Source organism: Staphylococcus xylosus, from assembly GCF_002732165.1.
Lineage (GTDB): Bacteria > Bacillota > Bacilli > Staphylococcales > Staphylococcaceae > Staphylococcus > Staphylococcus xylosus.
In genome coordinates this window covers 230,686-286,842 of sequence record NZ_MRZO01000004.1, presented here as the reverse complement: position 1 = coordinate 286,842, position 56,157 = coordinate 230,686, and the positions used below count along the sequence as shown (strand labels likewise).

General features: G+C 31.0%; 70 protein-coding genes, 1 tRNA gene and 1 other RNA gene (2 of these 72 cut by a window edge). 19 read left to right on the top strand and 53 right to left on the bottom strand.

Annotated elements, in window-relative coordinates:
- Positions 1-315, bottom strand: the 5' portion of a protein-coding gene (locus tag BTM19_RS08345; RefSeq protein WP_029377615.1) for a GNAT family N-acetyltransferase. Its footprint begins 126 nt before the window's first position; 315 of the gene's 441 nt are visible here — the first part of the coding sequence; it begins with the start codon at positions 313-315; its stop codon lies off the left edge, out of view.
- Between the two features lie 164 nt (positions 316-479).
- The gene (locus BTM19_RS08340; protein ID WP_058625706.1) at positions 480-866 is read right to left on the bottom strand and encodes a VOC family protein; all 387 of its coding nucleotides are present in this window, start codon (positions 864-866) and stop codon (positions 480-482) included.
- Between the two features lie 235 nt (positions 867-1,101).
- On the opposite strand from BTM19_RS08340, the gene BTM19_RS08335 reads away from it, so the two are divergent.
- Complete coding sequence (locus BTM19_RS08335) at positions 1,102-1,302, top strand: helix-turn-helix domain-containing protein (protein WP_029377617.1); 201 nt, start codon at positions 1,102-1,104, stop codon at positions 1,300-1,302.
- A gap of 184 nt (positions 1,303-1,486) precedes the next feature.
- Here the strand turns inward: BTM19_RS08335 and BTM19_RS08330 are convergent, their stop codons facing one another.
- Entirely contained in the window at positions 1,487-1,669 is a 183-nt protein-coding gene (locus BTM19_RS08330) for a hypothetical protein (RefSeq protein ID WP_029377618.1), read from the bottom strand.
- Positions 1,670-1,786: 117 nt separating this feature from the next.
- Positions 1,787-2,608: an alpha/beta hydrolase gene (locus BTM19_RS08325; RefSeq protein WP_029377619.1), complete on the bottom strand. Its 822-nt coding sequence runs from the start codon at positions 2,606-2,608 to the stop codon at positions 1,787-1,789.
- Between the two features lie 193 nt (positions 2,609-2,801).
- Between BTM19_RS08325 and BTM19_RS08320 the strand changes: the two genes are divergently transcribed.
- Entirely contained in the window at positions 2,802-3,290 is a 489-nt protein-coding gene (locus BTM19_RS08320) for a MepB family protein (RefSeq protein WP_051664331.1), read from the top strand.
- A 110-nt stretch (positions 3,291-3,400) separates the two neighbouring features.
- On the opposite strand, the gene BTM19_RS08315 is transcribed toward BTM19_RS08320, so the two are convergent.
- Entirely contained in the window at positions 3,401-3,778 is a 378-nt protein-coding gene (locus tag BTM19_RS08315; RefSeq protein WP_029377621.1) for a DUF1722 domain-containing protein, read from the bottom strand.
- A 269-nt stretch (positions 3,779-4,047) separates the two neighbouring features.
- On the opposite strand from BTM19_RS08315, the gene BTM19_RS08310 reads away from it, so the two are divergent.
- From BTM19_RS08310 to BTM19_RS13085, 3 genes are all read left to right on the top strand, one after another.
- The gene (locus BTM19_RS08310) at positions 4,048-4,320 is read left to right on the top strand and encodes a hypothetical protein (RefSeq protein ID WP_038678166.1); all 273 of its coding nucleotides are present in this window, start codon (positions 4,048-4,050) and stop codon (positions 4,318-4,320) included.
- A gap of 351 nt (positions 4,321-4,671) precedes the next feature.
- A complete protein-coding gene (locus BTM19_RS08305) occupies positions 4,672-4,854 on the top strand; it encodes a CsbD family protein (RefSeq protein WP_069792497.1) in 183 nt (60 codons plus the stop codon).
- 281 nt (positions 4,855-5,135) lie between these two features.
- Positions 5,136-5,303, top strand: coding sequence for a hypothetical protein (locus tag BTM19_RS13085; RefSeq protein ID WP_167330432.1), 168 nt, complete (start codon positions 5,136-5,138; stop codon positions 5,301-5,303).
- A gap of 117 nt (positions 5,304-5,420) precedes the next feature.
- Here BTM19_RS13085 and BTM19_RS08300 read toward each other — a convergent pair whose 3' ends face one another.
- The 3 genes from BTM19_RS08300 to BTM19_RS08290 form a co-directional block, all read right to left on the bottom strand.
- Positions 5,421-5,759, bottom strand: a complete 339-nt coding sequence (locus BTM19_RS08300; protein ID WP_029377624.1) for an ArsR/SmtB family transcription factor — start codon at positions 5,757-5,759, stop codon at positions 5,421-5,423.
- 13 nt (positions 5,760-5,772) lie between these two features.
- On the bottom strand, positions 5,773-6,393 hold the full coding sequence (locus BTM19_RS08295) for a CadD family cadmium resistance transporter (RefSeq protein ID WP_029377625.1): 621 nt from the start codon (positions 6,391-6,393) through the stop codon (positions 5,773-5,775).
- Positions 6,394-6,696: 303 nt separating this feature from the next.
- The gene (locus tag BTM19_RS08290) at positions 6,697-7,233 is read right to left on the bottom strand and encodes a CHAP domain-containing protein (protein ID WP_058625704.1); all 537 of its coding nucleotides are present in this window, start codon (positions 7,231-7,233) and stop codon (positions 6,697-6,699) included.
- A gap of 105 nt (positions 7,234-7,338) precedes the next feature.
- Between BTM19_RS08290 and BTM19_RS08285 the strand changes: the two genes are divergently transcribed.
- The gene (locus BTM19_RS08285) at positions 7,339-7,830 is read left to right on the top strand and encodes a P-loop nucleotide/nucleoside kinase family protein (RefSeq protein WP_099265828.1); all 492 of its coding nucleotides are present in this window, start codon (positions 7,339-7,341) and stop codon (positions 7,828-7,830) included.
- A gap of 97 nt (positions 7,831-7,927) precedes the next feature.
- Here BTM19_RS08285 and BTM19_RS08280 read toward each other — a convergent pair whose 3' ends face one another.
- Positions 7,928-8,299, bottom strand: coding sequence for a VOC family protein (locus tag BTM19_RS08280; RefSeq protein ID WP_029377628.1), 372 nt, complete (start codon positions 8,297-8,299; stop codon positions 7,928-7,930).
- Between the two features lie 452 nt (positions 8,300-8,751).
- Here BTM19_RS08280 and BTM19_RS13080 point away from each other — a divergent pair, with 452 nt between their 5' ends.
- Positions 8,752-8,925, top strand: coding sequence for a hypothetical protein (locus tag BTM19_RS13080; protein WP_167330431.1), 174 nt, complete (start codon positions 8,752-8,754; stop codon positions 8,923-8,925).
- 236 nt (positions 8,926-9,161) lie between these two features.
- On the opposite strand, the gene BTM19_RS08275 is transcribed toward BTM19_RS13080, so the two are convergent.
- Positions 9,162-9,545, bottom strand: a complete 384-nt coding sequence (locus tag BTM19_RS08275; protein WP_081224888.1) for a YxeA family protein — start codon at positions 9,543-9,545, stop codon at positions 9,162-9,164.
- Positions 9,546-10,080: 535 nt separating this feature from the next.
- Here BTM19_RS08275 and BTM19_RS08270 point away from each other — a divergent pair.
- On the top strand, positions 10,081-10,401 hold the full coding sequence (locus tag BTM19_RS08270; RefSeq protein WP_029377632.1) for a nucleoside triphosphate pyrophosphohydrolase family protein: 321 nt from the start codon (positions 10,081-10,083) through the stop codon (positions 10,399-10,401).
- 514 nt (positions 10,402-10,915) lie between these two features.
- On the opposite strand, the gene BTM19_RS12920 is transcribed toward BTM19_RS08270, so the two are convergent.
- Positions 10,916-11,089: a VraH family peptide resistance protein gene (locus BTM19_RS12920; protein ID WP_029377634.1), complete on the bottom strand. Its 174-nt coding sequence runs from the start codon at positions 11,087-11,089 to the stop codon at positions 10,916-10,918.
- A gap of 103 nt (positions 11,090-11,192) precedes the next feature.
- Positions 11,193-11,387, bottom strand: coding sequence for a phage head closure protein (locus tag BTM19_RS08260; RefSeq protein WP_029377635.1), 195 nt, complete (start codon positions 11,385-11,387; stop codon positions 11,193-11,195).
- On the opposite strand from BTM19_RS08260, the gene BTM19_RS13135 reads away from it, so the two are divergent.
- Positions 11,326-11,469, top strand: coding sequence for a hypothetical protein (locus BTM19_RS13135; RefSeq protein ID WP_231495855.1), 144 nt, complete (start codon positions 11,326-11,328; stop codon positions 11,467-11,469). The genes BTM19_RS08260 and BTM19_RS13135 overlap by 62 nt on opposite strands.
- Before the next feature lie 309 nt (positions 11,470-11,778).
- Here the strand turns inward: BTM19_RS13135 and BTM19_RS08255 are convergent, their stop codons facing one another.
- Positions 11,779-12,225 (bottom strand): GNAT family N-acetyltransferase, encoded by a 447-nt coding sequence (locus tag BTM19_RS08255; RefSeq protein ID WP_069796702.1) that lies wholly within the window; start codon positions 12,223-12,225, stop codon positions 11,779-11,781.
- Between the two features lie 12 nt (positions 12,226-12,237).
- Positions 12,238-12,657, bottom strand: a complete 420-nt coding sequence (gene fosB, locus BTM19_RS08250; protein WP_029377637.1) for a FosB/FosD family fosfomycin resistance bacillithiol transferase — start codon at positions 12,655-12,657, stop codon at positions 12,238-12,240.
- A 235-nt stretch (positions 12,658-12,892) separates the two neighbouring features.
- On the opposite strand from fosB, the gene BTM19_RS13075 reads away from it, so the two are divergent.
- Both BTM19_RS13075 and BTM19_RS08240 read left to right on the top strand, forming a co-directional pair.
- A complete protein-coding gene (locus tag BTM19_RS13075) occupies positions 12,893-14,050 on the top strand; it encodes a hypothetical protein (protein ID WP_029377638.1) in 1,158 nt (385 codons plus the stop codon).
- A gap of 307 nt (positions 14,051-14,357) precedes the next feature.
- On the top strand, positions 14,358-15,068 hold the full coding sequence (locus BTM19_RS08240) for a methionine aminopeptidase family protein (protein WP_029377639.1): 711 nt from the start codon (positions 14,358-14,360) through the stop codon (positions 15,066-15,068).
- Between the two features lie 319 nt (positions 15,069-15,387).
- Here BTM19_RS08240 and BTM19_RS08235 read toward each other — a convergent pair whose 3' ends face one another.
- The 18 genes from BTM19_RS08235 to BTM19_RS08145 form a co-directional block, all read right to left on the bottom strand.
- Positions 15,388-16,068 carry a hypothetical protein gene (locus BTM19_RS08235; RefSeq protein ID WP_099265827.1) on the bottom strand — a complete coding sequence of 227 codons (681 nt, stop codon included), beginning with the start codon at positions 16,066-16,068 and terminating at the stop codon, positions 15,388-15,390.
- A gap of 441 nt (positions 16,069-16,509) precedes the next feature.
- Entirely contained in the window at positions 16,510-17,472 is a 963-nt protein-coding gene (locus tag BTM19_RS08230) for a hypothetical protein (protein ID WP_099265826.1), read from the bottom strand.
- A gap of 55 nt (positions 17,473-17,527) precedes the next feature.
- Positions 17,528-17,797: a hypothetical protein gene (locus tag BTM19_RS08225; protein ID WP_099265825.1), complete on the bottom strand. Its 270-nt coding sequence runs from the start codon at positions 17,795-17,797 to the stop codon at positions 17,528-17,530.
- A gap of 93 nt (positions 17,798-17,890) precedes the next feature.
- Positions 17,891-18,844 carry a hypothetical protein gene (locus BTM19_RS08220; RefSeq protein ID WP_099265824.1) on the bottom strand — a complete coding sequence of 318 codons (954 nt, stop codon included), beginning with the start codon at positions 18,842-18,844 and terminating at the stop codon, positions 17,891-17,893.
- A 9-nt stretch (positions 18,845-18,853) separates the two neighbouring features.
- Complete coding sequence (locus BTM19_RS12915) at positions 18,854-19,147, bottom strand: hypothetical protein (protein WP_147075901.1); 294 nt, start codon at positions 19,145-19,147, stop codon at positions 18,854-18,856.
- Positions 19,148-19,430: 283 nt separating this feature from the next.
- Positions 19,431-19,931: a hypothetical protein gene (locus tag BTM19_RS08210; RefSeq protein ID WP_099265822.1), complete on the bottom strand. Its 501-nt coding sequence runs from the start codon at positions 19,929-19,931 to the stop codon at positions 19,431-19,433.
- Positions 19,932-20,005: 74 nt separating this feature from the next.
- Positions 20,006-20,344, bottom strand: a complete 339-nt coding sequence (locus BTM19_RS08205) for a hypothetical protein (RefSeq protein WP_099265821.1) — start codon at positions 20,342-20,344, stop codon at positions 20,006-20,008.
- On the bottom strand, positions 20,341-20,655 hold the full coding sequence (locus tag BTM19_RS08200; protein WP_099265820.1) for a hypothetical protein: 315 nt from the start codon (positions 20,653-20,655) through the stop codon (positions 20,341-20,343). The genes BTM19_RS08205 and BTM19_RS08200 overlap by 4 nt, the downstream gene beginning before the upstream one ends.
- Positions 20,652-21,188 carry a pathogenicity island protein gene (locus BTM19_RS08195; RefSeq protein WP_099265819.1) on the bottom strand — a complete coding sequence of 179 codons (537 nt, stop codon included), beginning with the start codon at positions 21,186-21,188 and terminating at the stop codon, positions 20,652-20,654. The genes BTM19_RS08200 and BTM19_RS08195 overlap by 4 nt, the downstream gene beginning before the upstream one ends.
- A gap of 18 nt (positions 21,189-21,206) precedes the next feature.
- Positions 21,207-21,680, bottom strand: a complete 474-nt coding sequence (locus BTM19_RS08190; RefSeq protein ID WP_099265818.1) for a phage terminase small subunit P27 family — start codon at positions 21,678-21,680, stop codon at positions 21,207-21,209.
- Between the two features lie 1,298 nt (positions 21,681-22,978).
- Positions 22,979-23,434, bottom strand: a complete 456-nt coding sequence (locus BTM19_RS08180) for a hypothetical protein (RefSeq protein WP_099265816.1) — start codon at positions 23,432-23,434, stop codon at positions 22,979-22,981.
- A gap of 12 nt (positions 23,435-23,446) precedes the next feature.
- A complete protein-coding gene (locus tag BTM19_RS08175; protein WP_099265815.1) occupies positions 23,447-24,082 on the bottom strand; it encodes a hypothetical protein in 636 nt (211 codons plus the stop codon).
- 634 nt (positions 24,083-24,716) lie between these two features.
- On the bottom strand, positions 24,717-27,059 hold the full coding sequence (locus BTM19_RS08165; RefSeq protein ID WP_099265813.1) for a phage/plasmid primase, P4 family: 2,343 nt from the start codon (positions 27,057-27,059) through the stop codon (positions 24,717-24,719).
- Between the two features lie 89 nt (positions 27,060-27,148).
- Positions 27,149-27,445 carry a hypothetical protein gene (locus tag BTM19_RS08160; RefSeq protein ID WP_099265812.1) on the bottom strand — a complete coding sequence of 99 codons (297 nt, stop codon included), beginning with the start codon at positions 27,443-27,445 and terminating at the stop codon, positions 27,149-27,151.
- Position 27,446: 1 nt separating this feature from the next.
- Positions 27,447-27,842: a pathogenicity island protein gene (locus BTM19_RS08155; RefSeq protein ID WP_099265811.1), complete on the bottom strand. Its 396-nt coding sequence runs from the start codon at positions 27,840-27,842 to the stop codon at positions 27,447-27,449.
- A complete protein-coding gene (locus BTM19_RS13070) occupies positions 27,842-27,985 on the bottom strand; it encodes a hypothetical protein (protein WP_172635784.1) in 144 nt (47 codons plus the stop codon). Before BTM19_RS13070 ends, BTM19_RS08155 begins: the two co-directional genes overlap by 1 nt.
- Entirely contained in the window at positions 27,982-28,596 is a 615-nt protein-coding gene (locus BTM19_RS08150) for a BRO-N domain-containing protein (protein WP_099265810.1), read from the bottom strand. The genes BTM19_RS13070 and BTM19_RS08150 overlap by 4 nt, the downstream gene beginning before the upstream one ends.
- 14 nt (positions 28,597-28,610) lie before the next feature.
- Positions 28,611-28,829: a helix-turn-helix transcriptional regulator gene (locus BTM19_RS08145; RefSeq protein WP_099265809.1), complete on the bottom strand. Its 219-nt coding sequence runs from the start codon at positions 28,827-28,829 to the stop codon at positions 28,611-28,613.
- Positions 28,830-28,973: 144 nt separating this feature from the next.
- Here BTM19_RS08145 and BTM19_RS08140 point away from each other — a divergent pair, with 144 nt between their 5' ends.
- Genes BTM19_RS08140 through BTM19_RS08130 form a run of 3 tightly spaced genes read left to right on the top strand, consistent with a single transcriptional unit; the run spans position 28,974 to position 31,389 of the window.
- On the top strand, positions 28,974-29,660 hold the full coding sequence (locus tag BTM19_RS08140; RefSeq protein WP_099265808.1) for a helix-turn-helix domain-containing protein: 687 nt from the start codon (positions 28,974-28,976) through the stop codon (positions 29,658-29,660).
- A 13-nt stretch (positions 29,661-29,673) separates the two neighbouring features.
- Positions 29,674-30,780, top strand: a complete 1,107-nt coding sequence (locus BTM19_RS08135) for a tyrosine-type recombinase/integrase (RefSeq protein ID WP_099265807.1) — start codon at positions 29,674-29,676, stop codon at positions 30,778-30,780.
- A gap of 9 nt (positions 30,781-30,789) precedes the next feature.
- Entirely contained in the window at positions 30,790-31,389 is a 600-nt protein-coding gene (locus BTM19_RS08130) for a hypothetical protein (RefSeq protein WP_099265806.1), read from the top strand.
- Positions 31,390-31,483: 94 nt separating this feature from the next.
- Here the strand turns inward: BTM19_RS08130 and ssrA are convergent.
- The 12 genes from ssrA to BTM19_RS08070 form a co-directional block, all read right to left on the bottom strand.
- Positions 31,484-31,844: a transfer-messenger RNA gene (gene ssrA, locus BTM19_RS08125) on the bottom strand.
- A 118-nt stretch (positions 31,845-31,962) separates the two neighbouring features.
- Complete coding sequence (gene smpB, locus BTM19_RS08120) at positions 31,963-32,427, bottom strand: SsrA-binding protein SmpB (RefSeq protein WP_029377645.1); 465 nt, start codon at positions 32,425-32,427, stop codon at positions 31,963-31,965.
- A gap of 22 nt (positions 32,428-32,449) precedes the next feature.
- Positions 32,450-34,837: a ribonuclease R gene (gene rnr, locus BTM19_RS08115; RefSeq protein ID WP_029377646.1), complete on the bottom strand. Its 2,388-nt coding sequence runs from the start codon at positions 34,835-34,837 to the stop codon at positions 32,450-32,452.
- Between the two features lie 36 nt (positions 34,838-34,873).
- The gene (locus tag BTM19_RS08110; RefSeq protein WP_029377647.1) at positions 34,874-35,614 is read right to left on the bottom strand and encodes an alpha/beta hydrolase; all 741 of its coding nucleotides are present in this window, start codon (positions 35,612-35,614) and stop codon (positions 34,874-34,876) included.
- A gap of 133 nt (positions 35,615-35,747) precedes the next feature.
- Complete coding sequence (secG, locus tag BTM19_RS08105) at positions 35,748-35,981, bottom strand: preprotein translocase subunit SecG (RefSeq protein ID WP_017722473.1); 234 nt, start codon at positions 35,979-35,981, stop codon at positions 35,748-35,750.
- A 68-nt stretch (positions 35,982-36,049) separates the two neighbouring features.
- A complete protein-coding gene (locus tag BTM19_RS08100; RefSeq protein ID WP_029377648.1) occupies positions 36,050-36,511 on the bottom strand; it encodes a hypothetical protein in 462 nt (153 codons plus the stop codon).
- 602 nt (positions 36,512-37,113) lie between these two features.
- On the bottom strand, positions 37,114-38,418 hold the full coding sequence (gene eno / locus BTM19_RS08095; RefSeq protein ID WP_029377649.1) for a surface-displayed alpha-enolase: 1,305 nt from the start codon (positions 38,416-38,418) through the stop codon (positions 37,114-37,116).
- Positions 38,419-38,612: 194 nt separating this feature from the next.
- A complete protein-coding gene (gene gpmI / locus BTM19_RS08090; protein WP_029377650.1) occupies positions 38,613-40,130 on the bottom strand; it encodes a 2,3-bisphosphoglycerate-independent phosphoglycerate mutase in 1,518 nt (505 codons plus the stop codon).
- 1 nt (position 40,131) lies between these two features.
- Positions 40,132-40,893, bottom strand: coding sequence for a triose-phosphate isomerase (gene tpiA / locus BTM19_RS08085; protein ID WP_029377651.1), 762 nt, complete (start codon positions 40,891-40,893; stop codon positions 40,132-40,134).
- 79 nt (positions 40,894-40,972) lie between these two features.
- Positions 40,973-42,163, bottom strand: coding sequence for a phosphoglycerate kinase (locus BTM19_RS08080; protein ID WP_029377652.1), 1,191 nt, complete (start codon positions 42,161-42,163; stop codon positions 40,973-40,975).
- Between the two features lie 130 nt (positions 42,164-42,293).
- Positions 42,294-43,301: a type I glyceraldehyde-3-phosphate dehydrogenase gene (gene gap, locus BTM19_RS08075; protein WP_029377653.1), complete on the bottom strand. Its 1,008-nt coding sequence runs from the start codon at positions 43,299-43,301 to the stop codon at positions 42,294-42,296.
- A gap of 41 nt (positions 43,302-43,342) precedes the next feature.
- Entirely contained in the window at positions 43,343-44,371 is a 1,029-nt protein-coding gene (locus tag BTM19_RS08070) for a sugar-binding transcriptional regulator (RefSeq protein ID WP_029377654.1), read from the bottom strand.
- 369 nt (positions 44,372-44,740) lie between these two features.
- On the opposite strand from BTM19_RS08070, the gene BTM19_RS08065 reads away from it, so the two are divergent.
- Together BTM19_RS08065 and isaB are read left to right on the top strand one after the other, a co-directional pair.
- The gene (locus tag BTM19_RS08065; RefSeq protein ID WP_029377655.1) at positions 44,741-44,965 is read left to right on the top strand and encodes a hypothetical protein; all 225 of its coding nucleotides are present in this window, start codon (positions 44,741-44,743) and stop codon (positions 44,963-44,965) included.
- A gap of 395 nt (positions 44,966-45,360) precedes the next feature.
- The gene (gene isaB, locus BTM19_RS13215) at positions 45,361-45,549 is read left to right on the top strand and encodes an immunodominant staphylococcal antigen IsaB family protein (protein ID WP_404829782.1); all 189 of its coding nucleotides are present in this window, start codon (positions 45,361-45,363) and stop codon (positions 45,547-45,549) included.
- Between the two features lie 75 nt (positions 45,550-45,624).
- Here the strand turns inward: isaB and BTM19_RS08060 are convergent, their stop codons facing one another.
- Positions 45,625-46,290 (bottom strand): DUF4887 domain-containing protein, encoded by a 666-nt coding sequence (locus BTM19_RS08060; RefSeq protein ID WP_029377656.1) that lies wholly within the window; start codon positions 46,288-46,290, stop codon positions 45,625-45,627.
- A 981-nt stretch (positions 46,291-47,271) separates the two neighbouring features.
- On the opposite strand from BTM19_RS08060, the gene BTM19_RS08050 reads away from it, so the two are divergent.
- Both BTM19_RS08050 and BTM19_RS08045 read left to right on the top strand, forming a co-directional pair.
- Positions 47,272-48,168 carry a TIGR01777 family oxidoreductase gene (locus BTM19_RS08050; RefSeq protein ID WP_029377658.1) on the top strand — a complete coding sequence of 299 codons (897 nt, stop codon included), beginning with the start codon at positions 47,272-47,274 and terminating at the stop codon, positions 48,166-48,168.
- A gap of 23 nt (positions 48,169-48,191) precedes the next feature.
- A complete protein-coding gene (locus BTM19_RS08045; protein WP_029377659.1) occupies positions 48,192-48,401 on the top strand; it encodes a hypothetical protein in 210 nt (69 codons plus the stop codon).
- A 198-nt stretch (positions 48,402-48,599) separates the two neighbouring features.
- Here the strand turns inward: BTM19_RS08045 and clpP are convergent, their stop codons facing one another.
- Positions 48,600-49,184, bottom strand: coding sequence for an ATP-dependent Clp endopeptidase proteolytic subunit ClpP (gene clpP, locus BTM19_RS08040; RefSeq protein WP_017722486.1), 585 nt, complete (start codon positions 49,182-49,184; stop codon positions 48,600-48,602).
- Between the two features lie 154 nt (positions 49,185-49,338).
- On the opposite strand from clpP, the gene BTM19_RS08035 reads away from it, so the two are divergent.
- Positions 49,339-49,410: transfer RNA gene (locus BTM19_RS08035), tRNA-Arg, on the top strand.
- Between the two features lie 472 nt (positions 49,411-49,882).
- On the opposite strand, the gene whiA is transcribed toward BTM19_RS08035, so the two are convergent.
- From whiA to lgt, 7 genes are all read right to left on the bottom strand, one after another.
- Positions 49,883-50,827: a DNA-binding protein WhiA gene (gene whiA / locus BTM19_RS08030; protein ID WP_029377660.1), complete on the bottom strand. Its 945-nt coding sequence runs from the start codon at positions 50,825-50,827 to the stop codon at positions 49,883-49,885.
- Between the two features lie 34 nt (positions 50,828-50,861).
- On the bottom strand, positions 50,862-51,866 hold the full coding sequence (locus BTM19_RS08025) for a gluconeogenesis factor YvcK family protein (protein WP_029377661.1): 1,005 nt from the start codon (positions 51,864-51,866) through the stop codon (positions 50,862-50,864).
- Entirely contained in the window at positions 51,853-52,779 is a 927-nt protein-coding gene (rapZ, locus tag BTM19_RS08020; RefSeq protein WP_029377662.1) for an RNase adapter RapZ, read from the bottom strand. Before rapZ ends, BTM19_RS08025 begins: the two co-directional genes overlap by 14 nt.
- Before the next feature lie 353 nt (positions 52,780-53,132).
- Positions 53,133-54,077 carry a thioredoxin-disulfide reductase gene (trxB, locus tag BTM19_RS08015; RefSeq protein ID WP_029377663.1) on the bottom strand — a complete coding sequence of 315 codons (945 nt, stop codon included), beginning with the start codon at positions 54,075-54,077 and terminating at the stop codon, positions 53,133-53,135.
- 64 nt (positions 54,078-54,141) lie between these two features.
- Entirely contained in the window at positions 54,142-55,578 is a 1,437-nt protein-coding gene (locus tag BTM19_RS08010) for a tetratricopeptide repeat protein (RefSeq protein ID WP_029377664.1), read from the bottom strand.
- Between the two features lie 21 nt (positions 55,579-55,599).
- The gene (locus BTM19_RS08005) at positions 55,600-56,076 is read right to left on the bottom strand and encodes a DapH/DapD/GlmU-related protein (protein ID WP_029377665.1); all 477 of its coding nucleotides are present in this window, start codon (positions 56,074-56,076) and stop codon (positions 55,600-55,602) included.
- A 9-nt stretch (positions 56,077-56,085) separates the two neighbouring features.
- A protein-coding gene (gene lgt, locus BTM19_RS08000) for a prolipoprotein diacylglyceryl transferase (RefSeq protein WP_029377666.1) crosses the window boundary here: on the bottom strand, positions 56,086-56,157 show its final stretch. It continues 765 nt past the right edge of the window; only the last 72 of its 837 coding nucleotides appear in the window; its start codon lies beyond the right edge, outside the window — the gene reads right to left on this strand; the stop codon is at positions 56,086-56,088.

Here is a 56,157-nt window from a genome sequence, read left to right as displayed (position 1 = left end):
CTGTGTTTGCTTATAGCTTTCTTTAATCTTATTTAATGTTGCCTGCACAATTTCTCTACCATAATTAGACTTTCTATACTTTTCTACTACTAGTACCCTACCAAAAGTTATATAAGATGGATGCTCAATAATACGGCTATATGCAACGATTTCTTCTCCCTTTTTAAGCATTACATGCAAAGTATTTAAATCAAATTCATCTACTTCTTGATATATACAATTTTGCTCAACTATGAATACATCGACTCTAGCTTGAAAAACTTTAATCAATTCTATATTCGACATTTCTTTTGTGTGCTTAATAACTAATTCCATCTTATATTCCTCCAATAAATAAAAAGTACTAGATTTATACGATTCTTTTTAAACGAGAACACGTAGCATAAATCTAGCACTATTAACGAAAACATGAAAGAATTTATATTTAGTTCTTATTCGAACTTTTTTCACTACGATGACTTTAACTAAAAATTTAGATCTTATTGTTCAACAATTTGAATTAAATTACCACATGTATCATCAAGTATGGCATATTTCACACCTTCAACCTCTTTAGGTTCTGTATGAAATTCAACCCCTCTATTTACCAATGCTTCATGTTCTATTTCCAGGTTATCTACTCCAAACATGGTTACGGGTATACCCGCTTCATATAAACCATTTTGGTAGTTTTTCGCAATTAGACTTTCATTAGGTTCCAAAACAATTTCAACAGGGTTATTAGAATTTTCCTCAGTCACCGTTAACCATCTAAATCCTCCACCCATTTCAATGTTATGCTTTAATTTAAATCCTAATTTTTCAGTATAAAATTTTTGTGCTTCATCTTGGTTATTAACAAAAATACTCATAGCAATTATTTTCATTATAAATCTCCTTAGTCTTAATTAAATTATTTTTTGCAAAGTTGATGATTTTTACACATTTCTACAATTAATTATTTAATTTACACATTTCTATATCAAGATAAAAAATACATGTAAATATACAATTTTTAATTTAATTTACTTAAATAAAAAAACATAAATTTTGTAATACTAGTACCCATATATTACAATTAAAAGTGGTACAAGTATTATCTATTTTTAGGAGTGAACGATTGTGAAAATTCTTAACGAATTACGCGAGAAATCTAATTTAAGCATATCTAAACTAGCTATTAATTTGAATGATGGCTATGGTACAGATATCAGAAATTGCCAAATATGGGACTGGGAAAATGGCTATCGCACCATTTCAGAAAAAGACGCTGCAATGTTAGCAGACTATTTTAATGTTTCAGGAGAAACATTTACTTCATAATTGCATCATAATGAAATGTAATATAAATTAAGGGACAATAAGTTGTAATAAAGGCTATGGCATAGCAAATGTCATAGCCTTTCATCATGTATGTGATATTATCACATAGCCCTATCTCACTAAAAATAGCTACATCTTTCCTTTCAATCTCAACTCAAATAACTACAATTTCTTTTTAACTATTTTATTTTTTGTAAACAATAGTAATAAAGTAGTCAACGCCTTCAATACTATTTGTCACAGATGGAGTAACACTTACTAATTCCCAGTGTTGTTTCTCATCTACATATTGTAAAAATTCGTTAACACGTTCATCAAATTCTTCAAAATTTTCTTCATATTGCATATGCAATGTTTTTATTTTCATTATAACCTTTCCTTTCAATAAACTTTCCACAATCAATTGTAAATCTTTAAATTTTTCATAACAAACATTACGATAATCGTTTAGTTTGGTTAAACACTTTTATTGTAAGGATGCTCTTTAATTTTTAGAAATACGTATTTCATTATCTATCCAATCAACAATTTCTTTGAAAATACTTAGATTATAAGATGACTCATTTAATATCTCATGTTGCAATCTATCATAAATATGAATGGATTTATGTTCAGATTCTATTTCTTGGTACAATTGCAACGAATCATGATAACTTACTAATCCATCTTCTTTACCATGTAATATCAAAATATTGTTAGTAAAACGCCCCGCATTATTTTTCAAATACGTTACGCCATCTAATAATGTGCGGATAAGCCCCATAGATATTTGTTTTGCGTTTAATTGGTCAATTTCATATTTTCTAATAACTTCAGAATCAGAACATACACCATCTCCTAATTCATTTTTAATATAAGTTTCTGATGAAATACTTGGATCAGGGTCACCAAATAACTTGTTATTATACCTTGTTAACGCACCAGATGTAACTACACCATCTACAGTACCGGGATGAATCGTTTCAAATAAAGTTACTGTATAACCACCCATGCTATGTCCAAGAAGATATACTTTTCCTTCGAAAGTGTTTTTTACATATTCAATTATAGCTGTTAAATCTTCTACAATTTCATACATATTACTATAGTAAGTTTGTACCCCTCCAGATCTACCATGTCCTCTTTGATCGTATCTTATGACATTAAAATTTTTTTCATTTAAGTATGCCGTTAAAATATCATAACGATCTAAATGTTCAGCTAATCCATGTACGATAATAATGTTTGCCTTTGCTTCTGGCGTATCATTAATTTTAGTATATAGTTTCGTGTTATCAGATGAATTTAGGTATTTAATATAATGCATCTTGTTCACCCCTCAATTTATAAATTCTACACTCGCAATTACGTCTACCCTCATTGTATCAATTTACACTTTTTTATATGAGCAATTTATTATTCATTATAGATTCTATTTAGGTGGAACTAAAAAAAATAGTTATACGCTAATGAATTTTGTATACTCAAGGCAATCAAAACTCAATTAAGAAGGTTAAACTATGTATAAATCATTAGACTTTATAAGCTCAATATTAAAATCTACGAAAAATATTAATTTAAAAAATTGTAAAACAGAATTTTTTAATGCGGAGTATGAAAGTTGTACTTTTCAAGCCGATAAACAAACTTTTAGAAGTAGAATCGCTAAAAAAACGCCAAATAAGCAAGGTTATTTTGTAGTATTTTGGACCAAAGATAACGAGAATAAAAACAGACCTTTTACTTATAATGAATCATGTGACAAATTAATTATTACAGTAATTGATGAGAATCATAAAGGGTTATTTATATTTCCAAAAGACGTGTTAGCTCAACAAAATATTATAGCTAACGGTGCAAAAAAAGGAAAAATGGCAATGCGAATGTATCCAACTTGGGAACAGAAATTAAATCAAACTGCAATTAAAACTCAAAGTTGGCAATTAAATTATTTTATTGATTTAACTGATAATATTGATGAAGTTTCACTATACAAATTGTTAACTTGAAACTTAAGCTAATATAATTCAAGCAACATTAAATACTATAAAAATATTGCTTCATTAATTCTGCGATACACCTTTTAGAAATCGAACAATTTTAAATCGATACACATTCGTCAATTTATTTTTTGTATTATAGTTGAAGTTTTGATATAGCTCATATCATAATAATTTGCCATGCTTTTTAAAAATTGTAATAAATATGTTTCATCTATTTCTTCTTTTTTAAACGCTTCTTTTAAATAGTTATGCAAATTTCTTTCTGATGAACTACATTTTCTTTTAAAATAACCCCACATATGGTCATATGCGTTAACAATTGATCCTTTACTTGGTGTAGTATTTATTGCTTCATTAATTAATGTTTCAATTTCCTCTATCGTTGTGCTATATTTCAATTTTTCTCTAATCGCTTTATATTTATTTTGATCATGCCATAGCACTTCATATTTATGTTGCTTCCATAATTGCTCAATTTCATATTGTCTACTCATTGTTATCTATCCTTTTTAAATCTCCCGCCAAATAATATTTTTAATGGGAGAACATATTATTGATATAACGTATATAAGTTAAAAACATAATGTTCATTTCTATCATCTGTATAGAATTTATTACCTTATTTTTAGTTTTATAAACCAGGATATTATCTATATTTTTGACTTTATATTTAAAACTATAATAATTAAAATAAAACTCATACTAGGTTCCTACAACTTTTAAATTTCAGTTAATGATATGCTTGTATGGGAGCGTGATATAAATGTCAAAATATATATTGTCTTATAATTTAAATTCAATTTCATACGGATATGAAAAATTACCGGCACAATTAAATTCTTTAGGTAATGCACTATATATTTATAGTGGCCTGTGGTTTTTACAAAGTGACTTAGATAAAAATACAATTTGTGAATGCATCAAATCATCATTTAACGCAACTGATGATTTTCTGATTTTTGAAATTGAACAAAGCCCTTTGGGTACATTAAACGCACAAAAATATTCCGAAATTCAAAAACTAATTAATGCATAAGGGCTTGATTTATTAACTAATGTCTGTAATTTCTTAATAACGCCTCATGCAAGGTTACCTTTACAAAAATACACCAATAATACGTATTGAACTATCTTCACTCCCTACTTTGGGAGGAATACTTTTTTAAGTATAGTTCTCTTTTTAACATCAAAATAGTGAATTTTTATTAGAGTAACATATGACTGCTCATCATCACTTTCCCTCTATTTTATAAACTTTATTCTTTTGTCATATATAATTCATTTTAAATACAAATATATCAAGTTACATACATTTTGATTGTTTTAAATTTTATCATTTTGTATATTATTAATAGAATGATCAAAAAATATTTTTGAGGTGAATAACATGGCAGATGAAAGTAAATTTGAACAAGTAAAGGGAAATATAAAAGAGACAGCAGGCAATGTTATGGATAATAAAGAATTAGAAAAAGAAGGTAAAGAAGATAAGGCTTCAGGTAAAGCAAAAGAAGTAACTGAAAATGTTAAAGACAAGATCAATGGCGTTATCGACAAACTAAATAAGTAAAAATAATTTATATAAGATCACAAAATTAATTATTGTGGTCTTTTTTTCTAGCTGAATTTAAAACAATTCATTAAAATGCTCAAAATACATTCCTCAATAGTTAAAGCTTATCTTTTCACATATAAACATAGTACGCTTTATAGTTGCAAAAGCGTTTATATGTAGTACAATTAAACAAAACATACTATTTCTATAGGAATATTACCTTCATAGTTAAATAGTGGATTTATTTAAACGTATATACTCAAACTAAATTTTAAAAGCTATTTTAAGGGGACATTATGAAAATTATTAAATATAAAATCGGTAGTATAGATATTAGTTACACAGTTGAGACACATAAGGGGCATGTGTTCACACATACTTTACCTAAAGATACACCGTCAGATAATGTTCAACGCTATTTGACGCTATTATCAAATACTGTGGATGAAAGAAAAATTAAATAAACACTTTTAACTATTATAATAAAGGAGTGAATCGACCTACTTATTAAAACAATGAGTTGGCTGACGCACTCCCTTATTCTTATTCATGGTACTTACTAATTTATTAGCTATCTAATATTATAAATTATCCAAAAAAAATGTTTTTATTTGTTCATCTTTTATAAAGTAATAAGACATTTTTCCTTCTTTGTATTTATCAAGTACCCCTTTTTTATATAATAATCTTAAATGATGTGATGTAGTTGCAATACTCATATTTAATAATACAGATATATCACATACACACATTTCACTTTCTTTTAATAACCCAAGTATAATTTTAACTTTAGTCTCATCAGAAATCTTACTAAAAATACTTAATAGCGACTTAGGTGCAGCTTCTTCAATGAAATTCTGTGCGTTTTCAATTTTCTGTTCATGCATACACTGCACTTCACAAATATAATCATTAGCCATCTCTTCCACTTCCTTAATTTATAATTATATTATAAATAGTTTGTATTGTCTCATTTTCAATTATAATGAATAATCCTAACCCTATGTATATCACAGCCATAATCCAACGGTTAAATCGTTCAATTACTTCACCTATACCTGGAGTTTTTGATAAAAGTTGTGCTGAAAATACTAATACCAAAATTAAAATAATAAATATGATTAATGTAGTTATCAGCTCTATTGTTTTTAAAGTTACAAAGTATGGCACAAATAAACCAACATTGTCTGCGCCACAACTAGCTATGGTAACAATTGCAACCATACCAACAAGCTTACTTAGGCCTTTTTCATTTAATTCTCTTTTAGCTCTCTCCTCACCTTCACAATCACCAGAAATCGCTACACGAATCCCTAAATAAATTGGTATTAAACCTAATAACCCTAAAATCCACTTTTCAGGAACATAGTTTAATACAAATGCTAAAAATAAACTTATTAAAATTAATGCTAATGAACCTACATATTGGCCAATATAAATATCCCGATATTCTTTTTTTGTATTAGCTTTAGCAAAAAATATTAATAGAATGACTAATAAATCTACCGCTGTCGCTGTGTACAAAATAATTGCTGTCATAATAGTTTGTAGCATAACACACCTCATTCAAAAATAATTTTGAATGTATTATATAATATTCAACATCATAATTAAATAGAAATTATACTAACTACTATGTAGGTTAGCTTTTATACTCCACTAATAAGTCAAAAATATTCAGTTGAAAATCAAAAAATACGGGACATCAATCTAAATTAAGATTTTAATGCCCCGTCAAAATAAGAATTATATCTATCACTGTACGCTTATGGAACTCACAGTAAAATGCCTACATATTTAAAAACTGAAATTAAAGATTATGCTTCAGTTTTTGACTTATTATTTTTTACTATTCATCTATTTACTGTAATGTGGGCGAATAAATATCATTTCTGATTCATAATCATGAATGATTTTGTGCGCAACTTCAGTTTTATCTGCGCCGCCGCCTTCCCAATTTTGGTCTAAGGACTGAAATTGAAGATAATTACCATCATAATTACCGTTAGTTACAATCGCAGTATGACCAGCTCCTTCACCATAATTTTCATTAAACACTACAATATCTCCTGCAGTTGCTTTGAAATCAGGCGTATTTTCATAAACTGTCGCTTCGCCTATAAAATTATTTTCTTTTGGAATATCTTTTGCATAATCACCCTTTAATCCATGGCCATATAAATAATCCCACTGTTCATTTACCAGATCAAAGCATTGCCATCCATACTCCGAATCATAGTCCCAACCTTTACCGTTTAAAGTTTCAACATGATTAATTGCATCCTGTTGCGTTGCATTTGTAGCTGCTGAAGCATAACTAGATTGATTTATTACAAATATGTATAATGTTGCTACCATTAAAAACGAACTGATTTTCAAAATATACTTAAACATAAAAATCCCCTTTGTTTATTATATAACTCTAGTTTTCACTATAACTTATTTCATTATTTCTTTATACTAAAACTATTCCTAAAAATTCTAAACGGAGGTAACGTAATGGCATATTTTGGTACACTATATTTTTGCACTGGTAAAATGGGTGCTGGTAAATCAACAATTTCTAAAAAGATTGCTAGTGATAAAAATGCCATACTATTGTCAGAAGATGAAATACTTGAACAATTTTATCCAAATCAAATAAAGACCTTTGATGATTATTTAACTTATTCTAATCGTATTAAACCTTTTGTTAAAAATCATGTTCAAAATTTATTAAGGGCTGATACAAGTGTGGTCATGGACTTTCCTGGCAATACTCAAAAACAACGAAAATGGCTAAGTAATATAGCTTCTGAAATCAATGTTAGCCATAAACTCATTTATCTAAATATACCAGACGAAACCTGTTTACAAAGGCTAAAACAACGAAATATAGAAAATCCTGAAAGAGCGAATTTTGACACACTAGAGACGTTTAATTATGTTAGTCAGTATTTTGAAAAACCTAATGATTCTGAAAGACTAAATATAGTAGAAATTACACAGTAACCATTTACTCATATTTTTGCATAAAATTAAAAAGCGTTTTTTATGATTTTTGAATTCATAAAAAACGCTCTTTTTCTATAACTTAGTACAACTATAATTAGTCACTTACTGCGAAGTAATTGCCTTGACCATCTTGGAAATTAAAGACTCGTGTGCCTGACATTTCAATTATCTCATGACCAGTCAAACCTTTTTCTTTTAATTTTTCATACAACGCATCAAGGTCCTTTTCTTTGAACATTAGAGATGGTGTTGTAACGCTTACTTCTGGACTATATTTTTCCATAAAATCTTTTTCAATGATTGAAATTGATGTTTCAACACTCTCATTTGGTGCTACCTCTACTGCTTTAAAACCTTCTGCCATTTCTTCTTCAGAAACTACAACAAACCCTAAAATGTCTGTCCAAAACTCAACTGATTTCGCTTGATTATCAACATATAACATCACTTGATCTAACTTTTCCATTTAAAAATCCCCCCGTTTGTCTTATATATACTTACCTTTATATTATCGTTTAGAAACATCATTAGTACTAATTACTTCAAATTTATTGATATAAAAAAATTAGTAGCTAACATTAAGTCCCAATTTAATTATAAGTAATTATATTGCAAAGTATAAGGTTTTGTTATCACAAAACCTCACTTATATATAGTACAATTAACTAATATAATTATTTTACTTATATATTCAAAAAAACATATGATTGTTATTAATAAATTTTAGTGTTGTGAGTATTAAAAATTATACTTACATTGAAAAACTATATCAGGTGCCTTACCTTCTCATTCAATACACAAAGATATAAACTACCTAATAAAATTGCCTCTGAAATATTTTAAAGAGAAAGACAACTTGAATAATGCAGATTAACTTATTACACTAAAAGCAGAAAAACAAAAATAAAGGGAGTTAATATGAAAATATTAAATTATAGCATAGAACACGATGTTTTTAGCGAACTTGTTACTATTGTGGCAGAAACAGCAAAAGGAAAGCAATTTAGTTTTACTTTTGCAGATAGTCACACGCTTAAAGAAGTGAAAATTAAATTGGAAGAACTTGCTGATGCATTAGACAACCAAAAATAATTTTAATTACAGCAGTGATTTTTTGTTATTATTTTAGCCAATACTAATATAATTTCTTAGGCTAAAATATCCCATACACAGCTTATGTTTACAATTGATAAGTAAAAAATTCAACACTTATCTTTTTGTATGAAACGAACAACTAGTTTACCGTTGTGGACCCATCATTTCATGCTTTTAATCTAAAAATAAAACTATAATATCTAAACCTCACCGACAATGATGAGGTTTAGATATTATAGTTTTATTTTCGCTTTCTTAGGTATGTCTTTTTCTTTCACTTCAGTATATCCTTTTACTTCTCCAACTTTATAATCTAATTCTAAATAATGATTTGTTTTTAATTTTTTTATTGCTGTATAAATAATCTCTTTTCCATTACCATCTTTATCATATGCCTTATTTGTATATTCATATACTTTTATATGTTTACCAGAATCTTTTACACTTTTAGGCTCATTAGTCTGTACATAATATTTTTCAGTTGTAATCAAAGGATTTAAGTTAGCCAAATTCCTAACGTTTTTACTATCTGTATGAGATTCAGCATATAACTTCCAAAAGAATAACACTAAAATTATTACTACAATTAATAAAAATATTTTAAAAATAATTTTCATTATTCAACCTCCTAACATTTAATTCAATACTAACATTTCACTTTCATTGAATCGTTCGTAAATTATTACAAAATACCATTCTCATGTGACAATTTTGAAAGAAACGGTCTATCATATAACTAATAAAGATTTCTTTAATACATTGCACTTCGTTATCATTTAAGATAGCTATTGTAAAAATTTAAAACTATAACAATTGTGGTGATAAAATTTTTAATTTTAGAAAATAAGCTACTATGATTAAATCATTGCTTTATTTTACAGGGTTAAACTAATAAACCACCCATATATAATTGGGTGGTTTGTTTAATCATAAATGTTTATTTTTAAATACATTGCCGAAACAATAATAATTTCATATTCTCCCTTGATTGTTGAAATTTTATTTAGCTCCTAATACTAAATTATTGTAATTTCTTGACTCCACTAAAGTCTATTTATTATTTTTGTAATGTCCCCATAAATAGAACAGAACATTTGTTCCTGAAACAAATATAATGTATAGTCTAGTAAAGTTCTTTAGGAGGAGTTTGTAATGGAATTAAATAAAGTAGTAGAAGAAAGTATGAAAATCCGTGAAGCGTATCATGCTTTAGAAGAAAAATACCACGGAAGAAAATGGGATATTCAAGAAGATGCTTTGGCTATGTCAACAGATGTGGGCTTAATTAGTAGACTTATAATGGATGAAGCTAATATTTGGCCCGCTAAAAAAGATGAAACTAATAACTTAGAATATAAAATTGGTGAAGTTGTATGGTGGTTATCTGTTTTATCTAATAAAAGTGAAATAGATTTTAACAAAGCTGTGGAAGATTTTATTAAGAAAAAACAAAACGACTTCAATATTGAATAAATTTTATCGCCTATATTAAGTAAATGTTTTTCAGTTGCTTTTTTATTACAAAAGCCACCCAGTAACATGTGTGTGGGGGTAACTTGGGTGAAACTCATCTTGATAGTTAAGTTATTAAATGGTCCTTATTTTTCTTTTACATTTGCATCTAGCACTTTTGTGTTTAACGTTTATTTTCAGGTCATATAATGTTAATTAGTAAGTAATCATATTCATTATTTTTTGTAAGCCATCACATTCACTTGTGGTGGTTTTTGTTTTTATGAAAATAAAAATTCAAGTGTATACAGATTAATCCAATAATTATAAAAGCGCTATGACCTGTTATTTCTAAAGCTATAGATCTATCTAAATTAAATGCTTTAAATACAATTGATTGTATAACTATAATAGCTAATAAATATAGACCTACTTTATTCGATGTAAAATACTTTGCCAAATTAACACACACCTTTCTATATAGAGATACTACTTTATCATTTTTCGATGCAATACAGACGCTCTGACAGAGTGATTATTTATCTAAAATCTCTTCATTAAGGATTAAAAATGCTATAACTCCAATAGGTACTCCTAACAATGGTGTGACAAATATACTTGCTATAAATACATACAATATCAACATCCAAACGTCATCAGATTCCCATTTTTTATTTAATAAATAATGCCACATTTCTTTTAAACTCATAATAAAACCACCCTTTGTATTTTAGTCAATTTAATTTTATTTAAATATAGGTTATCATAATAACTATCATAATAAAAACCCCATCATCACGATGAGGTCATAGCTATTCTGTACTTACTGCAAATATAGTCAGTGTTTCATTTCTTCCATTATCATTAGTAACAGATTTTATATTATATATTTTATTCTGATACTTCACATTGTTTTTTGGGGTAATCCCTTCACGATATCTGATCATGAAACGGATAGGTGTTTCGTTCAGTATTGTACCAGCACCTGAAAACTCTTTACCTTGCATAGATTTAATATCTGCCCATGGCTTTGCTATTGAATATTCTTCAACGTCATCTGGATATGCCGCTGAACTTACTTCTTTATAAATTTTAATTTAATTATTAAAGTAATATGCTAATTATTTCACCTCACAATATATAGACTTTTTTATCCGTTTGCTGTTAGTCATTTTTGGATAATAGTACGCGTCTTTTTTTGACCGTGTACTTTTACATATTGGTTAGACACTTTTGTCTAACTAAATCACATACTCATTTTTGAGTAATAGCTCTTATTAAATAACTAAACATGCATTACATGGCCATAATATAGCTCTGACATTCGCTCTGTACTGCATCGAGAAATGAATAAACGTATAGTTGTTTGATGTTTAATATCTATTCATGCATATCCTCTTATTCTATACTTTTAGAGAATCCAGATGACTTATTTTCAAACCCATTACTTTTATAAAAACTATGTGCACTATCTCGTTCTTCTCTATTACCACTATTTAGAGTAATTGCTTTACATCCTAATTGAGTTGCTAGCATTTCTGACTCTTTTAATAGAAGTCTTCCATAACCTTTTCCTCTATAATTAGAGTTAATAACAAATGCTAATAAACGCATGTATTCACCCTTCTTTTCATAGAACATCATTTTGCATAACCCGCTCAAACCGATTATTACATCATCTTTTATTAAAAGTAACAAATAATAATCTTCATGACTGCATATCTTTTTCAAACGATTAACTAAATCCTCTGTTATTGTTGGATAACCTAAATCTTCATATAAAACTAGCAATTCTTTAATTTTGATTAAATCTTGTTCTTCAAATAACCTTGCTTCTATTGTCATAATATAACCTACTTATATATAAAATTTCATGTGTGGCTTTTCTTCTTTATAATAATCTAACCTATCTTGCAACGTACCTGTATGTAATTCTAATTTGTGGCCGTCTGGATCAGTAAAGTATATTGATTGTTTATCTCTTATATTTCTATTACGTCCTTCTAATATGTTCACATCATTATCTTTTAACCACTGGTACCATTCACCAAATTCACTTTCATTAATTGTAAAAGCAATATGTGTATATGAGTATTGGATTTCATTTCTTGGTATATCCTTTTCTTCATTAAGAGCTAACCACAGGCCACCTAATGTGAAATAAACCGTCTTGTCACTCTCTACTAAAATTTCAGCTTTTAATATCTCTTTATAGAAAGCAATAGATGTCTTAATATCTGATACTGAATAAGTCACGTGGTTTATAGATTGAATCATATAAAAACTCCTAAAATAGATTAGTTTACAGAATATTCTAACATATAATCATTCAATAATTACTACTACTTATAATTATTCCTCTACTTTAACAGATAGTCCTACGTAATCTTTTACAAAAATGCAATATAAGTATATTCATAAATAATAATTTTGATCATAACTTTTTGTTATCACCATTATTTTTTAAGTATAGTACAATTAAGATATAAAATTATTTTTTGGGAGCTAACAAATGAAAAGAATTTTATTTGTTTCGTTGATAAGCTTTTTAATTTTAACTGCATGTGGGAATGATAAAAATTCAGAATCAAAACAAAAACAAGATAATTCAAATTTATCTGCTGAAGAACAGGAAAAAAAGTATAAAAAAGAAACTAAAAAACTGGGAAGTTTATTGGAAGGTATGGGCTCAGGTGTTACAGATGAATCGGAAATTGAAGAATCAGATTCAGACATTAATGACGAAGATATAAAAGAAGTTCAAAATGCTATTCAAGATTTTGAGAAAAACACAAAGGGGTTGAATCAAGCTAACAAAGAAATTGGCAATTACGCTCTAAAATCAGCTAAAGCAATGTTAGCCTATGTTGAACGTATTCAAGAATTAGAAGAATTTAAAAGTAATAACCCTGATTTAGAAAAATCATATGACTTAGCATTAACTGATGCCACATTCTCATTGTTCTCTACATTTGAAACAATTAAAATGGATTACGAAGATTTAGATATAAATTATAAAAAAGATTATTTAGGATCTAAAGGTAATGAAGGTTTAACTGACCTTTTAGCTATAACTGCTGATACTGATCTCATGGAATTAGGGGACGGTATGGGGAGTCTAATTATTGAGCACGATGAAGACCTTGATAGCAAACAAACTAAAGAACTATCAAATAAAGGCTATAGAGAAAAAGTATTTAAATCAATGGTTACTGAAGAACCGGATATGTCAAAAAAAGAATATAATACTTTAGTGAATGATTTCAATGATTTATCACCCGAATTTTTACATTATGAGGAAGCAAATAGAATGGTATCAACAACTGAATATAATTACTTTATGGATTTGAGAAACGGTGTAGTTGGTGCTGAGACAGATTCTGAAATAGATGATACTGATTTTTCTAGTGAATCTGATTCGAGTGAAGAATCTAGTGATGATTCAAGTAGTGAAGAAAATGTTAGTAGAAATAATGTAATAGATTATGTAGAAGAGTATGAAGGTGAACCTATTGATACTGAAATCTATACTTATAAAGAACCCGAAAAAACTGAAGATGGTGAATGGGGATTCTCTTTTACAGATAAAGATGGCGAATTAGCTGGGTCATATATTATTGATGAAAATGGAAAGGTTACAAAATATGATGAGAATGGTGAAGAAAAATAATTTTAAGGGCATATTTAAATGCCCTTTTTTATTTAACTACCTACTTATATATAAAATTTTATATGTGGCTTTTCTTCTTTATAATAATTTAATTTATTCTGATCAGATATTTTAGAACATTCAAATGGTTCTAAAGCGGTAATGATACACAGTGAAGATAAACTAACATATAGTTTCTTTTGATGTTCAATAATTAAGCATATTGTTATAACATTAGGCTAACTAATAAATTACGATAAGATGTTATCATTAACATTTATAAATAGTACAATAGTATTTAAACAATATTATAAAAGGAGAATGTGATATGAAAAAGTTATTATTTATGTTACTAGCAAGTTTTCTGTTATTATCAGCTTGTGGGAATGAAGAAGAAAGTAATCTAGACGATAAGAAAGAAACAAAATCTGAAGATAAAGATAAGGAGTCTGATAAAGAACAAGAAACAGACAAGAAAGAAGATAAATCAGATAGTAAAGACGAAAAATCTAATGAAGAAGTAGCTAATAATAAAAACAAACAAAATAAAACTTCTCAAGAAAAACAAAAAATGGAAAACCAAAATAATACGCAACAACAAGATTCTAATATAAACAATAATGAAGGCACTACTCAACAAGGTAATAGACCCTTTGGAGGTATACCACCGAAAGGTATGACAAATGAAGAATATCAAGTTCTAGAAAACAATATGCCTAATGCAAATAATGTTTCAAGTGAAGAATATGAGAAACTATTAAACGAACAAGTACAAAGAATAGCTAATAAAAATAATCACTCAATAGAAACACCAATGGGTACATTTACTCCAAATAATCATAATGAGAATACAGATCAAAATCAAAAAATAGATTTAAATAAAATGCCTGCTGGTGGTTTTTCAACTGAAGGTATGTCGGAAGAAGCCAAGAACAAGATAGAAGAACTCACAAGACAAAAAGATTTTGAAGGATTGTCACAAGAAGAATACAATGATCGAGTATCAGAAATAATGAATGAAGAAATGAACAACAATTAATGGTATCATGTGCAATAAATTTTAACATCCTTTTTAACAAAACTTACATCCTCTATGGTATGAATTTTAACATCCTAAAATAAAAAGCCTATGACCATTTCAGTCATAGGCTTTCCTTATATGGAGACGGCGGGAGTTGATTAAAGCGATTATGTATACGTTTGAAAATCGCTTTAAGTATTGTCATATCAATGTTTACATTGCCTTAATGATACAGTATAAAATGTTAAAATTGCAAAAACAACATAAATTTGTGCACTTTTATTTTATAATTCATATTCAAAGTAAGACAACATATATTATTAGTTTATAATCAATTTTATCTTAAGCCTTTTTCTAATTCATATATATCGTATTTTGGTATTTCATCAAGACTATACCCTATTTTCTTAATTAATCTAAATATTTCATGCTTAATTTTTTTCAAATTTTCATTAACTTGCTCTTTACCTGATGCATCAAGATTATGAACAACCTCATTAACCCATTTCATGTTTTTGAAAGTATCTATATTTTTTTGTATCTCTTTAAATTTATTTTCACAAATTGTATCTGTTATTTCCACTTCATTATGTAAACTTTTAATTTGCTTTAATACCTCTTTGATATTAAGAACACATGCATAAACCTGTTCATCTTCGTTCAATAAATTATTATTCCATTTGTTTAACTCTTTTTTTATAGCATTCAATCCTTTACTCTCCAAACCTTCCAACATCTTATAATGATCAGTAATATATTCTTTTTTTCTTTCATAATTTATTTCTTTTTCTTTTAGATTCAATGCATTATCTCCAGAAATTTTAGCACCCCAATAAGCACCTCCAAAAGTAGCAAAAATAGCTGTGAAAGAAATACAAACTTTAATTATTTCTAAATCTTTTTCATCAAAGAAACCTAAAATATATAATAAAACTGTTATCCCTATTCCACCAATCGCACCTAATAGAATGTACCATATATATTTTAAAACCCACTTTTTTATTTTCTCATAACTCATTAACTCCACCTACCAAATATAGTTTATTCTTAAAGTATCTATATTATTTTCAAAAAAAGCAAGTTTAATATTAATGGTTATTTTCATATTTCTAATCACTATTAATCATATTCTAGTAATAGCTTAATATAGTGTAACGATCCATCCCCTCATCAAGTTATTACAGGATTATGTTTATTACCCAGTCCCAAACCATATTTCTTATATGCCCTAACGATTAGTTCACCCTTATTTATGTGATAGCGTTTCACTACCCTCTTGTCACATCGTTTTTTAATTATTTAAAGTTATCAAATAACCTTATTTATGTTTCTGACATTCGCCCTGTGCTGCATCGAGAAATGAATAAACGTATAGTTGTTCGTTTGATGTTAATGTTTAATAGTATACAAATAGCAATTTAAACAGGTATAAAGTTTCTTTAATAAATGTTATATATTTTTAATAGATATAAAAATTATCTTTAAATTCTACCGATTCACAAACTATTTCTTCTTTTTTATTAAAGGAAGAAAAATTGATATACTCCCCATTTTGCAAAAAAGGCAAAGTGGTATATATATCAAAAAGTTCATTTTCATTAGATAAAAATCTATCATAAATATCAGGATAATTTTTTTGAATAAATTCCTCATTCACTTTAAATGAAGGTCGACTTTCTATTTTTTCATTTATTCGTATTTTAGAGCCGAATTTAATTGAAAGTATTCCTTCAACTTTAGTTTTATTTATAAATCCTTTTCCATGATGTATATAACAATACTTTTGCTTTTTTCTTTCAGTATAGAATTTATTTTGTTCTATTCTTCTAAACAATTGGGAGATTTTGATTGTAGTAGTTCTAGTTTTAATTATTGCATTTGGATTATAATAAAACTCGTGAACTAATTGTGAAAGCGTATTTAAATTTGTTTTAACCTTCTTTTCGGAATTAGCGTGACCTCTGTTAACTTTCGAATTAACATTTATTTTTGTCGATTTAGAATTATGTTCATTACTTCTTTGTTGTGAACTTCCATTAATTTTTCTAGAAGTAAAACCATTTTTGGTAATATTAGTTTTAAAAATATCTTCTTTACTGTTCTTATAACTATTTGTATTATTCCTACTCTGATTGTTTATTTTGTCCATTTTATCAGGGTTTTTCATGCAATCTTTATTATGTAAATTTTCAGATCTAGATTGTTCTATAAAAACTGGTGCAATATCACTATTACTATCTAGTGCTCGACATGAAATAGGTGCATCACACCCTGTACACTTAAAATTTTTGTAATGTGTAATATATTCAGGATATAATTTTCTAGCATCCAGAGCTAATATTCTGTTAGTGTCATTATCTTTCCTTATTTTTTCAAGGGCAGCTTCATCTGTTGGTATTGCATATTCTATAAATGCTGTCATATTACACCTCTTTATACTATTATTATATTGCAATTAATTCCTAATCAAATATCTTTTATTTCTTCTCATGAAAATCATTTAAATCTGGAATATCTATTAATTCAAATATTTCATCATAAAAAGAGAACTCTGGAAATTGTTTTTCTGTTTGTATAATTAAATCAATATACTCTTGTTCGTTATGGAAAGAAATACTCTCATAACCATTACCTTGCTGCCATGTCCCATTTATAGGCAATCCTCTGGAGAAGTTTTTCAATCTTAATTCAGCTAACCATCCAAAATAATCTAATTTATACGTTTCATCTAAATCAATTTTTTTCATAAAGTCCCCCCCTAAATAACTAATTCACTGAATATTCTAACACAAATACCTATAAAAATAACCACTCCGAAGAGTGGCTTCACATATTTCAGTCTATTTTGCTCCATTGTCTTTGGGGGCTATAGTCTGTTCGATTTTCTCTATATTTTCTTTCACAGCTTCGAGTATTTGTGTTGAAAATTCAGCTTTCTTGTCATTGCTCCAATCATTATTGTCTACATCATTATTATATGAATTTATTACTGATGGTATAATTTCTATAAAGCAATGTAACAACACTTTAGATTTCTTAAGTGTTTCCTCTTCTTTTACATAATCTCCTGTATAATTATCTATATTAATATCAATTTGGGAATTATTTTCATAGAACCTAATCTCATAGGTGTTTTTGCAATGTTGAAATTGAGCTAAAATTTCAGTTAAAGATTCCATTTCAATAATAAAGGATAATGTGCTAAATAAATTCATAACATCGTTACCAGATCCAGTTAAAGTTGCTTGATTTTGGTTTCCTAAACCTTTAAATCCCGTAACACTTTTTAAAACAAGCTCTTCGACCTCATCTATATTATTATCATTTTTAAACTTGGATACTAACCAAAGAAAAAAATCAGATTCGAATACAAAAGCTTGTGCTTCTATTATTTTATTTTTATCACTATTATTAAATTTCCTCAAAATTTTCAATGCATTAGATCCTCTAGCTTTATCAATTAAATATTGAGTTCTCATACCATCCGTATAAATAACAAAAAAGCCTGATGTAGTTTTAATTCTCTCCGCAAATATCGGATTTTGTTCTTGACCTTTCATCAAGGAGTCAAATTTATATTCGAAATAATTATATTCAAAATCACTCTCTTTTATTGTCACTTTTTTATTTTCATCAAAATATTTATTAATACTGTAATCTAATGGTTCACCAGTATAGGTATCTATTTCATTATCTCGCCAATTTTCATAATCAAGAATATTATTGATTATTTCTTCGATATTCCTATAATCTCCGTCTTGATTTTTTGAATTATCTACATACTTACTATACATAAAATCTTCCTATCTGTTATGAATTTTTAAGTTTGTAACGTTTTTACCGTATTTTATTTTACAGCCTTTAAAATCAACTTTTATTTCACTTTCTCTAACTGATTCTTCATATAGTGCATTTATATTAATATCAAAATTAAATGTAAAACTATTAGTATTATTTTTCAAATTGTAACCATATATATATTGAGATATCGTTTTAATTTCAGGATCATTTGTTTTTGTAACATCTATCCAATCTGGGAAATACACAAAAACATGCCCTTTTACATTACTAGTGTTACCTAAGATGTCAACTTTCACTGATATCTTCCTTGGTTTTCCATCTAATTTTATAGTATTTGATTTGTCTCTAGAGTCTATCACTTTCATATCTACCATAGACCTAAAGGATAAAAATAAAAATAAAATAAAATTGAATATAGAAGTATACAGAGCAACACTCATAGTAAAAATAATATCTTGAGGAAAAAAATGAGTAAGAAAAGGGAAAATACACATAATGTTAAAATTAATTGCACAGAAATACGAAAGCAAAATGAAAATAAATGTAAATATTGCTTTAAGAAGATCTGCTTTCCATTTATTATTCATTTAAGTATCCATTCATTATTTCTTTTATAATATCCAGAAATATCAATTCGTTATTTTGTCCAAAAATAAGTCCATTAGAGTAGACCTCTTCCGAAACATTTGCTTCAGTATTATACAAAATTATTTTATCAATAAATATCGAACCATCATCAAGTGCCCAAAATAAATAATCTTTCATTAAAGTAAAATCTTTTTCTTTATTTTTAATTTGATTAAATATTAATTTGATTTCATTAATTGTTTCTTCATCAATTGTAGGGTCTGTTATTTCCATATTAATAATTTCCCAATCTCTAGAACCATTTACTTTTTCAAGTATTTTCAACATAAGATATGAGTTGATTGTAATTTGAGTATAACCTTGTTCATATATTTTTTTCATTATTTCGGGATATGAGCCAAATTTAGACAAATCATCAATTTCAACTGAAATCACGTCATACGCATTATCATTATATATTTTCATTAATTTCGCATAATTTGTCATTGTCATTTCTCCCTCCCGAACTTTATTATCATATATAATATAACCTATATATTAATTGTAATACAACAAAAAATATTGTATTAATGCAATATTTTATCCAATAACTGGTTAAACATCTGTCTTACCCTCGATTCCTTAACACCAAATATACTACCAGCCTTTTCAAAACTAACGCCATTACTGAGTAGTAAGAACAAATTATATTCTTTTTCAGTTGCTACTCTTTCAATAACAGCCTCTAATTCATTAAAGAATATCACATCTTCAACATTGCTATTATCTATCTCATCAGTTTTTGCTTGATCATTCACATTAAAGAAGTCATCTATGCCAACATCTTCATCACATGAAACACTTTTATCTATTGTATTGTGATAATCCAATATGAACGCTTTTACAGTAGCTTTATCATACTTCATACATATTCTACTGCCTTTGCAACACGTTTTAATATGACTTCTTTCGCATGTCTTAACGTTAATTCACTTATACCTATCACATCAGCTATAACGTTATCTGTATGTTTGTTATCGTCCCACCATGACAATTTAATAATCTGTTGTACTTTTACTTGGCTATTGTTGTATACCTCTGTAATACCCTTTACAATCGATTCTAGGTTCATATATTGAAGTTCATCCATATCACTAGGTTTATTCTTATAAGTATCAACCATGCTGTGATAATTACACATATAACGTTCTAAAATAGGATAATCTACATCAGTCATATTACCAACTCCTCACGTTCGTGATTTAATGACGCTTTTGTTTCTACTAAAAAGTTTTGATATATTACTTCATTCTCTTTTTGACGCTGTTTATTGCGTTCTAAACGCTTGTGATGATGTATCTTATATAAATCTTCTTGCAGCTTATCTATCGTATTATGTGGTTTGTCACTACCATTAGATTTAAAGTATCTCATTACTTCTTTTTGTTCTCTAGGTGTATAGCTATGAATGATTTTTTTCAGTAAATTGAGTTTCTTAGTGCTATTAATTTTAAAACGATTCAAATCATCTTTTTGCTCTGTAATCCAAATAACCAATTTCTCTACTGAACAAGAAACTGATATCATACCTTCCACTTCACCAAAAGTAGTATGTGATGTACTCAAATGATATGCTGCATCAATACTTTCTTGTATTGCTTTAATTTTACTGTTTATTATAATCGGAGAGTATTGGCTTAAAAGCTCATATTCAGTAATTTTCATTTCTTCTTTGTACCACAAAATTGATTTACTACGTTTCAATATCATAATAGCCCTCCCTATTTTTTATTCGTCATCATCCATACCAAACAATTCGTATACAGATTCCCCACTTTTAACATCTTGCTTTGGTTCTAATATCTTCAACCTTGATTCAACTGTTAAACCTAATTTTGGTGCAATAGAATTTAGCTGTGACAATGCATCACGTTTTATTGTGTGATTTTGATTTAACTTCGTACCACGTTCAGTTTCAATAATTGCATCACTATTATTCATGCGTTTTGTAGCATTGATATAATCTGAATAAGCTTGGCAATATGTACTTATAAGCATTAGATCTAAACTAGCTATTGGTAATTCTTGTAACAGTGGATAAATTCTATACCATTCTTTTGTGGCTGTATCATCTAACCATTCTGGAGGATTAGGTGCTAAGGGCGTGAGCTTTTGCAACATTTCTTCTGTAGCTTTCTTTTTATCCTGCACTTCTTTAGTTAATCTACTTTTTTGTTGTGACAACAATTTCCTTTGTGCCATCATATGTCATCTCCTTTATTATTTCCTGATATCTCCCGAATATTTACCTTTCATTTTCAACTTTTGGTCGCAAAAAAGGTCGGCTCGTTATTCGCTCGTCTCAGAAGTGACGGGGGTTTTACTTCGCCCCAAAAATATTTTTGAATTTATTTTTCAAGAAACTTTCTAAAATTATTCTTTATATTTTTCAATCCAAAAAGTATCTGCGTTTATTTTCCTGCATCCGTTGTAATATTCACTGCCTATGAACTCTTTTGTATGTGTTATTTTAAGACTTATTCTTGTATAAATATATTGATATTCACACGCTATAACTCCCCATATTAGATAGCTTTGTACGCCCTTCATACTCATTATGATTAACACTATCAAACCTTTTGTATATGCTCTATAACACTCTCTAAATGCCTACAATACGATTGTATATAAGCAAAGTATTGATACTTATACATAACACATTACATCTAGTTATTGGTTAACATATTATTGTTACTTATCATGATGATCTAATAATATTAATTTATATTTATTTACTTTTTGTTTTCCAAATTAAAAAAAGTTTTCGATTTCACTTTTGTTTTTTAAATTTAATTCACAAAGTTTTGTAATTAGAATCTCATTTACTTTTCTCTTTAACATTTACTTTCTCTAACTTGATGAATGAACTTCACATTTAAATTGATTCAACAACAGAAAACATTTGTCTTCTCAATTAATCTTAATCAAAGAAATTAACAATTTAACTTCAATAAATATTTTATCTTAATCGATTAAATAATCTTAAACTGAAATCAAATCTAAAATCACAATTTGTTTCTTCTCTTTTATTATTAATGAATAAACTTCTGTACGAACTCTCTGCTTAATCAGTTGGATTTAATTACTCATACATAAAGCAGCAACCTTATAAACTGTATGCTCAATATCCTGTCCTTTAACATAGGTAGCTTTATCACTGTGTCCTTAGTTGTGTAGTCCTTTATATCTATCCCTTTAATATATAGGCGCTTCCTTATATATCAGCCATATTCAGTTTAGCCTTAATTTACTAATGCCTGTCTATTACCACATACTTATAATAAAAGACCACCACCATAAAATAGTGATGGCCTTCATCAACGTGCACAAGAATACACTGAATTGAAGTTTGTATGAAAGTGAACTAGAAAGACTTTCATTTTAAAATAGCTATCTTTTATACCCAATAATTTTGTTAAGGAGCACTCCTAATATTAAAGATATAAGATATCTCTAATACCTATATTATAGCATAATCACTGCCATAAAGCCATTTATGGTTACTTAGTATTAATTGAAATTGCTTTTATATAATTAATTTTTTCTATCAGTTTATTCAATGATGTTACTTGGTCAGTGTATATTTGAACACTTTTAATTTTATTCTGTTGCACTAACTTTATAAACTCTGTCATTATCGGTTTATCATCTATTTCTATAGCCAGTCCGTATAATCCGTTATGGACGACCTCTGTTAAATTCCCTCGATGTATAGATGCAAGTATATTATCATCTTTGTTATTGTCTAACATCACACATAATTTCTCATTGTCTTTTAGTTCTCGAAATACATTACCATCCAATTCATAGGGTTTAAACGTTTGATAGTTAGGATCTACTGTTTTCGTTGTTCCCATTTCTACTGATTTATCTGTCGTAAGCACCTGTACAGTTATTCGATTCTTTTGCTTGTTGTACTTCACGTTATTTCCTGATTGTTTAATTGTTGTAAGCATATAAACCCTCCCTTACCATTGCTTTTTTCCAAAGTGGTATTTCCGGAACTCATCTGTAGAAATAGTTTCTAATGCCTTTTCTACTTTCCATGCATACCCTCTTGGGGTAGTTTGTTCATTATATTTGTCACCATCACCTAAGTTAATTTCATAATGCAACATTTGCCCTTTATATATATTATTAACACTACCTGGATTAGTTTTTTCACTTGCCACATAGCGCTCACGTGAAATAACACGACCAGCATTATTTTTGTTTTCAATCAGTTTACGATATGTTTTCATAAGTGATTCTATTTGATTATTCATTTCTTTTTTCAATGCTTTATGATTACCTTTTAATTCTGATAGTTCTTTATGATAGGCATCATAGAATCGCTCAAACTCATTATCAGTCACTACAAAATCATCTGAGTTCAGTTTATCGTCTAGTTTAACAATTTCATTTTCTAATTCAGACTGTTTGCGTTTTAACTTGGTAACTTCTGCATAATCTCCATCTTTACGATAATATTCAATTTTATTATCTAAATCACGTAGTTGTGATGTTAAGTCGTTATAATCTTTATTTAACTCCTTAGTTTTTAAACTTTTTGCGTATATTTCATTGTCGAAAATTTCAATTGCTTGTTCTTTTAATTTTGCCATAAGTCATTACCTCTTTCGGTTTGAGTTTTTTATTTTGATTTATAATTCGTTTTATTTCATTAAAGTCTTTCTCTTTCCTAGCATATTTCTTAACTAACGCGTTGATGTATGAAGTGGATACATTATTCACATTAGTGGGTAATCTAGCTAGAATTTGTAGGGCTATGCGTCTATGATTCACAGAAAACACTCCTTAACTAATTTTATGTGTATTACCTTTAATATGGTACGTTTTGTCCGTTACTTAAATTAGTTCGTGCACAAAAACGTCACTTCGTGCACAACTTGCACAGTTCGTGCTCACCTCTAAAACTTACTCTCACAAGGGATAAGGTACTCCACTGTGCACGAGTGCACCAAATTTCTGAAAAAACTTCTTATATATTAATGTCCTACTTCTTATAGTTATTTGTGTATTAACTTCTTTAAAATTGAAAATCCATGCACAGTTAGGGCTATAAACCCTGTATTACCAATGGTTTGAAGGTGAGCACGAGTTAAAATATTTCATGCACAGTAACTTGTGTAATTGTGATTAAATGCTTTATAAATACTGTTATATCAATGTATTTAAGCTGTGCACGAATTTTTGTTTGTTTTTGCTATTTCATGCACAGTTACATGCACACCTCATTTACACTACTTTAAAATTTGTGTTCACATATGAAATTTTTTGTTCTCCGTGTGGTAAAAGTGTAGGTTCGAAATGACCCACCTTTACTTGTAAATCATTAACTGAATAATACCTAGGTCTTTCAACCTTCCAAGATTTATCAAGATAACGTTCAAAACTTTTACAGAATTTCCTTTCAGAAAGTGGTCTATAACCACTACGTTCACAGAAAACTTTATACTTATAATAGACAACTGTTTTAGGTACTTTATCAATTTTCCATTTATCAAACTCTGTGATTTTAAAATCATATACTGGGTCGTTATCTTGAACATATTCTTCTAACAATTCAGCCGATTTTTTAGGAACAATAAACTTATTGAAATTTAAATTTATAGCTTTGTGAAGTACATATTCGAGTACCTTTTTATTAGTAAGATATTTTTCTTTGATATCTGGGTTTTCTTTTACACCGTTAAAATCTGCGTTAAATGGTACTATTAAAAGTCGTCTATTTGTGCCACCTGTTTTATTTTTAAATCTAGGCATGCCATTGGTTGACTGAATCACAGTAGTTCTGAAAACAGTATGATACGGTTGTTTATTTTTTATATTCACAAGCACAGGATCACCTGTAACTACACTGTTAAAGTTCGAACTATCCTCAATATTCACACCTACGGGAACATCATCACCAATCACAAGTGTTTTACCTTCCAGCACTCCTAATTTAAACTCTTGGTCAAATTCATTAACTTTAAGACTTGCAACATTATCAAAACCGATTAAGTTAGTGAGCAACGTTTGATAAGTACCTTTAGCATTGTTTCCATCACCTACAAGAAATATTGCTTTCTTACGTGTATAGTTTCCATTTAATGAATCATTAATAACTTGCCATAATAATGTGAATACTTCTCTATCACCACATGCAACTTCATCTAACCAGTTATCAAAACTCCAATCATTAATTACTGGTGCTTTAGGATTATCAAAATAATTTGTTGAAATCTTAGTAGTAAACACATAGTTAGGTGTAAAATATTCTAATTTCATAGTTTTTCTGTTAAACACACCATTATTAACTGGAATTAAATGAGGTTCGTTTGTTTTGTCTACAACATCTACCATATTGGTTAAATGATAGATGACTTCTAATGCTTTTTTCTCATTGTGTCTAGGTTCTAACCAAGAAATAATACGTTTAATAATTGCAGTATTTTGTGTGTAAATACCTTTATCGCTTTGGTACATTGCTAATTTTGTATTTTCTTCTAAATCGAATATCACGAATTTTATTACATCATTGAGCAATACAGCACATCTATTTGTTCCAATTGTTTGTGGTGGTCTACCTGATGCTTCACCATTTTCTTTCGCTTTCTCAAACTCTGCTTTCATAAATGCTAATTCTTCGTTTCGAATCAATGATATTGTGTATCTAAGCGATTGCCCTGTACCTCTCGAATTAGGCTCGTATATTGTTTCTTGGTTTACAATAGCTGTATCCAGTTCGTTATTTCCCCACGTTGAATTGCCACGCTTTTCGTCCCATTTGTCAGTAAGATTATTGTAGGCTAAAAATATTCGTTCCATTTGTAACTTATCTCTACCAGTATAAAAAGCTAATACTCTTAATAGACTTTGTACTGCTTCACTAGGACTTTCAAAAATACCTTCATACTCACCAGCAAGTAGTTTTTTATATTTGCTTTTCTTCGTCATCATTTTAACGATTTCATCATCTGTAAAAATACTACTACCAGTTTTAGCTATTTTTATATTTTGCTTTTTAGGTTCTGATTTAAAATATCTTTCAACTATATTATTAATAGTTTCTTGGTCATCACAAATTTCACTTTGCCCGATGGTGTGACCTGTAACAGTCATAAAGCGCCCTGTATCATACAATTCAATATCTAAGTCAGTACGTTTTTTTTTACGATTATCAGGTAGCACACCTTTGAAGAAACAATGTAAGCCTGTTCCACTCGGTGATAATTCACAATAAGTTAATTCAGTCATTTCTATTGCTAGATCAGTTTGTAATTGACCTGTGTCAGTATTGACTGCATCATCTATATCCAAACAAATGTAATTATCATCATTGTTTAATACAAAACCTATGCCATTATATTGTTCATCACTCTCACAAAGTGAAACGACATTTTGAAATTCAAGCCATGTACTAACATTTGTAGAGCTAGCTTTATAACCTTCTGTGCTATATGGGACTTTGCTATATACTTGTTGTTTTTCTATCCATTCAGCACGCCACAGCACCCATTTATCAAGTTGTTTCAATTCTTCTGGTATTTCTTCTTCGTTTACTTCTATAATTTTATCTATTGTTGTTATAGCCACATAAAGCCCCCTTTTCTCTAAATTTGTAGATACGTACCATTATTTTTGCTATAATAAGAATTATATAAAGTTTCTTAAACATTTCATTTCTAAGCGTTATCTGTTGAGTTTGCCGACTGTACAGATGCGCTTTTTTTATTTAATATTTCTTCAAGTTTCTCATTTGCTTCTGATTCTGATTTTTCTGCTACTTCATGCATCGCCCATAATAAGTTGGTAACTTCGCTTAATTCGTTATATTCTTTACTATCTTTATCAGTGATTAAATCCATTTTTCTTACAATTAAATCTATTGATTGTCTAAATGCTGTAGCCTTACCAACGTTATAAGTTGATTCCACTAATACTTTACCTTTAATTACTTTTTCTTCTCTGATATTTTTCATATTAATTTTCCTCCATTTCAATATTTCCAACGATATAATCTAACGCCCATTCCAATATTCCAATTACTTGTCCTTTTCGATTTGTTGTATGCTTTGTTTCCCCGTCTGTATCAACTACGCTATATTCGTATACTTCCTTTTTATCTTTCAATACATCTCTAAAAGTTAACGTTACATCATCTAGTATTAAAAATTCTTCACTTTCAGAATCTAATTCACATAAAATGTTGAATAAATCTTTTCTAAATAGATTAATTACTTTTTCTAAATAAGTTGTTTCTGTAATCCCTTGTTCAGTAAGCATGTTATAACCAATTACTAAGCTACTACTATTATTTTTAACCTTTTCCATATCTCCAATTACCTTTGATAATTGATGTTTTTGTTCAATATTCATTATTTGACCTCCAAATTTTCGAATGTAAATCCTAACACTGCCATAATTCCGTAAAATGTGAATGCTATAAAAATGTCTGTTAATACACCAATAAATAATGTGACTATTATTAGTAGTAACATGTAAATTACATAGTTTTTCATGAGGACACCCCATATTTGTCATAAATACTTTTACTAACTTTAATATCTAAATTAAACTGTTGTTTTGTTTCAGTAAGTTTAACCACATCATCAAGAATGACTTGTCTTACTTCTAACATGCTAGGTGTCATTGCACCTTTACCAATCATCTTGCTATATCCAAATGCAGTAGATACCGCCTTATTGGCAATAGTGTTTGCTTTAATGAAATTAATGGGTTTATCTGACTTATAAGCATTTTGGATAATTGACATTGCTTCTTTTTGCTTTTGTTTATCCAACATACGAAATACTTCGTATCCTTTAAGACCACTAGTTTGTCTTAATTCTTTAATAACTTGCTTAACCCATTTTTTAAATTCTTTAGCTTCATCACGTCTGCTATTCAAAATAGCCTCGTATATGCCAAATTCTGAAAGTATCGTTGTTTTTTGTTGTCCTCCAAGGGTACTCACAATGTGAACCCCCTTGTCATCTTCATCAATCATACGATTCATATTAGTTGTAACACTGTATCCTAATACTTTTGCAACATCGCTTGCTACTGCCCAATGTTCCCCATCTTTCTCAATAAACCTTATTTCTTCATTACCAAAAATTTGTTTAATCATTTATTTTCCCCCTTTTATGATCCTACCTTTATTGAGTCACTGAAAAGTTCATCAATAGTCATTCCATATAATTCAGATAAAACCTTCGCTTCCGGTAAACTGAACGAGCCTTTACCACTCTCTTTAATTTGGTAGCGCTGTGGAGAAATGCTAAGTTTCTTTGCAATTGCTTTTTGCGTGTGACCATGTTCTTTACGCGTAATATATAGCATTGGATATGCTAAGTTTGTCATCTGTAAACCCCCTCACTTATTTTGTCCACAAATTTGTGTACAACTGTAGTATAAGTGATAAATTATTATTTTACAAGCTATATTTCACATTTTTGTGTTATTGTGTACAAAAAGATGTTAATATTTATGTTGGAGGTGTAACTTATGAGCGAATTTAGTCTAGGTGAATATTTAAGGAATTTAAGAAAAGGGAAAAATAAAACTACAAGAGACATAGGCGAGATTATTGGATATTCCTATAGTTATGTAGCTTCTATAGAAACTGGTAGAAGAAAGCCAAAGGAAGAAATTCTTGAAAAATATATTTATGCTTTATCGAATAACAGTGATGAATTATTAGAAATAAAAAAAGATATTAGTAATATAACTAACGGCGAATATTATAAAAAATATCAAGGCAGTAATATTATAAAAAGTGATGAAAGCATGATTGAAGCAATGACCAACAATAATAAAGTTAATTCAATGTATAATACTGAAAACTCTTTAATCACTGAAAAAATATATAATTTTCCTATAAATGATATTTCTTTTCACCTCTTAGATAAGTACAATACTAAATTTTTTAAACATATTAAACTTTCTGATGAAGATAGAAATTATATGAACACTATATTTTATAATCACTTAAAACAAAAATATGACTATAAATTAATTGATGTTACAAACAGAATTAATAAAAAAATGAAAACTTTAAAAAAATTGAAAGAAGAAGGACTAACAGATAAAAAATTAATTGTAAGTGAAGATCTTGACAAACTCCACGGCGAGGAACTTGAAATTCAAAGAGTCTTAGCCCTGCTTGAAAGACCAATGAGCTATTTTGAGTAATGAGGTGAATCACATGCAACATGACTTAAAACTGTCCCACAACATCTATAAAGATGCTAAACGAGGTACATATTACTTCCGTATCACATACTATGATAAGACGAATACACGTCAATTTATTACACGTAAAGGGTTTAAACAACGTAAGGAAGCAGTAAAAAAATGTAATGAAATAATGGATGAAATCGAAGATATAGGTAAAATCAATAAATTACCATTTGATAAGCTGGTAGAAGAGTACATTGATTGGTATTCTGCACGACGTAAGGCATCAAGTTTAAAATCACTTAAAACACATGCGAATAATCATTTGATACCCTATTTTAAATCAATGGATGTTTTCAACATGACTACACAAGATGTGATGAAGTTTCAGAATAAGAAAATGAAAGAAGGACGTTCGGGAGAATATTTAAAAAAGATGCATGTATTCTTAGTATCTATATTGAATCATGCTATGAAGTATCATGATCTAAAGCAAAATGTTGCATCATTAGTAGGTAACTTTGAAATTGAAACACAAAAGCGTTTGAATTATTGGACTTTGGAACAATTCAATCAATTTTATGAAGTATTAACTAATATACAACAGAAGTTATTTTTCAAGCTGTTATTCTACAGTGGCGCACGTAAAGGCGAAATTAGAGCACTCACATGGGAAGATATTAATTTTGAGGACGATTATATCCATATAAACAAAACGGACTACCACGGTGTAGTGACAGCCCCTAAAACGAAAGCAGCCACACGTGATATTTACTTACCTACTCACATGATGGACGACTTAAGAAATTATTTAACTTGGTATAAAGATAATAACATTTTTAAAAATAATTATGTATTGTTCGGTACTTTCTTTAAGGCACTAAGTGAATCTACGATTGATAGATGGTTTACCAGCACATTAAAAGTATTAGATGATACATTACCGGATGGAGAAACGTTCCCACGTATTGTAATACATGAATTAAGACATTCTCACGCATCTATGCTAGTCAATCATGGTGCTAGTCCTATGATAATTGCACAGCGATTAGGTCATTCATCTACAGAAGAAGTTACATCTAGATATGGTCATTTGTACCCTAGTACTCAAAAAGAAATAATAAAATACTTATGAGGTGAATTAATGGAAGAGATTAAATATTTATTTATAGGTGAATCTCCATATTCTTATATCAAAAAAGAAAAAAAGGAAAAAGAAAAACCAGATTATAAAAATATACAATTGCCAAACTATCCAACCGACAGTGTTGCTTTTTTCCCATATTTCATAGATAAAAAAGTAGAAAGCAATAATGAATGGTTAAAAATTGTTACGTTTCGTAGAATAATTGGATTACTTTCAAACAAACGATTATCGTACGAAGATAACTTTTACGATATATTTCAAAAAACACCAAAGGAAATGGCTATAGCTTATCAAAAAGAGAAAGTTTATTTTTGCAATTTAAATGAAATTACTATTAAAAAGAAAAACAGTAATTACTTAACAATTGAAAACAAAAATAAAAAATGGAAAATTGATTCAACGACTAAAATATTATGTTTCGGTAGAGAAGCTATTAAATATTTTACTTCTTCTGATTTTTATGAATATAAATTAAAAATAGCGACTTTTCCCCATCCATCTACAAATAACTATAACGTATTTTGGAAACACTATGATAAAAATTTTAATCCAATTATACACAATCTTAATATAGATTTATTACCGCCTACGCCCTAAAATAAAGGGTGTTTTTTATTTGCTGTGCATTATCTGTGCACTTTCTGTGCACTCAAAAATAAAAAGCCTACAACCACAAGGGTTGCAGACTCTATAGTGGAGACGGCGGGATTCGAACCCGCGTCCAGAGGTTCTGATACTAGCACTTCTACGTGCGTAGTCTATCAATAGGTTTCGCATAATGGGAGGTGATAGACATCCGTCATTATGCTAGTTTGATTAATCTCTTCTAGGCAGACTTCAAACGGCAGTGCCTAGCGTATCCTACTATAGGTTGAATCGCGTTAACGGTACATAGGAGATACCGTTAGGCGATGCAGAGTGCTATTACGCAGCTACTGCGAAATTATTGTTTTCTTTGCCAGTTATTATAACTGTGTGTGTTGGTGACGAAGACAACCCTCCGACACGCTTAACTAGCTCATGGAACCCCTGTCGAATCCAAAAACGCCCCCAGAATAATATTAAATGTACTTCCTGCTGACTTCGTAGTGACTTTGTAGTAACTACTAAGCTTTTTCAGAAAGCACATATTATATTACCAAAGATTATCATCTTTGGCAATATATCCGCTTAATAACGGGCTTTCATCTCTCTAGCTACATCACGTTGTACTGCTTTTTCTTTTAAAGCTTGGCGTTTATCATATTTCTTCTTACCTCGAGCAACACCTAATAAGACTTTGCAGTGACCGTGTTTGAGATAGAGTTTCAATGGAACAATTGAATAACCAACTTCACGTGTACGTTCGCCTAGCTTTGTAATTTCACGTTTGTGCAATAATAGCTTACGTGAACGACGTGGATCATGGTTAAATCGGTTGCCTTCTTCATATGGTGCAATATGCATGTTATTTAAATACATTTCACCACGATTGACTTGTGCATAACTATCTTTAAGGTTTGCACTGCCTCGGCGGATCGATTTAATTTCTGTTCCTTGTAACACAATGCCCGCTTCAATCGTATCTTCAATATTATAATCATGTCTTGCTTTACGATTTTCTGCTAGTGTTCCTGGTGATTTTTTCTTTGGCATTGAGTTTCACCTCTTTGTTGAGTTATTTTTTCTTCTTGCGCGCTTTATTTTTCACTTTTTTATCTTTGTAAAATGGTTTATGTTTCGTATTACCTTGTTCTTGTTTCCCATTATTACGTTTATTTTTACCCTTACGTTGTTTCTGTTTCGTTCGGTTGCCTTTATTGTTTCGATCATCTTTTGATTTGTCTGATGATTTACCACGCGGGTTAGCTTGAATCGTCTTACCACGCGAAGGTCTTTGACCACGTTCATTTTTAGGTAATGGCATACCTACAATTTGGAAATCAATCATGCGTTCATCAACATCAACATTGATTACTTTGATCTCTACAGGATCACCTATACGGAATACTTTAGCTTGGCGTTCACCAATCATAGCCATTTGACGCTCATCAAAATGATAATAGTCATCTGTCATGTTGGATACATGCACCATACCTTCAATTGTATTTGGTAATTCAATAAACATACCAAAGTTTGCAACTGAACTAATGATACCTTCGAACTCTTCACCGATATGTTGTACCATATATTCGGCTTTCTTCAGCTCATCTGTGTCACGTTCAGCTTCTATCGCTCTACGTTCTCTTTGTGACGTATGTTCAGCAATTTCAGGCAATGCTTCTTCCCATTTGTTCTTTTCTTTTCTATCCATAGACTGTTCTACAATGTACTTACGAATTAATCTATGCACAATTAAATCAGGGTATCTACGTATCGGTGATGTGAAATGCGTATAATACTCTGCTGATAAACCGAAGTGACCCAAGTTTACATCATCATAACGAGCTTGTTGCATTGAACGTAACATCATAGTTGAAATAACCATTTGTTCTGGTTGACCTTCAACTTCTTGTTGGATTTTCTGTAAAGTGGATGGGTGAATATCTTCGCCTGTCCCTTTAATCATTAAACCAAAATTAGTTACAAAATCAAAGAATTGGCGTAGACGTTCTGATTTAGGTTGCTCATGGACACGATAAATAAACGGTACTTCCAAACGATCAAAGTGTTCAGCAATTGTTTCATTAGCAGCTAACATAAATGATTCGATTAAGCGTTCGCCTTCACCACGTTTTCTTAATTGAACATCAGTTGGGATACCTTCCTCATTGACAAGTACTTTTGCTTCATCAATATCGAAGTCAATTTCACCACGACGTCTTCTCATATTTACTAAACGTTGCGATAGATCTTGTGCTAAATCAAGCATTGGCGTAACTTCACTATATTTATTACGAGTTTCAGCGTTTTGATCCGTTATAATTTCATTTACTTCATCATAAGTCATACGATAATTTGAATGGATTACACTATCAAAAATCTCATGTTTAACAACTTCACCACGTTCATTAAGCTCCATTTGACAACTTAAGGTCAATCTATCTACTTTAGGATTTAATGAACAGATACCGTTACTTAAACGATGTGGAATCATTGGAATTACTCGGTCAACTAAATATACACTTGTTGCACGACTATAGGCTTCTTCGTTTAATGCTGAGCCTTCAGTAACATAGTAACTTACATCTGCAATACTTACTGTTAATTGTGTATTACCGTTACTTAATTTTTTAACACTAATAGCATCATCTAAATCTTTTGCATCTGCGCCATCGATGGTAATTGTCAATTCGTCACGTAAGTCGTGACGTCCTGAAATTTCTGATGGTTCAATTTGATCTGGAACTGCTTCAGCTTCTGCTAAAACATTATCTGGAAATTCAATTTCGATACCATGTTGATAAATGATTGATAAAATATCGACACCTGGGTCATTCTTGTGTCCTAAAATTGCTGAAACGATACCTTCTGGATTGTCTGTACCATCGGCATATTTTGTAATTTGTACGAGCACTTTGTGGCCATCAACGGCTCCAAGATTTTGACCTTTTGGAATAAAGATATCTTGCATAATTCGTTTATCGTCTGGTAATACAAAACCGAAATGACGTGCTTCACTATAGGTACCAACCACTTGAGTGACCGAATGTGTTTCTATAGTTTTAACTTCGCCTTCAACCTTCCCTTTATGGTCCCCTTTAGATTGGTGTACCTCAACTAGGACTGTATCACCGTCCATAGCTCTGTTTATCTTTGTAGGTGGGATAAAGATGTCATCCATGTCCTCTACTTCTGGACGTAAGAATGCAAAGCCCTTTTTATTTTGGCTAAGTTTACCTTTTATTAATTTTGGTTGTTTGGACTTTTGTGATTCCTTGCGTTGATATCTATCTGTTTTTGTACGTTGAATTAAACCTGTTTGTTCTAATTCAACAAGCACCTTAATTAAGTCTCTAAATGAGTCGGCACTATTTAAACCTAATGCATCTTGAAAATCAGACACAGACATTGGTTCATAATCTGGTTGTTTTATAATTTCTTCAATGGATTGCTTTAAATTCATTATGCCCCTCCTTTCTATTTTTAAATATTTATATTTTTAATTAGACCAATCTAATGATTCTAAGAAATTATAGACGTCTTCAAATACTAATTCTTTCTCTTTATCTATTGTAATGACATGTCCTGAATTTGCATACCATTTAATATCTTTATCATCAGATTCGCTCTCATTGTATATAATGTTTGCAGAATCTGTATTGATCATTTGATCTTGCTCTGCTTGAATAACCAATAACGGATCCATCACTTCATCAATGTGTTCTCTTACTTCTTGAATTTGACCTTGTAATTCTTTTAAAGTATCTGTCGGTTTGAAATTGTCCATTTCTTTCTGAATTGTGGCTTCATCTTTTCCTTCGTACTTTTTAAAATTACGGGCATATTCTAAAACACCTTCAAACATAGCACCCTCAGTCTTAATATACATAGGAGAGCACATAGTTACAATACCCTTTACATCTCTGTTTAAGCTTAATTTTAAAGCATAGCAGCCACCAAGTGACAAACCAGCTACAACAATTTCATCGTAACCTTTATCTACTAAAAAATCATAACCATCTAAGGCATCTTTAAACCATACAAAAGGACTTGATTTTAAAATTTCTTCAGGTGGTGCTGCATGTCCTTCATATTGTGGTGCGTACGATGTATAACCTTTTTTCTGTAAGAATCTGCCTAATTGTCTTACATCTGAGGAATTCCCTGTAAAACCATGCAATAACAACACTGCTCTTTTCCCTTCTTCAAAAAAGAATGGCTCTGGAAGTTTTATCTGCATTGAATTCAATCCTTTCGTTTATGCTTTTAATTACAATATCACTATATTTATCTATACTTGAATATTTCACTATTCATTTAAACTCAACATATCTATTATAAATAAAAAAGCCCGACTTTAACATTGTCGGACCTTATAAACCAAAATAACTTATGCCTAACATTAACAAGAAGAAAATGATAGACAATACAATTGTTAATCTATGCAAGAATAAATCAATACCGCGTTGCTTTTGTTTACCAAATAACTGTTCGGCGCCACCACTGATTGCACCTGATAGTCCATTACTTTTACCTTCTTGGAGTAACACAACAGTTACTAATGCAATACAATCTAAAATCAAAAGTACTATTATTAATGTATGCATGAAAATTGTCCTCCATTCATCATATACGAAACGCATTATATCATAGGTTCGTTGTCTTTAGCAAACTTCTATCTATTGAACGTACTCTTACGTACTATTGAAACGATTAACATGTATACGCCGAGTACAAATGACATCACTAATACTAATGTTAGTGGCAATAAGTTTAAGCTAGTTTTCACATCTAGAATTGCGCGATAAACTGCACTAATATTAATGATATTATATAAAATTTGCGATGCGAATACTGCAAACATAAACCACCATAAATAGCTATGTCGATTCCAAATCGCAAATATACCAGCTAAGTTCGCTAAGATGTACATAATACCCGTAAACTGAAAACTATTTTTAATTGTACCAACAGCGCTTTCTGATGTTTTTTGTCCACTATTAGATAGCAATTGTTTTATAACACTATCATCTAACACTAAAAATAAATGTATAGCATAAAGTATAGCAATAATTAATGAACTATATGCAATCAGATGTGCCGTCTTAATTTCTTTTGACTTAGGTTTTACATCCATAATGAGTTAAGACTCCTTCTATAATTTACACTTACAATTATATCAGTTTCATAGTGAAAGATGAACAATTTAAGTAAATAAGTAAACTAAAGTCATGTGCACTAACTAATACTTTTTATTTTGATATTACATATAAACTAATAGGCAAACTTCCGTCTTGTATATCTAAAAATGTAAATAAGAAATCGTATTTCATTATTAAGAAAGTACTTTTCCTGTTTACAATAGTTTTGCTATTGCATAAGTCCTACTAGCGAGTGGGACAGAAATCTAATTTGTTGTTTGAATGATTTCGTCGTCCCACCCCGGCAAGGATGACTAGGATTGAAATGGATAAAGGCTTTATCCGGACTAAAGCTCGTACTTTAAAAGCATTGACTCCACACACGAGAAGGCGTGTTTTAATTTTCAATCCAGTCAGCTACTGCCCTTTTAACAATTACAATTTGAATCAAGATTAACATTCCTCTGATTACAATAGCCTCGCTATTGCATAAGTCCTACTAAGCTCAATTTTCAATTGAGCAAGTAGGACTTTAAAAAACACGCAAGTCATAATGACTTGCGTGTTAGCGCGTGAACTCTTAAATTTTAAAGCTATATTATTTAGATAAGTTATAGAAAGATTTAAGTCCGTCAAACTTGCCTGTTTCGTATAATTCATCTTCAATACGTAATAATTGGTTGTATTTTGCAATACGGTCAGTTCTTGATAATGAACCAGTTTTGATTTGACCAGCGTTAGTTGCAACAGCGATATCAGAAATTGTAGTATCTTCTGTTTCACCTGAACGGTGAGATACAACTGCAGTGTAACCAGCTTTTTGAGCCATTTCAATAGCGTCAAATGTTTCTGTTAATGTACCAATTTGGTTAACTTTGATTAAGATTGAGTTACCGATACCTTTTTCGATACCTTCAGATAATTTAACTGTGTTTGTAACGAATAAATCGTCACCAACTAATTGTACTTTGTCACCGATACGATCTGTTAATACTTTCCAGCCGTCCCAGTCATTTTCATCCATACCATCTTCAATAGTGATAATTGGATATTTGTTAACTAATTCTTCTAAGTAGTCAACTTGTTCTTCAGCATTACGTTTCGCACCATTTTCACCTTCGAATTTAGCGTAGTTATAAACGCCATCTTCAAAGAATTCTGAAGAAGCACAGTCGAAGCCTAAGAATACGTCTTTACCTGGCTCTAAACCAACTGCTTTAATCGCTTCTAAGATTGTTTCAACAGCATCTTCAGTACCTTCAAATTTAGGTGCAAAGCCACCTTCGTCGCCTACTGCTGTTTCTAAACCACGGTTTTTAAGGATTGATTTTAAGTTGTGGAAGATTTCAGCTCCCCAACGTAATGATTCTTTAAATGTTTCTGCACCTACAGGTAATACCATAAATTCTTGGAATGCGATAGGAGCATCTGAGTGAGAACCACCATTAACGATGTTCATCATTGGTACAGGTAATTGTTTACCGTTAAATCCACCTAAATATTTGTAAAGTGGTTGTCCAAGTAAATCAGCTGCTGCACGTGCTACTGCAATAGAAACACCAAGAATAGCGTTAGCGCCTAATTTACCTTTGTTTTCAGTACCGTCTAATTGAATCATCATTTTATCGATTGATACTTGTTCTAATACTGAAAATTCACCTTCGATAAGTTCTGGTGCGATAATTTCGTTAACATTGTCAACTGCTTTAGTAACACCTTTACCTAAGTAACGTGATTTATCACCGTCACGTAATTCTACTGCTTCATGTTCACCAGTAGACGCACCTGATGGAACTAATGCGCGACCAAAAGCGCCACTCTCTGTTAATACTTCTACTTCAACTGTTGGGTTACCACGTGAGTCTAGGACTTCGCGAGCGTAAACATCTGTAATAATTGGCATGTTTATAATCTCCTTTATAAATAAGTAGTTTAGAAATATTAAATTTCATCTTCATTATAGCTTTAAATACTATAAATACAAAGTAATTTAATTCTCTTGTGTTGTTTATAGATGCTACAAATTTTTAAGAATAAAAAATCCTTATATACTAAATTTATAGCATCAATTTTCACTCTAAATTTCAATTCATTACATTAGTGATTTATTAATGATGTGCCAGTCATGTCTTCTGGCTGATTTACATTTAATAAATCTAATAATGTTGGTGCTAAATCACCAAGACGACCTGTTTCACGTAACGTCACACCATCTTTTGTAACAATTACTGGAACTGGATTAGTTGTATGTGTAGTCATAGGTTGATCATCGTCAGTTAATACCATATCTGAATTACCGTGGTCAGCGGTGATAATTGCATGGCCACCCATTTCAGTTATTTTATCAACAACCTCACCTAAACATTCGTCTACGGCTTCAATAGCTTTAATCGTCGGTTCTAACATACCACTATGTCCAACCATATCAGGGTTTGCAAAGTTTAATAAGATTAAATCTAGGTCCCCTTTATTTAATTCTTCGATTAAAGCATCTTTTACTTCATATGCACTCATTTCTGGTTTAAGGTCATAAGTTGCAACTTTAGGTGAATCAATTAAACGACGACGTTCACCTTCAAATTCTTCATTGCGACCACCACTCATGAAATAAGTTACATGTGGGAATTTTTCTGTTTCAGCAATACGTAATTGTTTCAAACCATTATCTTGTGCAACTTCACCGATTGTATTAGTTAAATCGACTTTTTCAAAAACAATTTCAGCATCTACGTTGTCATTGTATTTTGTAAATGTTGCATAAAATAAATCATTGACTTGTTCCACTTTAAACCCGTCGAATGCTTTATCTGTAAACACTTCAGAAAGTTGTCCTGCTCTATCTGGGCGGAAGTTATAGAAGATTACAGCATCACCATCATTGACACCTTCATTTTGATCTTCAATGATAAACGGTTCTACGAATTCATCTGTTAAATCTTTAGCATAGTTGGCTTCAACGCCAGCTTTTGCTGATTCAAATGTCTCTCCACCAAAATTACGAATAGCATTATATGCTCTTTCTTCTCTATCCCAACGTTTATCACGATCCATTGCGTAATAACGTCCAGATACAGAAGCAAATTGGCCAATGCCTAGTTCATTAAATTTAGCTTCAGTTTCTTCTATATATTTTAATGCTGATTTTTGATCAACGTCACGTCCATCTAAAAATGCATGAACATACACTTTTTCAACGCCTTGTTTTTTAGCTAATTCTAATAAAGCAAAAAGGTGCTGGTAATGACTGTGTACGCCTCCGTCTGATAATAGACCAAAAACATGTAGTACTGAATCATTACCTTTAACATGTTGTACGGCACTGTTTAATACATCATTTTCAAAGAAATCTCCGTCTTCAATTGATTTATTGATACGTGTCAGACTTTGATAAACAATACGTCCAGCACCAATATTCATATGCCCAACTTCTGAATTACCCATTTGACCGTCTGGCAGTCCAACATCTAAACCACTTGCTTCAATTTGTGTTGTTGGATACTTACTATAATAACGGTCGAAATTAGGTTTATTAGCTAGTTTTACAGCGTTACCGTGCTCGCTCTCTCTGTTTGCAAAACCATCTAAAATAATTAATGCAGTTGGTTGTTTCGCCATATTATTTTGCACCTTCTAACAATTGTACAAAATCATCCACTTTAAGCGATGCGCCGCCTACTAAAGCACCATCGATGTCTGATTCTGCCATGTATTCTTCAATGTTGTTAGGTTTAACACTACCACCATATTGAATACGTGTTGCTTCTGCTACAGTTTGGCTAGATAATTCTGCAACTGTTTGTCTTACAAATGCACACATTTCGTTTGCATCTTTAGCTGTTGATGATTTACCAGTACCGATAGCCCAAATTGGTTCATACGCGATAACAACTTGTTGTAATTGTTCTTCAGATAAACCTTCTACTGCTTTTTTAACTTGGTTTCCAACAACTTCATTTGCTTTACCGCTTTCGCGTTCTTCGTCAGTTTCACCAACACAAATAATTGGAGTCATACCATGATTAAAGATTGCATGAGCTTTCTTGTTAATTTCTTCGTCTGTTTCATGGAAGATTTCACGACGTTCTGAGTGACCGATAACAACGTATTTAACGCCTAAGTCAGCTAATGCTACTGGAGAAGTTTCACCAGTGAAAGCACCATTGTCTTCGAAATATGCATTTTGTGCACCGATTTGTAAGCCTTGTGCTTTACCTTCATTAACTAACGTTACTAATGCGTCAAGTTGAATTGTTGGTGCACAAATAACAGATTCTACTTCTTTAGTATCTGGTAATGCTGGTAATTCATTTACAAAATCTTTCGCTTCTTGAACAGTTTTGTTCATTTTCCAGTTACCTGCGATAATTGGTTTTCTCATTATATTACACTCCTATTAGTAAATTATGATTAAATTTTGCCTATTTTATAATCATGGGTTGCTGTTTTTAGTCGTGCGATTATTTGTTAGCAATTGCAACTACGCCAGGTAGCTCTTTGCCTTCAAGATATTCTAATGATGCGCCGCCACCAGTTGAGATATGGCTAAAGTCATCAGCATAACCTAACGAAATAGCTGCAGCTGCTGAATCGCCACCACCAATAATAGTATTAGCGTCTTTTAATTCAGCGATTGCTTCACAAACGCCAATCGTACCTTTAGCAAAGTTACTTAATTCAAATACACCCATCGGTCCATTCCATACTACTGTATGCGCACCTTGTAAATGTTCTTTGAATAATTCAACTGTTTTCGGTCCAACATCCATCGCTTCTTGATCAGCTGGGATATTATCTACTGTTACCTCTGTGATTTCTGCATCATTTGAAAATTCTTTAGCGATTTTACAATCAACCGGTAAAACGATTTGATCACCAGCGCGGTCTAATAATTCTTTAGCAAAGTCAACTTTATCTTTTTCTAATAAAGATAAGCCAATTTCTTTACCTTGTGCTTTAAAGAATGTATATGACATACCGCCACCGATAAGTACTTTATCTGCAATTTTCAATAAGTTTGTAATAACGCCGATCTTGTCAGAAACTTTTGCGCCACCAAGAATTGCAACTACAGGTTTATCAGGGTTTTCAACTACGCCACCAATATATTTTATTTCTTTTTCCATTAAGAATCCTGCGACTGTTTCTAAGTTAGCTGCAATACCTACATTTGATGCATGTTCACGATGTGCTGTACCAAAAGCATCATTTACGAATACATCGCCAAGTGAAGCCCAATATTTACCTAATTCAGGATCATTTTTAGACTCTTTTTTACCATCTACATCTTCAAAACGAGTATTTTCGACTAATAATACGTCACCTTCATTAAGCTCTTTAACAGATTGTTCTAATGTTTCCCCACGTGTTTCAGGTACAAAAGTAACTGTTTTACCTAATTTTTCCGTTAATGCATCAGCTACTGGTTTTAAAGTTAATTCTGCTTTATCGCTTTCTTCTTTCACTTTACCTAAATGAGAGAATAATACAATTTTACCACCTTGTTCAATAATATATTTAATAGTTGGTAAAGCTTGGACGATACGGTTATCATCAGTAATTTCTCCATCTTTCATCGGTACGTTAAAATCAGCACGAACAAGTACAGTTTTACCTTTTAATTCTAAGTCAGTTACAATTTTTTTAGCCATGTAAGCTTCCTCCTCTGAATGGAACAATAAATTAAAATAAGCGGAGAAGCGTTGTGCTCCCCGCTTACTCCTAAGCATATTGTTTAAATTTAACAGCACATTGCGCTTGCTAAATTAATTTTACATCGAATTATTTAGCTTGAGTTGCTAAGTGTTCTAATGTACGAACTAATTGTGAAGTGTAAGACATTTCGTTATCGTACCAAGCTGCTACTTTAACTAATTGGCGATCGCCAACTGTCATAACACGTGTTTGTGTTGCATCGAATAATGAACCGTAAGTCATACCAACTACATCAGAAGAAACGATTTCGTCTTCAGTGTAACCGAATGATTCGTTTGAAGCATTCTTCATTGCAGCATTAACGTCTTCAACACTTACATTTTTGTCTAATACAACTGTTAATTCTGTTAACGAACCAGTAGCTACAGGAACACGTTGCGCTCCACCGTCTAATTTACCATCAATTTCAGGGATAACTAGGCCAATTGCTTTAGCAGCACCAGTTGAGTTAGGGATAATGTTTTCAGCAGCTGCACGAGCACGACGTTTGTCGCCTTTAGCGTGTGGCGCATCTTGTGTATTTTGGTCACCAGTGTAAGCATGAATTGTAGTCATGAAACCTTCTACTAAACCAAAGTCATCATTTAATACTTTAGCAACTGGAGCTAATGAGTTAGTTGTACATGAAGCACCTGAAACAACTGTTTCTTTACCATCTAACTCTTGGTGGTTTGTGTTATAAACGATTGTTTTTAAATCACCAGTAGCTGGAGCTGAAATTAATACTTTTTTAGCACCTGCATTAATGTGAGCTTCTGCTTTTTCTTTATCAGCGAAGAAACCAGTACATTCTAATACAACATCGATGTCTAAATCTTTCCAAGGTAATTTGCTTGGGTCTGGCTCAGAGAATGATTTTACTTCTTGTCCGTTTACACGGAAACCGTCATTTTCTACTTCAACTTCTCCTGTGAAGCGTCCTTGCATAGTGTCATATTTTAATAAATGTGCTAACATTTCGTCATCTGTTAAGTCATTTACTGCTACTACGTCAATTCCGTCAACGTTTTGAATTCTTCTAAATGCTAAACGACCAATTCTACCAAAACCATTAATTGCTACTTTTACTGCCATTATAATGGCCTCCTTTAATAAATGATATTTAAAAAGTGTTATCACTTTTTATTACTATTGTTTGCTATTGCTTTTGCTGCACCTTCATCTGTAATTAATACAGTGTTTTTAGGAGCAATTGAAAGATAAGCTTTAATTGCTTCTCCTTTTGATTTACCCCCTGCTACAGCAAAAATAAACTTTTTCGATTCAAGGTCCTCTAACTGAAGTCCAATCGTTTTCACTTTGTGCACGATCTCACCTTGATCATCGAAATAATATCCAAATGCTTCTCCCGAGGCATTGTGATGTTGAAGTTTTTCTATAACTTCATTAGGTGATTGACGTCTTCGCGCCATCTTCAGCGCATCACCAATGCCATGGATTGTAATATTGGATTGTTTAATTTTTTCTAGCGTTTGGATTACGGATGGCTCTAACATAAGCGTGTTATACGTCGTCTCGCTTACGTTATCTGGTACATATAATGTTGTATAATCACCATTTGTCTGCTGTGCCATGCTAGCTGCAATAGTGTTTGCTTGATAAACAACATTTTCACCGAGTCCGCCCCTCGCAGGAACGAAAAACGCATTGTATGGTTGATGATGCATCGCTTCACTAACATAGGCCATTGTCGAGCCACCTGTTACTGCAACAATTGCATTTTCATAAAGTACATCCTCAACTAGTTGTCCTGCCTGACGGGATAATTCAATCTTCACCGTTTGATCAGCGTCTGAGTCTCCTGGTATGACATAGACTTCTTTGATTCCATACTGTTCTTTAATAACTTGGGCAAGATGGTGGTCATCAGAATAAACATTAAAATAACCATTTAATTGTCTGACGGTTGCCGCACCTGCTTCTGTTATTTCCATACCTGTGGGTTTAACTTTAATTAAATCCTGTTTCTTTAGGGTGTCCGTTTCAGAACGAAGCACACGTTCAGTCAAATTCATATATTCACTTAAACTACGTCTACCTACGGGTTGATGCTTTGAAATAGTAGTGAGAATTGAGAAACGACGATACATTTTTTCAACAATTTCTGGCACAAGCTTTTGTTGAACTTTTATCAAATCCTTCACTACTATCCTCCTCCGTTTCTTAATAAAGGGTCAAGTTCTAACCATAGATTGACTTTTTACGTCCCTAGCGGGACAAAAAAAATATAACCTCTTATATTTGCAATAATACTACTATCAATTTGAAATTGCAAGCAAAAATAGCTTATATTTCATCAGCCAAACTAACTATTAAAATCATACATTTTCATTTCCGTACAATAACATTTTACCCGTAATATAATTTGTTAATCATTATTTATTAAATAAATGAATAAATGTGTTAGTCACATTTTGTTCACCCTCACTCACTGCGCTGAGCAACTCTAATTGAATACTTAGTATTAAATCTTTAAAATGAATATATACTAAACAAATCAAGGAGGTAAACACATGCCTAACAATAAAAAACCGGAAGTCATTGACCCTGATGATCAACGTTATAAGGATAAGGATTACTTTAATAAGAAAAATAAGGACATTCCTATAAATAACCGTCACCAATCTTTAAATTACACAAAACATTTTGGTTGCGGTCCTTTAGGATGTTTTGGCGGTTGTTTCACTTTAATTATTATATTCTCGTTAGTCTCTTACTTACTTAGCTTTTTATTTTAAAATCATATTTTAAAATAAATAAGTATAGATCATATTTTATCATTCAACTACTATACTATTGGTTGCTTACTGACAATAGTATCCACATACATTCTATATATTTTTATAGTAAATACTTCTACCTGTACACTAACTTCCCAACCCATTGTAATGCTTATACATTCTTAACTGTTGTATGGTCACTTAAGCTATATTACAGTTATTCTTTACGCCCTCATAATAACTTAACTTCTTTTAATAATACCGGCACTTAGACAAAAATTCACTAGGCTAATCGAAATCTTTCAAAACCCACGTAACCTTATAGTAATATTTTTATAACAATAAGGTTACAAACAATATAATCACAAAAATATTGAAATAAGTCTTGAAAAACGAAAAAATTCACAAAAGTTATTTTAGCTGGCGGTATCGCATTAAGCACATTATTAGGTACTACAGCAACTCAGTTTGCATCACAAAGTAACGTTGCAGAGGCAGCGGCAAAACTCTGGTACAATTACTCTGGTATGTCTGGTCACAACGGTAGCTTTATATTAGATTCTAATTTTAAGAATGCAGTGAAATACCTTTTATATAAATAAAGCCGGGCTGATGAATAATCAGTCCGGCTTTTCAACATTAACAAATGAATTGACGCAACCTTATACAACTGTTCTTTAATCTTCCTCAGATGTTTGTGCGCTTCTATTTGAAGTATTATTTTGTGATGATCTCTCTTGTGTACTATTTTGTGCGCTTCTTTGACTTGTTCTTTGCTCTGTAGAAGGTTCAGATGTTTTTTGCTCTGTTGATGGTTCTCTTGTTCTTTCTTCAGTAGAAGGCTCTGGTGTTTTTTCTTCTGTCGTTTTTTCTTCTGTTGTTCGCTCTTCAGTTGTACTTTCTTCTGTAGTTCTTTCCTCAGTTGTTGCTTCTTTAGTTTTTTCTGGTGTTTTCTTTTCTTCTGTTGTACGTTCAGCGGTAGCAGGTTGACTAGTTCTTTGTTGCGTCTGTTGTGTTTGCTGCGTTTGAGGAGCTTGTTGTGTCTGCTGTGTTTGTTGCATCTGTTGAGTTTGTTGTGTCTGTTGAGATTCTTCAGTAGATTGCTCTTTCTTTTTCTTCTCTTTTTCTTCTTTAGTCTTTTCTTTTTGTTTCTCTTTTTCTTCTTGTTTCTGATCTGCTAAACGTTCGTTAGCTTTATTGGAATGATCTACAAATGCAAAAATGGCAAATATGAGTCCGCCTACTAATAATAATACAATTACTCCACTAACTATTTTCGCAAAACCACTCATTTTCTTATTATCTTGGTCATCAAAGTTATTATTTTGATTATGCTTTGGCATATGCTCCCCTCACTTCAATTTATATCATACATTTATAAAAATCGTGTATGCGTTCAATATCAAATATATATTTTACACTATTTCATATGCTAATTAAACTTATTAACTAATTTTTTAATCTAGATGTTATCTTAAAGTAATATATATAGTAAAATACATATGTATGATAAAATTTTATGATTTGCTTTAATACTAATCTAGTTTCATCTAAAGTTTCAATACTTTTGTGCAAGTAATTCAAAAAAGATTACCTTATATCTATTATCATAACAGGATGTGTTCTAAATTGAAAAAACATGAACTATTTGACGACTTAGATCAACACTCAAAGAATACCAATAACGGTCTTAGACAAATTATGCTTGAAAACGATAATCATAAGACAAAAGTAAATTCGAAATCACGTGTTACGTTCATAATTTTTATATCTTTTGTATTAATTAGTCTTTTTGGTTTTATTTTATTATTTCTGTAGACACAAGTATAAACTTCTAACATGCCCATTTTTCAAAAGGGATAACAAGTAAAAAGATAGTTACATTCTGCAAATTGCGTTAATATAAATTTAAGGTCAGGGACAATCAAAGGAATCTTCTACACGGAGTTTTCTAACTCCCTATACATCCACACTAAAAAGTAATTGGCAATAAAAAATAATTATAAATTTCAAATTATCCTCTGAACATAACGCATTTAAGGCTGAGACACATAGTTATGTCCCAGCCTCACTACTAAAGGGAGTCAAAATTTTACCTTCGTTAGTATATTATGGGGTATACTCGAAATAATTAAGAGATGATTAATTAATATCGAAGGTACTCTTATTATAAATGGAACCTTCTTTATTTTAAATACTTCTTAAGGTAAGTAAATGACATATTCTTGAACAATCTTTGAAAAAATTATGACCTTCAAATGCGATGCGATTGTTTCGCTTAAAATCATTGCAACATTAGGCATTACTATTTATGAGGTGATAAAATGAAAAACTATTTAATTACAGGTGGCACAGGCATGGTTGGTACACAATTAGTAGAAGCCATTGCCCAAAGTGACTCACATATTACAATTTTAACAAGACAAGACAAAACAACATCACATCCCAAAATTACTTATGTAAATTGGTCTAAACCTGATTGGGAAGCACAAGTACCTAACATAGATATCGTTATCAATCTTGCGGGTGCAAGTTTAAATAAGCGTTGGACTAAAAGCTATAAACAAAAAATTATGGTGAGTCGCCTACAATCAACGCAAGCCTTATTCGAATTATTTGAAGGTCGCGAGCAGAAACCTTCAGTATTCTTCAACGCAAGTGCTGTCGGTTATTACAAACCAGATTTATATCGCACATATACTGAATTATACAAAACATTACCTTTCGATTTCTTATCAGAAGTGGTCTACCAATGGGAGCGTCTTGCTCGTCAATTCGAATCATTAGGTACACGTGTAGTTATAGGTAGGTTTGGTATGGTGCTATCTAACGAAGGTGGTGCCTTACCAATGATGAAACTCCCATACGAATTCTATGTTGGTGGTAAGATTGGTTCAGGTAGACAGTGGTATTCTTGGATACACATTGACGATTTAACCAGAGCAATTCTTCACACTATCAACACTGAAGATGCACATGGCGTATTTAATTTTACTGCACCAATCGTTGAACACCAAAATTTATTTGGCTACACTCTTGCGCGCATATCACATCGCCCCCATTATACGTGGGTACCATCAATAGCATTAAGAATTATCTTAGGCCAGATGTCTACAGTTATTCTTGATACTCAAAAGGTTATTCCTAACAAATTACAGGCAATTGACTTTAAATTTAAATATCCAGATTTAAAAATCGCTTTAGAGGATCTAATACATTAATTGGATAGGACTGAATTTTTAAAATGAAACATGATCGTTTATCTCATGTATTACTTTTAATCTCTGGTATACTCCTGTTACTAAACGGTGGTTTTGCTTTTGAGAAATCCACACCAATGCTCGTTGTTTCATCCTTTTTAATCATTTTTGGAATCATCGTTACTACATTTGCATTAAAACTTTTCTTTAATGGTAAAAATACTTCTGAAAGTAATACATTCCAAGATTCTTAATATACTTTTCAATAAAAACCAGTCAAGTGCTATTCATGCATTTGGTTGGTTTTTTCATTCACCATACTCATTTGTTTGAATTTAATCACTATTAAAATGCACATAAAAAATCCGGAACATCTATTTATGTCCCGGACTCCATGAAACAAGCTACACAATTTTATTCGTAACTTGTCGATAACTTTACAATTTGTAATCCTATGATTCAGGAACCATTACTTGGTCAACTAAACCATATTCTTTTGCTTCTTCAGCAGATAAGAAATTATCTCTATCTGTATCTTTTTCAATTTTTTCTATTGATTGACCTGTACGTTCTGCTAAAATTTGATTTAATTTAGCACGTGTTTTAAGAATGTGGTTAGCAGCAATTTCAATTTCTGTAGCTTGACCTTGTGCTCCACCTAATGGTTGGTGAATCATTACTTCTGCATTTGGAAGTGCAAAACGTTTACCTTTTGCACCAGCTGCAAGTAAAAATGAACCCATTGACGCAGCCATACCAATACAAATCGTTTGTACATCTGGTTTGATGTGTTGGATTGTATCATAAATTGCGAAACCAGCAGTTACACTACCACCTGGTGAGTTAATGTAAAGATAGATGTCTTTCTCAGCATCTTGTGCTTGTAAGAATAATAATTGAGAAACAATAGAGTTTGCTACATTATCATCGATTTGTGAACCTAACATAATAATACGATCTTTTAATAAACGTGAGTAAATGTCATAGGCACGTTCCCCACGGTTTGTTGTTTCAATTACTGTAGGTATTAAATTCATTAATATTGCCTCCTTATTTCTAATTGATAAACTTATTTTAACTCAAAAGTCAAACATGGTCAAAAAATAACGCTCAATTTTTTTATGAAAGTTAAATTATTCTTATTGACCGATGGCATTTAGATTTGTACACTTAGATTAATGTGTTTTTTATCCCCTCGTAGTGTAATGGATAACACGTAAGATTCCGGTTCTTAAGATAGGGGTTCGATTCCCTTCGAGGGGACTTATAATTATATACATACCAAAAGAGATTCCATAGCTATGGAGTCTCTTTTTTATATCTTTCTAATTTTACTACGTATTAAATTACAAAGATAGGGTCTACTAATCTTGATTGACCAGTCATATAATTTTCCCATGGAGATCACAGGCATAGAACAACAGTTGCTAATTCTTTGGATTTAGCTAATCTTCCAATCGACAATTGTACAATTAATATTTCTATAGCTTCGGTTCCAATTAATTAACTCATATCAATAAAAGTTCTACTTAAAACTTCTCGTACGTTATGGATTACTAACACTATGCCCTTTTTATTTTCTAAACTACTTAATCAAATTTCGACACGATTCAACCTTAGAATTAACCTTAAGATTATAACAAAAAGACACCTATACAAGGTGTCGATAATTGAAATGACTTCTGATATATAGAAAAAGTTCAGATTCAGTAAATTAAGCAATTGCAGTGCTAATTTACAACTCTATTGATTCTCCGCTTCGTATCTTATCGGCCATTTCATTTAATTTACGTAAACGATGGTTTACACCAGATTTAGATATCTTTCCAGTAGACATCATTTCACCAAGTTCTTTTAGCGAAACTTCTTGATGTTCTATTCTTAATTTTGCGATTTCACGTAATCTATCAGGTAAGTTGTCTAATCCTATTTCTTTATCAATGAGTTGTATACTTTCTACATGCTTCATTGCAGCACTTACTGTTTTATTTAAATTTGCCGTTTCACAATTAACAAGCCTATTTACAGAATTTCTCATATCACGTACGATACGCACATCTTCGAATTTTAATAATGCTTGGAAACCACCAATTAAACTAAGAAAGTCTGAGATCTTTTCCGCTTCTTTTAAATATGCAATACTTCCTTTTTTACGTTCAAGATGCTTGGCGTTTAATTCATATTCATTCATCAATTGTGTGATACCTTCAGAATGATCTTCATACAACGAAAAGACTTCAAGATGATAAGAAGATGTTTCTGGATTATTCACCGAACCACCAGCAAGAAAAGCCCCTCTCAAATAACTTCTTTTCATTTCGTCTTCATAAATCATGCCTTGATCAATTTCATGCGTGAAAACACCATTTTTTAAAATACCTAATTCATCTAAAATTTCTCTTGCACGTGCTTTAATGCGACAAATGTATATATTATTCTTTTTAAGCTTCATTTTTTTTCTTACTAGTAATTCCACTTCAACATTAAATACCTTTTTGATTAATGAATAGATACGTCTAGCTGTCGTAGCATTTTCAGTTTGTACATTGATAACAAATTGTTGATTGGATAGACTGAGTGCACCATTCATTCGAATAAGGGCACTGAGCTCTGCTTTTGCATTCTTTTCATCCACTTCTATTCTTGTTAGTTCATTCTTCATATCGGATGCAAAGCTCATTACAATCAGTCCCTTCTTAACTTTATAGTCTCACTTAATACTTTTCATCATTTTCTTTATCGCGTGTAAATTCTATTGTCTCTGTTTCTTGCATAGCAATTTCATATATCATTTTCGAAAGAACTTCAGTATTATGTCGCACATAATTTTCAGTGGAAACTTCAACCAAATTTGGATGTGTAAAAACTTTAATACCTTTGGCTTCCATTTCAGCTATATCACATTTTACAGGCTCAGCATTATCTTCTCTATAACGTTCGACTACATCACCATGAAATGGTTGCGTGCTACAAATAGCATAGCTAATACAATTATTACCTATATGATCATGTATTGCTGTAACGTGATCAAGCGCTGTGTAATGATTTGTTTCCCCAGGTTGAGTCATAACGTTCGATACATATAGTTTAGGTACATCAACTTTAAGTAATGATTCAGAGATACCTTTAACGCAAAGATTAGATATAACACTCGTATATAACGAACCTGGACCTAATACAATTAAATCCGCTTCTTCAATAGCTTCTACAGCTTCTTCCATTGGTTCTACGTCTTCAGGCTCTAAAAATACACGTTCTATCTTTTTATTCTTTTTAGGTATTTTAGATTCACCATAGACAATTTCTCCATCTTCCATCACCGCATTTAATCTTACACTGGTATTAGTTGAAGGAATGACACTGCCTCTAATATTTAGTATTTTACTCAATTCTTTAACTGCATGTCCAAAATCATTATTAATATTTGTAAGTGCAGCAATCAATAAATTCCCTAAAGAATGCCCTTCAACTTGATTTTCTTTGAATCGATATTGAAATAGTTGCTCTATTGTTGATTCAGTTTCACTTAATGCTGAAATTACATTTCGTATATCCCCTGGAGCAGGTATATCCATTTCACTTCTTATCTTTCCAGTACTACCCCCGTCATCAGCAACCGTAACAATTGTCGTAATATCTATGGGATAACCTTTTAAACCACGTGCTAAAACGGATAAACCTGTACCTCCACCTATAAGTACAAGTTTAATTCTTCTCATCTTTATGTTTCACGCCACTTTCGACATGCGCATCTCTATGATGCACATAAACATTATAGTCAAAACTCTCTTTGAGTTCTGCTCCGATTCGTTTGGCTAATGCGACAGAACGATGTTGCCCACCAGTACATCCAATGGCAATAACAAGTTGAGATTTACCTTCTTTTTTGTAACCTGGTATCATAAATTTTAATAAATCCATTAATTTTTCATAAAAAGTTTCAGTTTCTTTCCATTTCATAACATATTTATAGACTGGTTCATCTTCACCAGTTAATGGTCTCAAATCATCAACATAGTGTGGATTTGGTAAAAACCTGACATCAAACACTAAGTCAGCGTCCATTTGTATACCATGTTTAAAACCAAAACTAGTTACATTGATATTAAAAGTTTGATAGTTACTTTGATTGAAATAGTCACCAATACGTTTGCGCAATTCTTTCGGTTTCATTTGTGAAGTATCAATCGTATAGTTTGCCAAACTCTTAATCTCAGTCAATAGTTCGCGTTCATCTTCAATAGATTCAATCAATGAGCGCTGCCCTCTTTCATTCAAAGGATGCGCACGACGTGTTTCTTTATATCTAGAAATCAGTCTTTCATTAGATGCTTCTAAAAACATCATATCGACGATGACATCTGAATCTCCTTTGATTAAATCTATTTCTTTAACAAGCGATTTAAATAATTCTTTACCTCTTAAATCTATTGCGATTGCTACTTTTTGTAGGGAAGGATTACCTTGTCTCATAAGTTCGACAAATTTCGGCAAAAGAATTGGTGGTAAATTATCTACGCAAAAATATCCAATGTCTTCTAAGCTCTGTATAACTACAGACTTTCCAGCACCTGACAAACCTGTAACAACTAATAATTCACTTTTCACTATATCTTTTTCTTCCGGTTGCATCTTTTCACACCATCCGTTGTTAATTTATCATAATTATTGTTAAATCGTTATATTGAGCGACTATTATGTTCGTTCCTTAAAGTGACTCGTTTATAGCTAATAGTATCATAAACTATTTTACATGAAAAAGGTCTAAGGTAGTAGTCTAAGCATTTTTCACTATAGTGCTATTAGCATTCAATGATTTTGATTTTAAAAATATTAATCATGACTACATTGCCGCTCATATAATTCTTTATGTAAAAAAAGCTAGAATGTGTTCACTTACAATCTAGCGTAAGTTTAACATTCTAGCAATAACTATATAACCGTGTTACATTGATTAATTCTGATTGACTCAGTTTGTTTTTTAATTATGCTTCAATAGTATCTTTAAGGTGTTCGATATACGCAATTGCACTTTGAGCTGCAATACTTCCATCACCTGTTGCTGTTACGATTTGACGTAAGCCTTTTTCACGAACGTCACCTGCTGCATAAATACCAGGAATATTAGTACTCATATCTTCATTAGTTAAGATATAACCAACTTCGTTAGTAATACCTAAATCTTGGAAAGGTATTGTTAATGGTTTCATACCAATATAAACAAATACACCATCTGCATCTAATGTTTGTTCTGCGCCATCTTTAGTTGATTCTAATGTGATAGAGCCAACTTTTCCGTCTTTTTCATTAATTGTTTTTAACGTGTGACTCCAGATAAAATCAATTTTGTCATTTTTAAATGCACGATCTTGAAGTATTTTTTGTGCACGTAATTCATCTCTACGATGAACGATTGTGACACTATCAGCAAATTTTGTAAGGAATGTACCTTCTTCAACAGCTGAATCTCCGCCGCCGATAACAAATAATTTTTTACCTTTGAAGAATGCGCCATCACAAACCGCACAGTAACTTACTCCACGACCACCAAGTTCTTGTTCACCTGGCACTCCAATTTTTTTATATTCTGCACCAGTTGAAATGATAACTGCATGCGCTGTAATTACGCTATTACCAAGATTGATTTCTTTATAAGATCCTTTATCTTCGATTGATTTAATATCACCATATTGATATTTTGCACCAAATTTTTTCGCGTGTTCAAACATTTTTGTAGATAAGTCTGGACCTGTTACCATTTCAAATCCTGGGAAGTTTTCAACTTCTTCTGTATTTGCCATTTGACCGCCAGGCATGCCACGTTCAATCATTACTGTGCTTAAATTTGCACGAGATGCGTAAACTGCAGCAGTCATACCTGCTGGACCTGCACCGATAATTGCAATATCAAAATCCACTTGTTCAGCCATTAAATTGCCTCCTATTTAATAATTCATTATGCGAAGTATATATGATTTCTTGCTTTTTATAAACTTATATGCTCACTAAATAATCGATTGTTTTATTCAAGCGATACGCTGAGATATTAAACCATTCTAATACTTGTTGTTTCGTAACTTTAATATCGGTATTTCGAAAATACATGTATACAAATGCTGCTACATAGTTATCGACATTGTTTAAATCTACCTTTTCAGAAATAATTGCTTCCGCTTGATCAATCCATATAATAAATAACTCTTCATTATTTTTCAATGATTCTACATTATAAAGCATTAACAAACCTCTATGAATAAAATCTAACTTATTTAATTTTAAATCTTGTATAAGGTATGTTAAATATAATTTTTCATAATCATTCATAGATTCTAATACACCCCAAATTTCTTGGGTCAATAGCACTTCGCGTCCTTTTAATTGATTAAGTAAAAAAATACCATACAATCTATGGTGACTATCTTCATTTAATAGTAATGGTAGAATTTGTTGATCAAAGTAAGCTTTACTTTCTTCTATCACCCACGGGGCGTGGCCAACGTCTACTTGAGTAATCTCTTGTAATTTGCTCCAAAAATATTTACTATCCTCCAAATTGCCTAAATAGTAATTATTATAGCTGAGCGCATTATACATTTGTATAGATAGGAATTTCCCTCTTCTATATAAGGGGTGTAATATCTTTTGCGATGCTTCATATTGCCTTAAATAACATAGAACGATTCCTAATTTAAACGATTCGTCATCATTCATTGGCATAACTTTTCCTAATATATTTAAGTATCGCTGATATTTTTCTTTATCATTCGTATTATAGAGTAATAATGTATAATGACATAAGGCATGTACATCACTATTATCTTCACTCAATAAGCGTTCAAACATCTCTTTTGCCGTATCATATTCATTTAAATATAAATAACACATTGCCAATAAATTACGTACGACGCGATGTGCTTGTATGTCATCATTTTGATTTAAAATAAAATTTCTTGCTTCTGGTAAACGACCTTGGGAAAATAAATATTGAAAAATGAGTTGTATGGCGAATAGTTGACTTTCTGTTTCAATTTTTTCAGCAGAATGGTAGGATACTTCAAACATCTCTTCAAGTTCATCTCTATAATCTTCATCGTCGGACATTGTAATATAGTTGATTCCAAATAAGAATGCTTTATTAGCTTCATTCATCGTAATATTGAGTTGGCTAAGCTGAAAATAACTTTCTTCTACAAGTTCATCTTGCGCTATACTTTCATAAAAAAGATGTTCTGCCTTATTACCTAGCCCTATATTTACTAGACATTCAGAATATTTTACTTTTGTATCAAAATCTTGAGGTGACATTTCAAGCACTTTTTTAAAATGTTCTGCAGCCTTTTTATAATCTTGTTGGCGAAATTTTTGATCACCTAATTTTTTATAAAACTGACTATCAAACTTCATCGGTATTACATTGTCGTTATGCGCCATCCATGATCACCTCCTATGTTTTTAATTTTTAATTTGTATGGGATTCCCATAAGCCAGTGTATTATCTGGTATATCTTTAGATACGACGGCACCCGCACCTACTTTGACGTTATTTCCTATCGTAACGCCAGGCAAAATAGTTACGTTTGCTCCTATTAAAGTATTGTCTCCGATATGGACAGGTCCTGTTTTAAACTCATCCACTAGAAATTCGTGCGTCAAAATAGTTGTATTATATCCAATGACACAATTTTTACCTATCGTAATATATTCTGGATAAAGTAAATCCGGAACGACTTTAAACGCAAATGCCGTTTCTGCACCGATGTTCATTTTCAAAAATTTACGATATATCCAATGCTTTAGCTTCACTATAGGTAAATAGCGACAAATTTCAATAATCACTGTCTGCTTGAAAATTTTTACTATCCTGACGTAATGATACATATGCCACAAAGGGTTTTTGCCATGTGACTTCTGTCTTTTTAAATTCCGCATGTTATTTTATCACTTCACTTTTGGATTTGGCCATGATAACGGACCAACATCTTTATAACGTGGCGAACGATATTTCACTCT

Bases quoted from the DNA above. Each gene is read 5' to 3' on its own strand.
- BTM19_RS08340 (WP_058625706.1), bottom strand. From the start codon at position 866: ATGAAAATAATTGCTATGAGTATTTTTGTTAATAACCAAGATGAAGCA.
- BTM19_RS08330 (WP_029377618.1), bottom strand. From the start codon at position 1,669: ATGAAAATAAAAACATTGCATATGCAATATGAAGAAAATTTTGAAGAA.
- BTM19_RS08325 (WP_029377619.1), bottom strand. From the start codon at position 2,608: ATGCATTATATTAAATACCTAAATTCATCTGATAACACGAAACTATAT.
- BTM19_RS08320 (WP_051664331.1), top strand. From the start codon at position 2,802: ATGTATAAATCATTAGACTTTATAAGCTCAATATTAAAATCTACGAAA.
- BTM19_RS08315 (WP_029377621.1), bottom strand. From the start codon at position 3,778: ATGAGTAGACAATATGAAATTGAGCAATTATGGAAGCAACATAAATAT.
- BTM19_RS08310 (WP_038678166.1), top strand. From the start codon at position 4,048: ATGTCAAAATATATATTGTCTTATAATTTAAATTCAATTTCATACGGA.
- BTM19_RS08305 (WP_069792497.1), top strand. From the start codon at position 4,672: ATGGCAGATGAAAGTAAATTTGAACAAGTAAAGGGAAATATAAAAGAG.
- BTM19_RS13085 (WP_167330432.1), top strand. From the start codon at position 5,136: ATGAAAATTATTAAATATAAAATCGGTAGTATAGATATTAGTTACACA.
- BTM19_RS08300 (WP_029377624.1), bottom strand. From the start codon at position 5,759: ATGGCTAATGATTATATTTGTGAAGTGCAGTGTATGCATGAACAGAAA.
- BTM19_RS08295 (WP_029377625.1), bottom strand. From the start codon at position 6,393: ATGCTACAAACTATTATGACAGCAATTATTTTGTACACAGCGACAGCG.
- BTM19_RS08290 (WP_058625704.1), bottom strand. From the start codon at position 7,233: ATGTTTAAGTATATTTTGAAAATCAGTTCGTTTTTAATGGTAGCAACA.
- BTM19_RS08285 (WP_099265828.1), top strand. From the start codon at position 7,339: ATGGCATATTTTGGTACACTATATTTTTGCACTGGTAAAATGGGTGCT.
- BTM19_RS08280 (WP_029377628.1), bottom strand. From the start codon at position 8,299: ATGGAAAAGTTAGATCAAGTGATGTTATATGTTGATAATCAAGCGAAA.
- BTM19_RS13080 (WP_167330431.1), top strand. From the start codon at position 8,752: ATGAAAATATTAAATTATAGCATAGAACACGATGTTTTTAGCGAACTT.
- BTM19_RS08275 (WP_081224888.1), bottom strand. From the start codon at position 9,545: ATGAAAATTATTTTTAAAATATTTTTATTAATTGTAGTAATAATTTTA.
- BTM19_RS08270 (WP_029377632.1), top strand. From the start codon at position 10,081: ATGGAATTAAATAAAGTAGTAGAAGAAAGTATGAAAATCCGTGAAGCG.
- BTM19_RS12920 (WP_029377634.1), bottom strand. From the start codon at position 11,089: ATGAGTTTAAAAGAAATGTGGCATTATTTATTAAATAAAAAATGGGAA.
- BTM19_RS13135 (WP_231495855.1), top strand. From the start codon at position 11,326: ATGAAACGGATAGGTGTTTCGTTCAGTATTGTACCAGCACCTGAAAAC.
- BTM19_RS08260 (WP_029377635.1), bottom strand. From the start codon at position 11,387: ATGCAAGGTAAAGAGTTTTCAGGTGCTGGTACAATACTGAACGAAACA.
- BTM19_RS08255 (WP_069796702.1), bottom strand. From the start codon at position 12,225: ATGACAATAGAAGCAAGGTTATTTGAAGAACAAGATTTAATCAAAATT.
- fosB (WP_029377637.1), bottom strand. From the start codon at position 12,657: ATGATTCAATCTATAAACCACGTGACTTATTCAGTATCAGATATTAAG.
- BTM19_RS13075 (WP_029377638.1), top strand. From the start codon at position 12,893: ATGAAAAGAATTTTATTTGTTTCGTTGATAAGCTTTTTAATTTTAACT.
- BTM19_RS08240 (WP_029377639.1), top strand. From the start codon at position 14,358: ATGAAAAAGTTATTATTTATGTTACTAGCAAGTTTTCTGTTATTATCA.
- BTM19_RS08235 (WP_099265827.1), bottom strand. From the start codon at position 16,068: ATGAGTTATGAGAAAATAAAAAAGTGGGTTTTAAAATATATATGGTAC.
- BTM19_RS08230 (WP_099265826.1), bottom strand. From the start codon at position 17,472: ATGACAGCATTTATAGAATATGCAATACCAACAGATGAAGCTGCCCTT.
- BTM19_RS08225 (WP_099265825.1), bottom strand. From the start codon at position 17,797: ATGAAAAAAATTGATTTAGATGAAACGTATAAATTAGATTATTTTGGA.
- BTM19_RS08220 (WP_099265824.1), bottom strand. From the start codon at position 18,844: ATGTATAGTAAGTATGTAGATAATTCAAAAAATCAAGACGGAGATTAT.
- BTM19_RS08210 (WP_099265822.1), bottom strand. From the start codon at position 19,931: ATGACAATGACAAATTATGCGAAATTAATGAAAATATATAATGATAAT.
- BTM19_RS08205 (WP_099265821.1), bottom strand. From the start codon at position 20,344: ATGAAGTATGATAAAGCTACTGTAAAAGCGTTCATATTGGATTATCAC.
- BTM19_RS08200 (WP_099265820.1), bottom strand. From the start codon at position 20,655: ATGACTGATGTAGATTATCCTATTTTAGAACGTTATATGTGTAATTAT.
- BTM19_RS08195 (WP_099265819.1), bottom strand. From the start codon at position 21,188: ATGATATTGAAACGTAGTAAATCAATTTTGTGGTACAAAGAAGAAATG.
- BTM19_RS08190 (WP_099265818.1), bottom strand. From the start codon at position 21,680: ATGGCACAAAGGAAATTGTTGTCACAACAAAAAAGTAGATTAACTAAA.
- BTM19_RS08180 (WP_099265816.1), bottom strand. From the start codon at position 23,434: ATGCTTACAACAATTAAACAATCAGGAAATAACGTGAAGTACAACAAG.
- BTM19_RS08175 (WP_099265815.1), bottom strand. From the start codon at position 24,082: ATGGCAAAATTAAAAGAACAAGCAATTGAAATTTTCGACAATGAAATA.
- BTM19_RS08160 (WP_099265812.1), bottom strand. From the start codon at position 27,445: ATGAAAAATATCAGAGAAGAAAAAGTAATTAAAGGTAAAGTATTAGTG.
- BTM19_RS08155 (WP_099265811.1), bottom strand. From the start codon at position 27,842: ATGAATATTGAACAAAAACATCAATTATCAAAGGTAATTGGAGATATG.
- BTM19_RS13070 (WP_172635784.1), bottom strand. From the start codon at position 27,985: ATGAAAAACTATGTAATTTACATGTTACTACTAATAATAGTCACATTA.
- BTM19_RS08150 (WP_099265810.1), bottom strand. From the start codon at position 28,596: ATGATTAAACAAATTTTTGGTAATGAAGAAATAAGGTTTATTGAGAAA.
- BTM19_RS08145 (WP_099265809.1), bottom strand. From the start codon at position 28,829: ATGACAAACTTAGCATATCCAATGCTATATATTACGCGTAAAGAACAT.
- BTM19_RS08140 (WP_099265808.1), top strand. From the start codon at position 28,974: ATGAGCGAATTTAGTCTAGGTGAATATTTAAGGAATTTAAGAAAAGGG.
- BTM19_RS08135 (WP_099265807.1), top strand. From the start codon at position 29,674: ATGCAACATGACTTAAAACTGTCCCACAACATCTATAAAGATGCTAAA.
- BTM19_RS08130 (WP_099265806.1), top strand. From the start codon at position 30,790: ATGGAAGAGATTAAATATTTATTTATAGGTGAATCTCCATATTCTTAT.
- smpB (WP_029377645.1), bottom strand. From the start codon at position 32,427: ATGCCAAAGAAAAAATCACCAGGAACACTAGCAGAAAATCGTAAAGCA.
- rnr (WP_029377646.1), bottom strand. From the start codon at position 34,837: ATGAATTTAAAGCAATCCATTGAAGAAATTATAAAACAACCAGATTAT.
- BTM19_RS08110 (WP_029377647.1), bottom strand. From the start codon at position 35,614: ATGCAGATAAAACTTCCAGAGCCATTCTTTTTTGAAGAAGGGAAAAGA.
- secG (WP_017722473.1), bottom strand. From the start codon at position 35,981: ATGCATACATTAATAATAGTACTTTTGATTTTAGATTGTATTGCATTA.
- BTM19_RS08100 (WP_029377648.1), bottom strand. From the start codon at position 36,511: ATGGATGTAAAACCTAAGTCAAAAGAAATTAAGACGGCACATCTGATT.
- eno (WP_029377649.1), bottom strand. From the start codon at position 38,418: ATGCCAATTATTACAGATGTTTACGCTCGCGAAGTCCTAGACTCACGT.
- gpmI (WP_029377650.1), bottom strand. From the start codon at position 40,130: ATGGCGAAACAACCAACTGCATTAATTATTTTAGATGGTTTTGCAAAC.
- tpiA (WP_029377651.1), bottom strand. From the start codon at position 40,893: ATGAGAAAACCAATTATCGCAGGTAACTGGAAAATGAACAAAACTGTT.
- BTM19_RS08080 (WP_029377652.1), bottom strand. From the start codon at position 42,163: ATGGCTAAAAAAATTGTAACTGACTTAGAATTAAAAGGTAAAACTGTA.
- gap (WP_029377653.1), bottom strand. From the start codon at position 43,301: ATGGCAGTAAAAGTAGCAATTAATGGTTTTGGTAGAATTGGTCGTTTA.
- BTM19_RS08065 (WP_029377655.1), top strand. From the start codon at position 44,741: ATGCCTAACAATAAAAAACCGGAAGTCATTGACCCTGATGATCAACGT.
- BTM19_RS08060 (WP_029377656.1), bottom strand. From the start codon at position 46,290: ATGCCAAAGCATAATCAAAATAATAACTTTGATGACCAAGATAATAAG.
- BTM19_RS08050 (WP_029377658.1), top strand. From the start codon at position 47,272: ATGAAAAACTATTTAATTACAGGTGGCACAGGCATGGTTGGTACACAA.
- BTM19_RS08045 (WP_029377659.1), top strand. From the start codon at position 48,192: ATGAAACATGATCGTTTATCTCATGTATTACTTTTAATCTCTGGTATA.
- clpP (WP_017722486.1), bottom strand. From the start codon at position 49,184: ATGAATTTAATACCTACAGTAATTGAAACAACAAACCGTGGGGAACGT.
- whiA (WP_029377660.1), bottom strand. From the start codon at position 50,827: ATGAGCTTTGCATCCGATATGAAGAATGAACTAACAAGAATAGAAGTG.
- BTM19_RS08025 (WP_029377661.1), bottom strand. From the start codon at position 51,866: ATGAGAAGAATTAAACTTGTACTTATAGGTGGAGGTACAGGTTTATCC.
- rapZ (WP_029377662.1), bottom strand. From the start codon at position 52,779: ATGCAACCGGAAGAAAAAGATATAGTGAAAAGTGAATTATTAGTTGTT.
- trxB (WP_029377663.1), bottom strand. From the start codon at position 54,077: ATGGCTGAACAAGTGGATTTTGATATTGCAATTATCGGTGCAGGTCCA.
- BTM19_RS08010 (WP_029377664.1), bottom strand. From the start codon at position 55,578: ATGGCGCATAACGACAATGTAATACCGATGAAGTTTGATAGTCAGTTT.
- BTM19_RS08005 (WP_029377665.1), bottom strand. From the start codon at position 56,076: ATGCGGAATTTAAAAAGACAGAAGTCACATGGCAAAAACCCTTTGTGG.